This is a genomic window from Aliiroseovarius sp. xm-d-517 (assembly GCF_013283135.1).
In the GTDB taxonomy this organism is placed as follows: domain Bacteria; phylum Pseudomonadota; class Alphaproteobacteria; order Rhodobacterales; family Rhodobacteraceae; genus Aliiroseovarius; species Aliiroseovarius crassostreae.
Map to the genome: position 1 here is coordinate 2,558,236 of NZ_WBXT01000001.1, position 49,265 is coordinate 2,607,500.

Annotated in this window: 45 protein-coding genes and 1 tRNA gene (2 of these 46 only partly in view); 28 read left to right on the top strand and 18 right to left on the bottom strand. The window is 59.3% G+C overall.

All coding sequences use genetic code 11. The features are described 5' to 3' along the window. Positions 1 to 310, top strand: the 3' portion of a protein-coding gene (gene deoA / locus XMD517_RS12145; protein WP_173486742.1) for a thymidine phosphorylase. Its footprint begins 1,001 nt before the window's first position; only the last 310 of its 1,311 coding nucleotides appear in the window; the start codon falls outside the window, past its left edge; its stop codon occupies positions 308 to 310. Positions 311 to 552: 242 nt separating this feature from the next. On the opposite strand, the gene truB is transcribed toward deoA, so the two are convergent. Next, a complete protein-coding gene (gene truB, locus XMD517_RS12150; RefSeq protein WP_173486741.1) occupies positions 553 to 1,458 on the bottom strand; it encodes a tRNA pseudouridine(55) synthase TruB in 906 nt (301 codons plus the stop codon). Positions 1,459 to 1,536: 78 nt separating this feature from the next. Then, on the bottom strand, positions 1,537 to 1,962 hold the full coding sequence (rbfA, locus tag XMD517_RS12155; RefSeq protein WP_055192870.1) for a 30S ribosome-binding factor RbfA: 426 nt from the start codon (positions 1,960 to 1,962) through the stop codon (positions 1,537 to 1,539). Between the two features lie 96 nt (positions 1,963 to 2,058). Between rbfA and dapB the strand changes: the two genes are divergently transcribed. Next, positions 2,059 to 2,868 (top strand): 4-hydroxy-tetrahydrodipicolinate reductase, encoded by an 810-nt coding sequence (gene dapB, locus XMD517_RS12160; protein WP_055192747.1) that lies wholly within the window; start codon positions 2,059 to 2,061, stop codon positions 2,866 to 2,868. 90 nt (positions 2,869 to 2,958) lie between these two features. Here dapB and XMD517_RS12165 read toward each other — a convergent pair whose 3' ends face one another. Further along, the gene (locus tag XMD517_RS12165; protein WP_173486922.1) at positions 2,959 to 3,141 is read right to left on the bottom strand and encodes a DUF1674 domain-containing protein; all 183 of its coding nucleotides are present in this window, start codon (positions 3,139 to 3,141) and stop codon (positions 2,959 to 2,961) included. Between the two features lie 68 nt (positions 3,142 to 3,209). On the opposite strand from XMD517_RS12165, the gene XMD517_RS12170 reads away from it, so the two are divergent. The 10 genes from XMD517_RS12170 to XMD517_RS12215 all read left to right on the top strand — a co-directional run bounded on the left by XMD517_RS12170 (position 3,210) and on the right by XMD517_RS12215 (position 15,617). Next, positions 3,210 to 4,502 carry an RsmB/NOP family class I SAM-dependent RNA methyltransferase gene (locus XMD517_RS12170; RefSeq protein WP_173486740.1) on the top strand — a complete coding sequence of 431 codons (1,293 nt, stop codon included), beginning with the start codon at positions 3,210 to 3,212 and terminating at the stop codon, positions 4,500 to 4,502. A gap of 172 nt (positions 4,503 to 4,674) precedes the next feature. Further along, complete coding sequence (locus tag XMD517_RS12175) at positions 4,675 to 6,414, top strand: heparinase II/III family protein (protein ID WP_173486739.1); 1,740 nt, start codon at positions 4,675 to 4,677, stop codon at positions 6,412 to 6,414. A gap of 27 nt (positions 6,415 to 6,441) precedes the next feature. Further along, positions 6,442 to 8,031: a bifunctional phosphoribosylaminoimidazolecarboxamide formyltransferase/IMP cyclohydrolase gene (purH, locus tag XMD517_RS12180; RefSeq protein ID WP_173486738.1), complete on the top strand. Its 1,590-nt coding sequence runs from the start codon at positions 6,442 to 6,444 to the stop codon at positions 8,029 to 8,031. Between the two features lie 5 nt (positions 8,032 to 8,036). Next, a complete protein-coding gene (gene lspA, locus XMD517_RS12185; RefSeq protein ID WP_173486737.1) occupies positions 8,037 to 8,507 on the top strand; it encodes a signal peptidase II in 471 nt (156 codons plus the stop codon). Between the two features lie 61 nt (positions 8,508 to 8,568). Then, positions 8,569 to 9,108, top strand: a complete 540-nt coding sequence (locus tag XMD517_RS12190; protein WP_173486736.1) for a DUF3035 domain-containing protein — start codon at positions 8,569 to 8,571, stop codon at positions 9,106 to 9,108. 129 nt (positions 9,109 to 9,237) lie between these two features. After that, on the top strand, positions 9,238 to 10,572 hold the full coding sequence (locus XMD517_RS12195; RefSeq protein WP_173486735.1) for a pitrilysin family protein: 1,335 nt from the start codon (positions 9,238 to 9,240) through the stop codon (positions 10,570 to 10,572). Next, complete coding sequence (locus XMD517_RS12200; RefSeq protein WP_217360497.1) at positions 10,572 to 11,888, top strand: pitrilysin family protein; 1,317 nt, start codon at positions 10,572 to 10,574, stop codon at positions 11,886 to 11,888. The genes XMD517_RS12195 and XMD517_RS12200 overlap by 1 nt, the downstream gene beginning before the upstream one ends. Positions 11,889 to 11,993: 105 nt before the next feature. Continuing rightward, on the top strand, positions 11,994 to 13,901 hold the full coding sequence (gene mutL, locus XMD517_RS12205; protein WP_173486733.1) for a DNA mismatch repair endonuclease MutL: 1,908 nt from the start codon (positions 11,994 to 11,996) through the stop codon (positions 13,899 to 13,901). Then, positions 13,898 to 15,124, top strand: a complete 1,227-nt coding sequence (locus XMD517_RS12210; protein WP_173486732.1) for a DNA recombination protein RmuC — start codon at positions 13,898 to 13,900, stop codon at positions 15,122 to 15,124. Before mutL ends, XMD517_RS12210 begins: the two co-directional genes overlap by 4 nt. A 280-nt stretch (positions 15,125 to 15,404) precedes the next feature. Continuing rightward, positions 15,405 to 15,617 (top strand): hypothetical protein, encoded by a 213-nt coding sequence (locus tag XMD517_RS12215; RefSeq protein WP_173487965.1) that lies wholly within the window; start codon positions 15,405 to 15,407, stop codon positions 15,615 to 15,617. Between the two features lie 52 nt (positions 15,618 to 15,669). On the opposite strand, the gene XMD517_RS12220 is transcribed toward XMD517_RS12215, so the two are convergent. From XMD517_RS12220 to XMD517_RS12240, 5 genes are all read right to left on the bottom strand, one after another. Further along, complete coding sequence (locus XMD517_RS12220; RefSeq protein ID WP_368493366.1) at positions 15,670 to 16,917, bottom strand: NAD(P)/FAD-dependent oxidoreductase; 1,248 nt, start codon at positions 16,915 to 16,917, stop codon at positions 15,670 to 15,672. After that, entirely contained in the window at positions 16,914 to 17,546 is a 633-nt protein-coding gene (locus XMD517_RS12225; RefSeq protein WP_173486730.1) for an HD domain-containing protein, read from the bottom strand. Before XMD517_RS12225 ends, XMD517_RS12220 begins: the two co-directional genes overlap by 4 nt. 88 nt (positions 17,547 to 17,634) lie before the next feature. Next, entirely contained in the window at positions 17,635 to 18,777 is a 1,143-nt protein-coding gene (locus XMD517_RS12230) for a saccharopine dehydrogenase family protein (RefSeq protein ID WP_173486729.1), read from the bottom strand. 1 nt (position 18,778) lies between these two features. Then, on the bottom strand, positions 18,779 to 19,834 hold the full coding sequence (locus XMD517_RS12235) for a saccharopine dehydrogenase (RefSeq protein WP_173486728.1): 1,056 nt from the start codon (positions 19,832 to 19,834) through the stop codon (positions 18,779 to 18,781). Positions 19,835 to 19,865: 31 nt separating this feature from the next. After that, entirely contained in the window at positions 19,866 to 20,516 is a 651-nt protein-coding gene (locus XMD517_RS12240) for a histidine phosphatase family protein (RefSeq protein WP_173486727.1), read from the bottom strand. A gap of 156 nt (positions 20,517 to 20,672) precedes the next feature. On the opposite strand from XMD517_RS12240, the gene fdhF reads away from it, so the two are divergent. Together fdhF and XMD517_RS12250 are read left to right on the top strand one after the other, a co-directional pair. Then, a complete protein-coding gene (gene fdhF / locus XMD517_RS12245) occupies positions 20,673 to 23,441 on the top strand; it encodes a formate dehydrogenase subunit alpha (RefSeq protein WP_371732385.1) in 2,769 nt (922 codons plus the stop codon). Between the two features lie 164 nt (positions 23,442 to 23,605). Beyond that, a complete protein-coding gene (locus XMD517_RS12250; RefSeq protein WP_173486726.1) occupies positions 23,606 to 24,142 on the top strand; it encodes a pentapeptide repeat-containing protein in 537 nt (178 codons plus the stop codon). Between the two features lie 51 nt (positions 24,143 to 24,193). Here the strand turns inward: XMD517_RS12250 and XMD517_RS12255 are convergent, their stop codons facing one another. Further along, positions 24,194 to 24,910, bottom strand: coding sequence for a response regulator transcription factor (locus tag XMD517_RS12255; protein WP_055192737.1), 717 nt, complete (start codon positions 24,908 to 24,910; stop codon positions 24,194 to 24,196). Continuing rightward, complete coding sequence (locus tag XMD517_RS12260; protein ID WP_173487964.1) at positions 24,907 to 26,829, bottom strand: PAS-domain containing protein; 1,923 nt, start codon at positions 26,827 to 26,829, stop codon at positions 24,907 to 24,909. The genes XMD517_RS12255 and XMD517_RS12260 overlap by 4 nt, the downstream gene beginning before the upstream one ends. A gap of 238 nt (positions 26,830 to 27,067) precedes the next feature. Here XMD517_RS12260 and XMD517_RS12265 point away from each other — a divergent pair, with 238 nt between their 5' ends. The 7 genes from XMD517_RS12265 to XMD517_RS12295 all read left to right on the top strand — a co-directional run bounded on the left by XMD517_RS12265 (position 27,068) and on the right by XMD517_RS12295 (position 35,729). After that, positions 27,068 to 29,230 carry an AMP-binding protein gene (locus XMD517_RS12265; RefSeq protein ID WP_173486724.1) on the top strand — a complete coding sequence of 721 codons (2,163 nt, stop codon included), beginning with the start codon at positions 27,068 to 27,070 and terminating at the stop codon, positions 29,228 to 29,230. A gap of 8 nt (positions 29,231 to 29,238) precedes the next feature. After that, entirely contained in the window at positions 29,239 to 30,051 is an 813-nt protein-coding gene (locus tag XMD517_RS12270) for an ABC transporter ATP-binding protein (RefSeq protein WP_254450033.1), read from the top strand. A gap of 10 nt (positions 30,052 to 30,061) precedes the next feature. Continuing rightward, the gene (locus tag XMD517_RS12275; RefSeq protein ID WP_173486722.1) at positions 30,062 to 31,048 is read left to right on the top strand and encodes a branched-chain amino acid ABC transporter permease; all 987 of its coding nucleotides are present in this window, start codon (positions 30,062 to 30,064) and stop codon (positions 31,046 to 31,048) included. Between the two features lie 3 nt (positions 31,049 to 31,051). Next, the gene (locus XMD517_RS12280) at positions 31,052 to 32,128 is read left to right on the top strand and encodes a branched-chain amino acid ABC transporter permease (protein ID WP_173486721.1); all 1,077 of its coding nucleotides are present in this window, start codon (positions 31,052 to 31,054) and stop codon (positions 32,126 to 32,128) included. A gap of 123 nt (positions 32,129 to 32,251) precedes the next feature. After that, the gene (locus XMD517_RS12285; RefSeq protein ID WP_173486720.1) at positions 32,252 to 33,538 is read left to right on the top strand and encodes an ABC transporter substrate-binding protein; all 1,287 of its coding nucleotides are present in this window, start codon (positions 32,252 to 32,254) and stop codon (positions 33,536 to 33,538) included. A gap of 74 nt (positions 33,539 to 33,612) precedes the next feature. Next, positions 33,613 to 34,437, top strand: coding sequence for an ABC transporter ATP-binding protein (locus XMD517_RS12290; RefSeq protein WP_055192730.1), 825 nt, complete (start codon positions 33,613 to 33,615; stop codon positions 34,435 to 34,437). Between the two features lie 71 nt (positions 34,438 to 34,508). Beyond that, a complete protein-coding gene (locus tag XMD517_RS12295; protein ID WP_173486719.1) occupies positions 34,509 to 35,729 on the top strand; it encodes a phenylacetate--CoA ligase family protein in 1,221 nt (406 codons plus the stop codon). 129 nt (positions 35,730 to 35,858) lie between these two features. Here the strand turns inward: XMD517_RS12295 and XMD517_RS12300 are convergent, their stop codons facing one another. Next, entirely contained in the window at positions 35,859 to 36,182 is a 324-nt protein-coding gene (locus tag XMD517_RS12300; protein ID WP_173486718.1) for a hypothetical protein, read from the bottom strand. A gap of 209 nt (positions 36,183 to 36,391) precedes the next feature. On the opposite strand from XMD517_RS12300, the gene XMD517_RS12305 reads away from it, so the two are divergent. Then, on the top strand, positions 36,392 to 37,285 hold the full coding sequence (locus tag XMD517_RS12305; protein WP_173486717.1) for a LysR family transcriptional regulator: 894 nt from the start codon (positions 36,392 to 36,394) through the stop codon (positions 37,283 to 37,285). Positions 37,286 to 37,355: 70 nt separating this feature from the next. Here the strand turns inward: XMD517_RS12305 and ykgO are convergent, their stop codons facing one another. Together ykgO and XMD517_RS12315 are read right to left on the bottom strand one after the other, a co-directional pair. Next, a complete protein-coding gene (ykgO, locus tag XMD517_RS12310) occupies positions 37,356 to 37,481 on the bottom strand; it encodes a type B 50S ribosomal protein L36 (protein WP_005850168.1) in 126 nt (41 codons plus the stop codon). Positions 37,482 to 37,577: 96 nt separating this feature from the next. Continuing rightward, positions 37,578 to 37,652 (bottom strand) — tRNA-Val (locus tag XMD517_RS12315). A 167-nt stretch (positions 37,653 to 37,819) separates the two neighbouring features. Here XMD517_RS12315 and XMD517_RS12320 point away from each other — a divergent pair. Next, a complete protein-coding gene (locus tag XMD517_RS12320; protein WP_173486716.1) occupies positions 37,820 to 38,677 on the top strand; it encodes an N-formylglutamate amidohydrolase in 858 nt (285 codons plus the stop codon). Between the two features lie 48 nt (positions 38,678 to 38,725). Here XMD517_RS12320 and XMD517_RS12325 read toward each other — a convergent pair whose 3' ends face one another. Further along, on the bottom strand, positions 38,726 to 39,991 hold the full coding sequence (locus XMD517_RS12325; RefSeq protein ID WP_173486919.1) for a DNA polymerase IV: 1,266 nt from the start codon (positions 39,989 to 39,991) through the stop codon (positions 38,726 to 38,728). A gap of 160 nt (positions 39,992 to 40,151) precedes the next feature. Here XMD517_RS12325 and XMD517_RS12330 point away from each other — a divergent pair, with 160 nt between their 5' ends. Further along, positions 40,152 to 41,030 (top strand): SPFH domain-containing protein, encoded by an 879-nt coding sequence (locus XMD517_RS12330; RefSeq protein ID WP_173486715.1) that lies wholly within the window; start codon positions 40,152 to 40,154, stop codon positions 41,028 to 41,030. Then, positions 41,030 to 41,296 carry an NfeD family protein gene (locus XMD517_RS12335; RefSeq protein ID WP_173486714.1) on the top strand — a complete coding sequence of 89 codons (267 nt, stop codon included), beginning with the start codon at positions 41,030 to 41,032 and terminating at the stop codon, positions 41,294 to 41,296. Before XMD517_RS12330 ends, XMD517_RS12335 begins: the two co-directional genes overlap by 1 nt. On the opposite strand, the gene XMD517_RS12340 is transcribed toward XMD517_RS12335, so the two are convergent. The 3 genes from XMD517_RS12340 to XMD517_RS12350 all read right to left on the bottom strand — a co-directional run bounded on the left by XMD517_RS12340 (position 41,286) and on the right by XMD517_RS12350 (position 43,314). Next, a complete protein-coding gene (locus XMD517_RS12340) occupies positions 41,286 to 42,041 on the bottom strand; it encodes a hypothetical protein (protein ID WP_173486713.1) in 756 nt (251 codons plus the stop codon). The genes XMD517_RS12335 and XMD517_RS12340 overlap by 11 nt on opposite strands. A gap of 208 nt (positions 42,042 to 42,249) precedes the next feature. Beyond that, on the bottom strand, positions 42,250 to 42,966 hold the full coding sequence (gene pyrF / locus XMD517_RS12345; RefSeq protein ID WP_173486712.1) for an orotidine-5'-phosphate decarboxylase: 717 nt from the start codon (positions 42,964 to 42,966) through the stop codon (positions 42,250 to 42,252). A 69-nt stretch (positions 42,967 to 43,035) separates the two neighbouring features. Then, positions 43,036 to 43,314, bottom strand: a complete 279-nt coding sequence (locus XMD517_RS12350) for a hypothetical protein (protein ID WP_173486711.1) — start codon at positions 43,312 to 43,314, stop codon at positions 43,036 to 43,038. 193 nt (positions 43,315 to 43,507) lie between these two features. Here XMD517_RS12350 and clpB point away from each other — a divergent pair, with 193 nt between their 5' ends. Then, on the top strand, positions 43,508 to 46,123 hold the full coding sequence (clpB, locus tag XMD517_RS12355) for an ATP-dependent chaperone ClpB (protein WP_173486710.1): 2,616 nt from the start codon (positions 43,508 to 43,510) through the stop codon (positions 46,121 to 46,123). Between the two features lie 85 nt (positions 46,124 to 46,208). Then, on the top strand, positions 46,209 to 47,606 hold the full coding sequence (dgt, locus tag XMD517_RS12360) for a dGTP triphosphohydrolase (protein ID WP_254449727.1): 1,398 nt from the start codon (positions 46,209 to 46,211) through the stop codon (positions 47,604 to 47,606). Between the two features lie 70 nt (positions 47,607 to 47,676). Here the strand turns inward: dgt and XMD517_RS15750 are convergent, their stop codons facing one another. After that, on the bottom strand, positions 47,677 to 47,913 hold the full coding sequence (locus XMD517_RS15750) for a hypothetical protein (RefSeq protein ID WP_055192718.1): 237 nt from the start codon (positions 47,911 to 47,913) through the stop codon (positions 47,677 to 47,679). A gap of 537 nt (positions 47,914 to 48,450) precedes the next feature. On the opposite strand from XMD517_RS15750, the gene msrP reads away from it, so the two are divergent. Beyond that, on the top strand, positions 48,451 to 49,265 hold the 5' portion of the coding sequence (msrP, locus tag XMD517_RS12370) for a protein-methionine-sulfoxide reductase catalytic subunit MsrP (RefSeq protein ID WP_173486709.1). 106 nt of this gene lie beyond the right edge of the window; the window shows 815 of its 921 coding nt (coding positions 1-815); its start codon is at positions 48,451 to 48,453; its stop codon lies off the right edge, out of view.

The following is a 49,265-nucleotide window of genomic DNA, read 5'->3' on the forward strand; positions in this document are numbered from 1 at the left end:
AAAGCATGTTACGCAGGTATGTGCGCAGGCCGATGGATTTATCCGTGCAATTGACACCCGCAATATCGGCCTTGCCGTGGTTGAACTTGGCGGTGGACGCAGGCGCGCCTCAGATGAGGTCAATCCCGCTGTCGGGCTGACCGGGCTCCTGGATTTGGGGGTGGCAGTCTCAAAAGGTGATCCAATTGCCTTGATCCATGCAGATGATGATACCCATGCCGCCGCTGCCCATGAGCAGATCCTTGCGGCCTACCAAATCGGCACCGCCCCCGAAAAAACACCCGCCTTACGTGACATTGTCGAAGGCTAATGCTGTTCAGAGATCTTATCCGCAAAGACCACTCCCGCAATGCATAAGGGGCGCTGCCCCTCGCCTCTTCGAGGCTCACCCCGAGGTATTTGAGGCAAGAAAAAGGGGCGCGCACGCCAGCCTCATTTTCTGGTTAGCAATATCCTGGGGTGAGGCCACGCTATAAAAGCGGGGCCGAGGGGCAAAGCCCCTTTTGGTTTGGGCCGCGATAGCAATGCGGTGTTGTGGCGTCTTCGTGCGGGTTACTGATTGAAAACGCGGCTGGGATGCAATTCACCCGAGCGGAATATCCCCACCGCAACTGCCTTGCCTTCAAAGGAAGCCCAGGCTTCATCGCCGTATTCTACGTCGGATCCCAGCACCATGCCAGGATTGCCATGTTTCAGGCGCGTGGCACCATCTGCGGTGCAGATCAGTTCGGGCAGTTCGAACAGGCCGTCTTCCAGAGGCAGCAGATATTGGTCCAGCTCACCTGTTTTGGAAAGGCTTTCAACCAGTTCCATGCTGACACCATCCTCAACCTCAAACGGGCCGGACCAGATCCGACGCAATTCGCGAACATGGCCAAAACAGCCAAGGGCTTCGCCCAAATCGCGGGCAATGGCACGCACATACCCCCCTTTGCCGCAGGTCATTTCCAGCGTTACATGATCCGCATCATCGCGCTCGACCACCCGCAGTTCCTCGACCCAAAGTGGTCGCGCGGCAATCTCGAAATCCTCATCGTCCCGGGCGAGCTTGTAGGCGCGTTCACCATCGATCTTGATGGCAGAAAATTTGGGCGGAACCTGCATGATCTGACCCGTGAACTGGTCAAGGGCTGCCTCGATTTCATCATCGGATGGGCGTGCAGTTGTTTCGGAAATCACCTCACCCTCGGCATCATCGGTGTTGGTTGCCTGTCCCAACCGCACGGTGAAGCGATAGGCCTTCAGCGTATCCGTCACATAAGGAACCGTCTTGGTGGCCTCCCCCAGCGCAACGGCAAGAACGCCGGTGGCTTCCGGGTCCAATGTGCCCGCGTGGCCCGCTTTTTTTGCGCCCATCGCCCAGCGCACCTTGTTCACCACCGCGTTTGAGCTGATGCCCGCCGGCTTGTCCACAATCAACCAGCCGTGAATGTCGCGTCCCTTGCGTTTGCGTGCCATATGCCGTGCCCCACAGATGAATTTTCCCACCCGCGGGTCAATCGGGGTGGCGGTGTCAGTCTAGTTGAAGAGAAGAGGTCAGTCTTCGTCGCTTCTGTCGTCGTCCAACCCTTCGTCCAGATCCCGCTGCACGTCCTCTTGTGCGAACAGGCGACGGGTTTCGTCCATCTGGTCGAAGGTTTCGTCAATCTGGAACCGTAGGTCAGGTGTGAACTTGAGGTTCGTCGACTTGCCAAGGGCGCGGCGCAGCTCGCTTTTGTTGCGGGCGAGGGCCTGAATCGCTTCGTCCTTCCCATGCCCGCCAAGAGGCAGCACATAGGCGGTGGCAATCTTCAGGTCCGGCGACGTGCGCACCTCACCCACCGTGATCGACATCCGGTTCAGCTCGGGGTCATGCACATCGCCGCGTGCCAGCACCTCTGACAGGGTGCGGCGAATCAATTCAGCCACACGCAGCTGTCGCTGCGACGGGCCATCGTGGTCATGAAATCGGTTCTTTGCCATGGCGTCCACATAGGGCGGAATGCGCAATCATGCAAGCAGGGCTTTGCCAAGCAGGGAAATGCGGGTTAGGAGAGGAACGAAATAAGGAGACAAGACATGAGCGAATTGCCGGGCATTGTTGTGATGGGGGCGTCAGGCCGGATGGGGCAGATGCTGATCAAAGAGGTCCTGGCCTCGGACAAGGCGCGGCTGGTTGGTGCGCTTGATCGCCCGGGGCATGACTGGATCGGGCGTGATGTGGGCGAATGTATGGGCGGCCAGCCGGTTGGCGTTGCGGTCAGCGATGACGCGCTGGAAACCATGTCCAAAGCACAGGCCGTGATTGATTTCACCGCCCCGTCTGCGACCGTGGACATGGCTGAAATCGCCGCGCAGGCCCGTGCCGTGCATGTGATCGGCACCACTGGGCTGACCGATGAGGATCTCGAAAAACTCCGCCTTGCCGGGCGGCACGCCACGATTGTGCGGGCTGGCAATATGAGCCTTGGGGTGAACCTCCTCACCCAGCTGACCAAAAAGGTCGCAGCGGCGTTGGATGAAGATTACGATATCGAGATCATCGAAAGCCACCATCACCACAAGGTGGATGCGCCCTCTGGCACTGCATTGATGCTGGGAGAGGCTGCCGCTGAAGGGCGTGGTGTGAACCTGACGGATGTGTCCGATCGTGGCCGCGACGGGATCACCGGAGCACGCAAACGCGGTGATATCGGGTTTCATGCCATCCGCGGCGGTGACATCATCGGGGAACATGATGTTCTGTTCGCCGCTGAGGGGGAGCGCATCACGCTTCGTCACGTGGCCAGCGATCGGTCTGTCTTTGCACGGGGTGCGTTGAAAGCCGCGCTTTGGGGGCAGGGCCAGAAGCCTGGCGAATATGACATGCTGGATGTGCTCGGTCTCTGAAGCCGCGCGCCTTTTTCTTGCCCGAAATACCTCGGGGTGAGAGCGAAGCTCGAGGGGCAGAGCCCCTTTCGGCGTGATTTGAGGGGCGCCTCAGAAGTCGATGGCGATGCCCTTTTTTTCCCAATCGCCATAGCGCACGGGTTCGGGCCCGTCGCGTCCACCATATTCCTTGGGGATCGCTTTTGCATCGGCTTCCGCCTTTTTTCGCCGTGCCTCTGCCTCATCCAGGGCGCGTTGGGCGGCGGGTGGCAGATCTCGTTTTTCGTCGGACATGTCGATATCCTTGTCGCTATGCTGGGATTGATATAGGCCGCTCATGACAAAAAGGCAAAGGTGAGAAAATGGCGGGTGCAAGACAGGCCGGGCAAAAAGGCAAAACACGTGTCATCGACACGCGGCATGTTGTGGTGGACCTGCTGGGGGATGTGATCGAAGACAAGCGTCTGCTGTCCGAAGTTCTGCCCAAGCGGTTGAAACGTCTTGAGGTGGAAGAGCGCGCACGTGCCCAACGACTGGTTTTGACGGTTCTGCGCGGTATGGACCGTGCCGACCGGATGCTGGGACCGCATCTGAAAAAACGCCCCCCGCTCCGGGTGATGAATATCCTGCGCCTGGGGGTGGTTGAAATCTGCTCGGGGGGGGCAGCACATGGGGTGGTGAATTCCTGTGTCTCCGCCGCGCGTGAGGACCGCACCACCGAGAAAATGTCAGGGCTGGTCAACGCCGTTTTGCGCAAAATTTCGGGGGAGGTCGATAAATGGGACAAGTTGCCCGTGCCCCGTCTGCCGAAATGGCTGCGCAAACCGCTTTTGGCAGATTACGGCAAGGAAGCGGTCGAAGCGATGGAGGTCGCGCATTTTGCTGGGGCGCCGTTGGACCTCTCCGCCAAATCGAATTCGGCAGACCTTGCAGATCGCCTGACGGGGATGCACTTGCCGACGGGGTCGGTGCGCCTGATGGATCCCGGACAGGTGACGGCCTTGCCGGGTTATGCATCCGGGGATTGGTGGGTGCAGGATGTGTCGGCGTCTCTGCCGGCGAAGGTGCTGAGCGCGCAAGCCGGAGAGCGGGTTCTGGATATGTGTGCAGCCCCCGGGGGCAAAACGATGCAGCTTGCGTCAGCGGGGGCGGAGGTGACCGCTTTGGATATTTCCGAGGGGCGCATGAGACGGGTTGAGGAGAACCTTAACCGCACCGGGTTGCAGGCCACCACGGTTGTCGGTGACGCGCTGGAATTCGAGGACGGACCGTTTGATGCGATCTTGCTGGATGCACCATGCACGGCAACCGGTACAATCCGGCGTCACCCGGACCTGCCACATGCCAAGGATGGAAGCGAGTTTCCGGGCCTGTTCGAGCTGCAGGAATATATGATCGACCGGGCGCTGCGCCTTTTGCGGCCGGGCGGGCGGCTGGTGTTTTGCACGTGTTCTTTGCTGATTGACGAGGGGGAAGAGCAGGTGCGGGATGCGCTGTCGCGCCACGAAGGCCTGAAACTGGACCTTGACGCCTTGCGTATTCCCGGTGTGGATGAGGGTTGGATAGGCCCTGAAGGGCTGCGCCTGTTTCCCCATTATCACGCCGATCTGGGCGGGATGGACGGGTTTTTTGTCACCGCTTTTCGCAAGGCCTGACATCGCGGTTTAACGTGCCCGCTGCAGGCGTGAAATCGCCAGATGACAGAGGCGACGCCCGGATGTATGCTCCTCTCAACCCCCGACAAAAAGAGGGGAATACTGGTTTGAGGTGAAGCCCGGTTGGCCGCAAAAAGGCCATGCAGGGCAAGGAGTTGCCAAGGTGAAGCAGGTGGCACAGCGAACGCCCCCAACAGATTTTCGAAACCAGCTCGCCAATCGCTGGCAGGCATGGCGCTCTACCCGTGCGGCGCCGGCAACGGGGTTTGTGTCGCAGCCAGAGCCACGGACAGTGGGATCTTTTGCCAGAGGCAAGCAACTGGTGGCGGGCAATTTTCTGTTTGCCGGACATCTGGTGAATGCGCCTGCATGTGGATTGTGGGATCTTGCCCCGCCGAGTCCGCAATTTGCCAAAGAATTGCAGGGGTTTGTCTGGCTGGATGACCTGGCGGCCCTCGGGGATCTTCAGGCCAGGAAACGGGGCCAGGACTGGTTGATCGACTGGATTGATCACTTCGGTGCAGGACGTGGACCGGGCTGGACCCCGGACCTGACCGGGCGGCGTTTGATCCGCTGGATCAACCATGCGCTGTTCCTGATGGCTGGAATGGAGCCTGCAAACAGCAAGCGGTTTTTCTCCTCACTTGGGCAGCAGACGATTTTTCTGTCGCGCCGCTGGCATGGGGCCAGTCCGGGACTGCCCCGGTTCGAAGCGTTGACGGGGTTGATCTATGCGGGCCTCAGCCTGACCGGGATGGAAAAGCATGTCGCGCCCGCGGTGCGCGCGCTGGCGCAGGACTGTCGTGAGCAGATTGACGCCGAAGGTGGCATTCCGACCCGCAACCCCGAAGAGCTGCTGGAGGTATTTACCCTGCTGACCTGGGTGGCGTCCGCCCTGTCCGAAACTGGACAAGCCGCACCTTCAGATCATCTTGCAGCCATGGAACGGATCGCTCCCACCCTGCGGGCCTTGCGCCACGCTGATGGTGGGCTGGCGCGGTTTCATGGCGGCGGGCGTGGCCTTGAGGGGCGATTGGATCATGCGCTGGCAAGTTCCGGCATTCGCGGAGGTGCGCATCCGGGTCTGTCGATGGGATTTGCCCGGATGACCGGAGGGCGCACAACAATTGTAGTGGATGCGGCCGCCCCTCCTCGGGGAAGGGCGTCTGTCAATGCCCATGCCTCAACCCTGTCTTTCGAACTGACCTCGGGGCGGCGCCCGCTGATCGTGAATTGCGGCACCGGCGTTCAGTTTGGAGAGGATTGGCGCAAGGCGGGGCGGGCCACACCTTCGCATTCCACACTGGGCCTCAAGGGGGTGTCGTCCTCACGCGTGGCGGATGGAGGGGATGGGGCAAGTGGTCAACTGGTTCAGGCCCCCGAAGATGTGCGGGTGCAGATGACACAGGATGCGGGGCGGGTGGGTATCTTTGCCGATCATGACGGCTATCTGTCCAGCCATGGCCTTTTGCACATGCGTCGTCTGGAGCTGAGCGTGGATGGTCGTGACCTGACCGGCGAAGAAACGCTTGCGGCACTCGATCCCGACCATAAGGGCCGGTTTGATGCGGTGATGGATGCGCGCGGGTTGCAGGGAATTCCTTTCGCGGTGCGTTTCCACCTGCACCCGGATGTGGATGCGGCGCTGGATCTGGGGGGGACGGCCGTGTCGATGGCGCTCAGATCAGGTGAAATCTGGGTTTTCCGCCATGACGGACAGGCCGAACTGACGCTGGAAAACAGCGTTTATCTGGAAAAAACGCGTTTAAAGCCCCGTGCGACGAAACAGGTGGTTCTCAGGGCGGTCGCAATGGATTATGCGACACGCATTCGTTGGTCATTGGCAAAGGCGCAAGAGACCCCTTCGGTTCTGCGCGACCTTGAAGACGGTGACCGCGAGCTGCCACAGTAACTTCGCTGCCTAAGGGGCCAGACCGACATGACCGACCTTCATCGCGTAGAGCGCGCGCTTATTTCCGTATCCGACAAGACCGGGCTTATTGAGCTGGGACAGGCGCTGGAGGCGCGCGGTGTTGAAATCCTGTCGACCGGCGGGTCTGCCAAGGCGCTGCGTGAGGCCGGTGTGGCCGTGAAAGATGTCTCGGAAATCACCGAGTTCCCGGAAATGATGGATGGTCGGGTGAAAACCCTGCATCCCCGCGTGCATGGTGGCCTTCTGGCCCTGCGCGACAATGACGAGCATGTTGCCGCCATGACCGAGCACGGTATCGGCGCCATCGACCTTCTCGTTGTGAACCTTTACCCGTTTGAGGCCACTGTCGCCAAAGGGGCCGATTATGACACCTGCATCGAAAACATCGACATTGGTGGCCCGGCGATGATCCGTGCCGCGGCCAAGAACCACGCCTTCGTGAACGTGGTTGTGGATGTGGAAGATTACGAAAAACTGCTGGGTGACATGGATCAGCATGGCGGCAAGACCTGCCCCAAATTCCGTAAAAAGCTGGCGCAGAAGGCCTATGCCCGCACTGCGGCCTATGATTCGGCCGTGTCGAACTGGATGGCCAAGGCGCTGGAACTGGATGCGCCCAAGCGCCGCGCCTTTGCCGGTGAGCTGAAACAGACCCTGCGTTATGGCGAAAACAGCCACCAGAAAGCGGCGTTTTACACCGATGGCTCGAACCGTCCCGGCGTGGCAACCGCTGTTCAGTTGCAGGGTAAGGAGCTGAGCTACAACAACATCAACGACACTGATGCAGCCTATGAGCTGGTGGCCGAATTTGACCCCGCCGAAAGTGCTGCCGTGGCGATCATCAAACACGCCAACCCCTGCGGTGTGGCAAAAGGTGCGACGCTGGTTGAAGCCTATCAAAAGGCGTTCGACTGCGACCGCACCTCGGCTTTCGGGGGCATCGTGGCCCTGAACAAACCGCTGGATGCCGAGACCGCAACCAAGATTGTCGAGATCTTCACCGAGGTTGTCATTGCGCCGGGCGCATCTGATGAGGCCAAGGAAATCTTTGCTGCCAAGAAAAACCTGCGCCTGCTGCTGACCGATGGCCTTCCGAACACGCGTGAGCCGATTGTGGCTTATAAACAGGTTGCCGGTGGCATGCTCGTTCAGGACAAGGATGTCGGCTATGTCGGTATGGAGGACCTGAAGGTTGTGACCGAAAAAGCGCCGACCGATGAGCAGATGCAAGACCTTCTGTTTGCATGGAAAGTTGCCAAACACGTGAAATCCAATGCGATTGTCTATGTGAAAGGCAACGCAACCGTCGGTGTTGGTGCAGGGCAGATGTCGCGTCTCGACAGCGCCAATGTTGCCGCGTCGAAAGCGGGCCGGATGGCGGCAGAGCTGGGTCTGGATGAAAGCCTCGCCAAGGGCTGCGCCGTGGCATCGGATGCGTTTTTCCCCTTCCCCGATGGCCTGATGGAAGCCGCCGCTGCGGGTGGCGCCTGCGTGATCCAGCCCGGTGGCTCGATGCGCGATGACGAGGTGATCAAGGCGGCAAATGAGGCCGGCCTCGCCATGGTCTTCACCGGTATGCGTCACTTCCGCCATTGATCCCGATGCGTGTGATTGCTCTTTTTGCTGCCCTGTCGCTCCTGATTGATCAGGGCAGCAAGTTTTTTGTGCTGAATGTGCTGGACCTTGCGCAACGTGGCTGGGTTGAAGTGTTTCCGCCTTTTCTGAATTTCCAGATGGCCTGGAATCGGGGGGTCAATTTCGGCCTCTTCGGGTCAGATGGCTCGGCGATGCGCTGGGTGTTGATTGCCCTTGCGCTGGGCATCTCTGCCTGGGTGGTGCGCTGGGTTGTCAAAACAGGCGCGGGTCGCCTGGCGCTGATCAGTGCGGGGCTTTTGGTCGGTGGGGCGCTCGGGAATGTGGTGGACCGGGTGATTTACGGGGCCGTGGTTGATTTTCTGAACATGTCCTGCTGTGGTTTTCAAAACCCCTATTCCTTCAACGTCGCGGATATATTTGTCTTTGCCGGCGCATTTGGGCTGGTGCTTTTTGCCGATCCTGCCAAGTCCGAGTGAAAGGCGCGTGACGCGCGTTTCCAGATGGGCTAAGAAACGGTAAGAAATGGGGGTTTGCTCAATGCGCAATGTAACGATGAAAGTTCTGATCCTCGGGGCCACCCTGTTTGCGATCTCTGCCTGCAGCAGCGATGACAACCCACGCCTGATGAACCTGAAATCGACACAAAGCAGCCCGGATGAGTTTGCCATCCTGCCAACCAAGCCGTTGCAGGAACCCCCGAGCTATCGTGATCTGCCCCCGCCAACCCCCGGTGGCAGCAACCTGACCGACCCGACCCCGATCAAGGACGCGGTGGCGGCACTGGGCGGAAAGCCCGGATTGCTGGACGATACCGGGATCCGGCGCAGCGAAACCGCGCTGGTATCCTACGCGGGGCGCAAAGGCGTGACGGGCAATATCCGTCAGGCGCTTGCTGCGGAAGATCTGGAATGGCGTCGCGAAAACGATGGGCGCCTGCTGGAACGCCTGTTTGACGTGAATGTCTATTTCCGTGCGTATGAAAGGATGGAGCTGGATCAGCACCGTGAGCTTGAACGCCTCCGCCGTGCCGGCGTCTGGACCCCGTCCGCTCCGCCTGAATTCCTTCCGACCGAGTAAACCCGTCCCCCCTGTTGCAGCTTTGCACTTTTGCGCGCTTGGGTGCAGAAGCTTATCAACTTTGCGTGCGCATGGCTTGCAGCCCACGTCAGGGACCCTAACTTGATCGCAACAGAACAGGAGTGTTCCATGCGACGATTGATGGCCGCCTTGGCGGTTTGTTTCGCGCTGCCGGTGCAGGCGGCACAGGATGGTGTGACAGAGTTCAAGCTCGAGAATGGGTTGCAGGTGGTGGTGATCGAAGATCACAGGGCGCCGGTTGTCGTGCAGATGCTTTGGTATCGGGCCGGGGCGGCCGATGAAAAGCCGGGGGTGTCTGGGGTTGCGCATTTCCTCGAACACCTTCTGTTCAAGGCCACCGATACGATGGAAGCAGGAGAGCTGTCGCGGGTTGTCACGGAAAATGGCGGCTCGGACAATGCGTTCACATCGCAAGATTACACCGCATATTTTCAACGCATCGCGGCAGATCGCCTGCCGCTGATCATGCGGATGGAAGCAGATCGGATGCGCAATCTGCGCCTGACCGAAGAGGATGTGGCGACGGAGCGTGAGGTGATCCTTGAGGAGCGCGCCCAACGCACCGACAGTGATCCCGGATCGCTCTTTTACGAACAGATGCGGGCCGCGCAATATCTGAACCACCCTTATGGGATCCCGGTGATTGGTTGGCGGCATGAGATGGAAAACCTCTCGCGCACGGCCGCACTGGAGTATTATCAGCGGTTTTACGCCCCCAATAATGCGACGCTGGTGGTGGCAGGGGATGTGAACCCGGAGGAGGTCAGGCAGCTTGCTGAGACCTATTACGGTCCGCTGGAGCCGACGGCGGATCTTGCCCCGCGCGCCCGGATCACCGAACCCCCGCAATTGGCTGAGCGGCGTTTGCGCATGGCGGATGCGCGGGTCTCGCAACCGTATCTGATGCGCAGCTATCTGGCGCCGGAACGTGATCCGGGCAACCAGAAAGAGGCCGCAGCCCTGGTCTATCTGTCGGAAATCCTTGGCGGCTCCGGGGCCACCTCGGTATTGGGGCGGGCTTTGCAGTTTGACAACCAGATCGCCGTCTATGCAGGGGCAAGCTATGGGGCCACGGCGCTGGATGACACGAGCTTCAGCCTTGTGGTCGTGCCCAATGGTGAGACCTCTCTGCGCGCGGCGGAAACCGCTCTGGATGACACGCTGGAGACATTTCTGGCAGGCGAAATTGATGTAGCCCAGTTCGAGCGGATCAAGTTTCAGCTCAAAGCGTCTGAGATTTATGCCCAGGACAATGCACAGGCGCGGGCGGATCGTTATGGTCGTGCGCTCAGCGCGGGTCTGACCCTGCAAGACATAGATGCCTGGCAGGATGTGTTGCAGGCGGTCACGCCCGATGACGTCATGGCAGTGGCACGCAAAGTGCTGAACAGGAAGCAATCGGTCACGGGCTGGCTGGTCCCCGAAGGTGGAGAGGAAATGTGATGCTTCGATTTCTCCTTGTTGTTCTGGCCCTTGCGGCCTTTCCGGCCCGCGCTGAAGTGGCCATTCAGGACGTGACCTCAAAGGCGGGGCTCAAGGCCTGGCTGGTCGAAGAACACAGCCTGCCTTTTGTCGCGCTTGAGATCAGTTTTCGCGGGGGGACCTCGCTGGATCGGCCGGGCAAACGGGGCTCGGTTGAGTTGATGACATCGCTTCTTGAAGAAGGGGCAGGTGATCTGGATGCGCGCGGCTTTGCAGAAGCCGCCGAGGCGCTGGCCGCGTCTTTCATGTTTCGGGCCGGGCGCGATGGTGTGGATGTGTCCGCGCAGTTTCTGACCGAAAACCGGGAGGAGGCCATGGCGCTGCTGCGTTCGGCCCTGATCGAACCCAGGTTTGAAGCGGACGCAATTGAACGGGTCCGCGATCAGCTCCTGTCGAACCTGCGCTCCCGCGCCACGGACCCGGCCGATATCCTGTCGGAAACCTGGGATGTGACCACCTATGGCGACCACCCCTATGGCAGCTATGATGGCGGCACGGTGGAAAGTGTCGAGGGGTTGACGCGTGAGGACCTGCTGACCGCCTATCGTGATACTTTGGCGCTGGATCGGGTCTATATTGCCGCCGTTGGGGATATCACGGCCGGGGAACTGGCCGAGTTGATGGACCGTCTTCTTGACGGGATGAGCGCCGAAGGAGCACCCTTTCCCGAGCGGGCGGATGTCTCTTGGAACGGTGCGCAGACCGTGATCCCCTTTGATACCCCACAATCCATTGCGCGGTTTGGTCATGGTGGGATCGACCGTGAGGACCCGGATTTCTTTGCCGCCTATCTTGTCTCGCAGATCATGGGCGGTCTGGGGTCCGACAGCCGGTTGATGCAGGAAGTGCGTGAAAAGCGGGGCCTGACCTACGGGATCGGTGCCTATCTGTTTGACCGTGAATATGCCAACGGGTTCGCCGGGCAGTTCTCCAGCCAGAATGCCAGTATGGCCGAGGCGGTAGAGGTGGTTCGTCAGGAATGGGCCGACATGGCGCAGAACGGTATCAGCGCCGAGGAGCTGTCGGCGGCAAAAACCTATCTCACCGGTTCTTATCCGCTGCGCTTTGATGGCAACTCGAATATCGCCAACCTTCTGGTGGGGATGCAGATCGAAGGCCTGCCGATCGATTATATCTCCACGCGCAATGACAAGGTGGAGGCCGTGACGCTGGAACAGGCCAATCGGGTTGCAGGTGAGATTTTCCGCCCGGATGAGCTGACCTTCATGATCATCGGAAAGCCAGACGGGCTGGCGGATCAGCCCGCATCGAACTAACCAGAGGGGAAGCGAGAGCGAAGCCCAGAGCCGCCGATACGCGCCTGTGCTTCCCCGTTCCGAATCGGGTGTCGAATCGGGCGGAGCCATGCTAAATTTTGTGGTATGCCCGAGGACACCCCCCATATGAGCTTGAATTCCGCGCCGAAACGCCCTGTGATCCGCCAGTTGGATGACGCCGCGATCAACCGGATTGCAGCCGGTGAAGTTGTCGAACGCCCTGCGTCTGCGGTCAAGGAACTGGTGGAAAATGCCATTGATGCGGGGGCCACCCGGATTGAGGTGGCTTATGCAGATGGCGGCAAGACGCTGATCCGGGTGACCGATGATGGATGTGGCATCGCACCCGAAGATCTGCCTCTGGCCTTGTCGCGCCATGCCACGTCAAAGATTGATGGCTCTGACCTGCTTGATATTCACACTTTCGGTTTCCGGGGTGAGGCGCTGCCATCGTTGGGGGCCGTCGCAAGGCTTACCATAACATCGCGCGCCGAAGGGGGTGAGGCTGCTACCCTGCGTGTGACCGGCGGCAAAATGGGGTCGGTGAAACCCGCGGCCCTGTCTCGGGGCACGATGGTCGAGTTGCGGGACCTCTTTTTTGCCACACCCGCCCGGTTGAAATTCATGCGCACGGATCGGGCCGAGGCGCAGGCGATCAATGATGTGATCAAGCGTCTGGCCATGGCAGAGCCACATGTGGGCTTTACCCTGCGCGATGTGTCTGGCGGAGGGGAAGGGCGCGTGACCTTCCGTGCCGATGCCCAGTCCGGGGATCTGTTTGATGCGCTTTATGGTCGGCTGACCCAGATCCTGGGCCGTGAGTTTACCGAAAATGCGCTGGCAATTGATGCCACGCGGGAAGGGTTGCGGCTGACGGGTTATGCCGCGTTGCCAACCTATTCGCGCGGGGCGGCGGTGGCACAGTTCCTGTTTGTGAATGGTCGCCCGGTGAAGGACAAACTGCTGACCGGCGCATTGCGCGCGGCTTATTTCGATTTCCTGTCGCGCGACCGCCATCCCGCGGCGGCGCTTTTCATCACCTGTGATCCGCAACTGGTGGACGTGAACGTGCACCCGGCCAAATCCGAGGTGCGTTTTCGTGATCCGGGGCTGGCGCGCGGGCTGATCGTCACGGGGCTGCGCCATGCGCTGGCGGAAGCTGGCCACCGTGCGTCGACCACCGTGGCCGGGGCCACCCTTGGGGCGATGCGCCCGGAGGAGCCCACCGCGACCGGTGCTGCGCGGGTTTACCAGATGGACCGCCCGTCAATGGGGGCTTTACGTGCCTCGTATCAGGGGCAAGCGCCGCAAAACCTGCCAGAGCGGGATTATGGTGCGCCGGGGTTTTCCGAGATGGCAACCCCGTCTGCCCGGTTCGAAGATGAGGTATTGGACCCGTCCCCCGCACCTGTCGACGCGGTTCGGGCCACGGAATTGCCACTGGGAGCCGCCCGGGCGCAGGTGCATGAAAACTATATTATCGCCCAGACTGAGACCGGGATCGTGATCGTTGATCAGCACGCCGCACATGAACGGCTGGTCTATGAAAAGCTCAAACACCAAATGGCGGAAAACGGCGTGGCCTCGCAGGCTTTGCTGATCCCGGAAATCATCGAACTATCCTCAGACGAGATTGCCCGCCTGTTGGAGGTGGCCGAGGATCTGAAAACCCTTGGACTGGTGATTGAACCGTTTGGGGGCACGGCGGTTGCCGTGCGCGAAACCCCGGCAATCCTGGGTGAGGTCAACGCCACCGCGATGATCCGGGATGTGTTGGATGAGCTGGCGGATCTGGGTGACAGCAACACGGTGCAGGCGCGGATCGAAGCGGTTCTGTCGCGGGTGGCCTGCCATGGCTCGATCCGGTCCGGGCGCTGGATGCGTGGCGAGGAAATGAATGCGCTTCTGCGCGAGATGGAAGCAACGCCGCATTCGGGGCAATGCAACCATGGCCGCCCCACTTATGTGGAGTTGAAGCTGGCAGATATCGAAAGGCTGTTTGGGCGCACATGATTGAAATCGGAGAATTCTCACTGCCATTGACCCATCCGCTTGTGTTGGCGGCAGCAGGCGTCGTGGCGCTGATCCTTGTCTTGCTGATGCTGTCCCTGCGGCGCGCCGGGCAATCGGCACGTATGGGGGAGGATCTGGCCCGGCAGATGCACTGGCTCGGGCAGAACGTGCAGCAGCTCGGCCAGGGGCAGGAGCAGCTCCGCGGTGGATTGAACCATGTGTCAGACCAGCAGGCCAGCGCGCAGGTGCAGGTGATCCAGACCGTTGAGGCCCGTCTTGGCGCAGTGCAGCAGCAGATGAATGACCGGCTGCATGACAATGCGATGAAATCCGCCCGGGCGCTGGCTGACATGCAGGAGCGGATGAAGGAAAGCCTGCAGGGTTCCGCGGTGAAAACCACCGAAAGCCTGACCCAGCTGCAGGAGCGCCTGAAGGTCATCGACAAGGCGCAGGACAATATCACCCGGCTGTCTGGGGATGTGCTGTCGCTGCAGGATATTCTGTCCAACAAGCAGACCCGCGGGGCGTTTGGCGAGATCCAGTTGCGCGATATCGTCTCAAAGGCGCTGCCCGCTGACAGCTTTGGGTTACAGGCCACCCTGTCGAACGGCAAACGCGCGGATTGCCTGATCCACCTGCCCAATCCGCCCGGGCCGATTGTGATTGACAGCAAGTTTCCGTTGGAAGCCTATGAAGCGCTTGTCGCGGCCAGCACCGAGGCGGAGCTGAAAGCTGCGATGCAGATGTTTCGCAGCTCGGTGCGCAAGCATATCAACGATATTTCCGAGAAATACATCATCGAGGGTGAAACTGCGGATGGGGCGCTGATGTTTCTGCCGTCTGAGGCAGTTTATGCCGAGCTTCACGCCAAGTTTCCCGATCTGGTGCAGGAAAGCTTTACCAAACGCGTCTGGATCGTTTCCCCCACCACCTGCATGGCGACGCTGAATACGATGCGGGCGATTTTGAAAGACGCAAGGATGCGGGAACAGGCCGGGGCCATCCGCAAGGAATTGCATCTGCTGTCGGCGGATGTGGGGCGGCTGGGCGATCGGGTTGCCAATCTCGACCGGCATTTCCACCAGGCTTCCAAAGATATTTCCGACATCAAGATTTCCGCCGAGAAAGCGGGCAACCGCGCGAAACGGCTGGATAATTTCGACTTTGAAGAAGTGGCGGCCGAGGACCAGACCGTGGTGCCGATCGGGAAGGCGCCAAGTTAACGCCTCTCAACTTCTTTTGGGTCGCAGCAATAATTGGAATCACCACCAACCTTTCATGATGCGTGGGGTTTCCACATCACGCTGTTTCAGCGTAGTGTCGACACGCTTTAATTATTTTTTAACCGTGAAGTATGGGCGGAATATGTTTTTTGGGATAGCGGCCCTTGTTATGATTTACGCTGTAATGGCGGTTTCCGCTTTCAGCTTGGTGTTTGCAGTCTGGTGCGGGTTTCATTCTAAACCGAGGGCGAGCTTCTTTGTGGCTGTAGGCCTCAGCGTAATGACCATGGCATTGGTTTTGAGTGCTATGCTTACTCAGAATACAGAAGAACTCCGGCAGGCTTTCGGTTCAGAAACCCACGAAGGTGTGATACTTGGGACGGGCGTGATCGTTGCGTTTGTTGCTATTCCCTCAGTCCTTCTTTCGGCACCTCTGTATTGGATTGGTAAACTCATGAAACGCAGAAAAGAAATGCGTAAAACAGAGGTATGAGCATCTATTGCCCGACAAGGCCAGGTTTGCGAAACACAAGGGCTGACCGTCATCAAAACCGGGTCGGCGAAAATGCTGCGATATCGAAGCACGGCTTCTTTTCCTGTGCCAGATCTGAAATCACCTTTCCGGTGATCCCCCCCAGGGTGAGGCCGATATGTTGGTGCCCAAACGCAAAAAGCACACGGTCGGAATGCGGCGAGGGACCAATGACCGGCAGGGCATCGGGCAGGGTGGGGCGGTGGCCCAGCCATGTCGCATCCGGCGTTCCGAGCGGGCCGAACATGTCTTGTGATTTTCGGGTGAGGTAATCGGTGCGACCTGTGTTGAAGGGCGCGTCGAGGGCGTTGATTTCCACCGTGCCAGCAATCCGCAGCCCCTCCGCCATTGGCGTGGCGTAAAACCCGGCTTCGGCCCAGCCCACGGGGCGTGAAATCAGGTGGCCGTGGTTGCGATAAAGCACATGATAGCCGCGTTCCGTGCCCAGCGGGAGATGCTCGCCCCCCGTCCCCCGGATGCGTCGTGAATATGCGCCTGCGGCGAGGACAAATTTGCGCGCGCGAAGGGTCTTCTGGCTCTCAAGATGTGCGGTTACACCTGTTTTGTCAGGGGAGACGCGGCCAATGCCCTGTGTGAGATACACCCCTCCCAGCTCTTCAAACCGGGCGCACATGCGCGATACCAGCAATTCAGGGCTGGTCACGTGGCGGGCCCCTTTGAACAACAGGCCGCGATAGAGGGGAAGGGTCAGGTTCGGTTCCAGATCCCGCAACTCGTCTGGGGAGAGTTCTTCAAATGCGACCCCCTGTGCGCGGCGCATCTCATTGCCGTGGCGCGCATTGTCATAGCCGGATTTTGACGACCAGACATAAAGGCAGTCATTCTGGACAATCAGGTCCTGGGCGCGGGCCTCGGCAATCAGCGGGTCAAGGCCCGCATCTGCCTGGGCCAGAAACTGGCCGAGGGCGCGGGTAATGTGGTGCACCCGCCCGGCGCGGCAATTGTTCAGAAAGGACAGCATCCAGCGGGGATTGCGCAGCCCGTGCCAGAGGTTGAAGCTGAGCGGGCTGTCTGAACTGGTCAGAAGCTGGGGCAGAGAGGTCAGGACAGAGGGGGAATTGACCGGAAGGCAGGCGTAGGTGGCGATGGTGCAGGCAGAGCCGGACGTGGTGCCGGAACCGGGCGGGTTCGGGTCACATAGCGCCACCCGCAGGCCCGCCTTTTGCGCATAAAGCGCGGTGGACATGCCGACAATGCCAGCCCCGGCCACGATCAGGTCAAAGTCATATTGCTCTGTCACGTTCCTGTCTGGTCCTTGTTCTTCGGGACATCCTCACGGGTTTCATTCAGCTCCATATGCCCCTCGGTTCGGCTGAACACCCGGCGCAGCATCGGTTCAAAGAACTCAAGTGGTTTGGTGGGGTAGTCCGGGTCGAAACTGGCCTGATCATACTCGTGACAGAACCGCACACAGGCGTCGTAATGCGGGCTGTCCTTGTATTTCTCGCGGGCATGGCGATCACCGCCAAGGTGATGGTTGTAGTAGTAGCCCTGGAAAACGCAGTGATGTTTCAGGATCCAGTATGTGCGGTCACTGACATAGGGTTTCACGATGGCAGCGGCCAGTTCACCATGGTTGAACGGGGCCAGCGTATCACCAAGATCATGCACAAGGGCGGCCACGATCAGATCCTCCGGCTCCCCTGCTTCATGGGCCCGCGTGGCGGATTGTAGCGAATGCTGGTAGCGGTTGATCGGATAGGGGGTGTCCTCTTCGTCCAGTTCTTTCAAGGCCACCAGCAGCCGGTCAACCACGGCATTTGCATAAGCCTCGTCATATTCCATGACGGCAAGGAAATCTTCCTTGGTGGCGGTTTCGAAACTGGTCCAGCCGGGTCTGGGCCATTTGGATTGAGCGGTGTCTGGCATGGCGTCCTCCCTTTCCGGAAAGCCTAACGCCCTTGGGACGCCATGCCGAGTTGTTTGCGACAGGTTCATGTCGTTCGTGGCGTGTCGCTCAGGCGATGTGATCGACAATGGCCAGATGTTGAGCAAGGGTGCGCACCTCACCCATCCAGCTGTCGATCAGGGCCGGATCCGAGGGGGCTGCGCTGACGCCTGCGGAAATTTTGCTCCCTTGCACCGCTTCAATCGCCAAAGAGACCGGCGTGGAGACAAGCCGCGCCATGGCGGTGCCACGGGCGTCGCCCCAGGCATCCATCACATAGGTTTTGTGATAGGTGACCGCGCCATCTTTTTCCGCTTTCAACGCCACACACATGATCACGCGGTCAGGCTCGCCTTCGTCATAGGCATTGTCCTGCCAGAACTGGTCGGACATTTCCTTGAGACGCGCGTCACCTGCCGCACCTTCCAGCGTTTCAACCTCGGCAAACACATCTTTCCACGCATCAGCCCAGCCGTTCAGGCGCAGGGTGCCGCGCACAAACAGATCGGTGTTCCAGTCAGGATCAAAGCCGTATTCTTCCATGAACGGCAGGCTGTCCCGGTTGGGGTAGACCTCGAAACTTTCGGCCTGCGGCAGCGGGGCGTCATAGGCGGAAATCGCGTCCCATGGGCGGGCCACGTCAAAAATCTTGCCGCCTTTCAGTGATCTGGATGGCGAACGCAGCGCCTTCAGCACCCCCAGCGGCGACCAGCTGAATTTGTATCGGAACGGGTTGGCCGTTTTCGGCACCCCGCCGCAATACGAGATGAACGAGAGCACCTGCCCCTGATCGGTGTCCTGGCTGGCGCGGTAATCAGCCACCAGCCAATGGGCCATCAAATGGTCAATGCCGGGGTCCAGCCCAACCTCGTTCACCGAACACAGACCCGCATCTTTGAACTTGGCGTCCAGGGCGCGCATCTCGGGGGAGATATAGCTGGAGGACACGAAATGCGCGCCGTTTTTCAGGCACAGCTCCGCCACCGGCACATGCAGATCACCGGGCAGCATCGACACGGCGATGTCACCGGGTTGAAGGGCCGCATCCAGCGCGTCCATCTCAAAGGCGCGAATGTCCTTTGCGATGTCACCCACCGCGTCGCGGGCCTTGTCGATGGTTCGGTTCCAGACCACCACATCCTGTCCGTTTTCGATCAGCCGACGCAGGCCGGGGATGGCCGATAGGCCGGTGCCACACCAATGGATGGTCATGTCAGATCTCCTTCATATGTTCGTGAAAGGTGGCGGCGGCCCGCCCCCAGACCCCGGAGGAGAGGTCAGTCAGGGTGAGCAGGCTGGGCAACAGCTGACCCGCGTAATCAATTGAACTTTCTACCGGCAGCATCGAGGGCAGGTTGTCGATTGCCATCACGTCGAGCACCGGGTCGGTCGCAACCCGCAGCGCCGGGGCGGCCCAGCTGGTGGCCTTGCTATAAACCGGCACCGGGTTGTAATCGCTGTCCGGGTCGCAGGCCACATCGCCAATGGCGATGAGCTTGCGGTCGGCCTCTTTCGCGTCTTGTGGCACAAATACCGGGGTCTGTGGCCCGGCCAGAATGCAGTTGATGAATATGTCGTGGGTCAGAATTTCCGGGAATGGCCCGCCATGGGCGGTTTCCGCCATGTCCCATTTGGTCACGGCAACGCCCATCGCTTCCATCAGGTCGGAGGCCCCGGTGCCGACCCGGCCCAAAGCGCCGATCACGATGGCATTGGGGCGCGGCGCGCCGGTGGCGTCCAGCTCGGATTTCAGTTCCGCAAGCAGTGCATCTTTGCCCGGATAAGCATCGACCGGCCCGCAGATCTCGCCGCGCTGCTGGGCGGCCCAGCTTTTCAGGGTCACGGCGGCACCCGCGAACCCAGCCCAATAGCCAAAGGCGGCCACGCGGCGCCCGTTTTCCGCCACCAGATATTCAAGGTCATAAAGGGTGCCGCCACCAGCCTTGAACCGTTCCAGAAGGATCTTGCCGGAAAACTGCCCCTTGAAGGCATGGCCGAACATGATGTGCTTATGGCGCAGGGGTGTGCCGTCTTCGGGCAGTTCCTTGAGGCCAAAGATGATCGCATCAAGCGGCGCATCTGGCCAGCTGTTCTCGGCGGCGATGTCACACCCGGCTGCGCGGTAGCCCTCGATGCCGATACAGCGGACCTTGCTTTCCTCGACGGTGACGCGAATCCCTGCCTCGATCAGTGCCTTGGCACCGTCCGGGGTCAGGCCAACCCGGTCCTCATTCGGGCGCTGCTCGGCCCGTACCCAAAGATGTGTCATCCTGTTCTCCTGGATAAGTGTTGGTCTGGCCTCAGAAATGGGTCTGGGCGTGATGGCGGTCGGGATGTTCCAGATGTGGCACCCCGTTGAACTGGGTCAGCGTCAGCCCCGCAGGCAGCATCCGCATCCGATGGACTGAGCTGTTCATGATCGGCAGGATGGCGCGGGTGAACGGGCCGATATCCAGCCCCATCACCACCCGCGTGGCCATGCCGATAAAGCCACCAGAGGTGAAAATGATCGGGTTTTCATGGGCTTGAGCGATATCGTGGATCACTTCCTGCACGCGGGTCTGAAAGTCGTGAAAGCTTTCGGGGGCGCCGTCGATCTTGCCTTCCTGCCAGGCGGAAAAGGTCAGGGGCAGGTGATCGACGAAATCCTCATGCGTCTTTGGATGGGCCAGGCCGTATTGGGCGTGCATCCGTTCTGACAGGTCGAAATAGCGCACTTCATTCAGGCGCGAATCGCTGCGCACCTCCGCAGCGCCCCATTCTTCGGCGGTCTGTTTGTGACGGGTCAGGGTGCCGGTGAAAACGGCATCAAACGCCTGCCCCGTGGCGCGCATATGCTCGCCCAGCCAGCGGGCCTGCTGACGCCCCAGATCGGACAGGCGGTCATAGCCCGCCTCATCCGTGGCGCTGTTATTGGCCTGCCCGTGCCGGATCAGGGTGATTTGCGTCATGACATTCCCTTTCACACATCCTTCACCGCATTGCTAAGGGATTGGATCCAATCTTGAAAGGGGGGCTGGCGCAAAATCCACAGCTTATGTCGTGAATGACGAACTGAAAGAAACGCGCAAATGCGATATACTGGCCCCTGAAACGGAGAATTTACTATGGCGGATGGGCAAAACATGTCGGGGATTACCTTCACCTTGGACGGGCGCGAAGTGGTTGCGCAACCGGGCGAGAGCATCTGGGAAGTGGCAAAACGAGAGGGCACGCTGATCCCGCATCTGTGCCACAAGGATGTGCCCAATCTGCGGTCCGACGGGAATTGCCGTGCCTGTGTGGTTGAAATCGAAGGTGAACGCACCCTGGCCGCGTCCTGCATCCGCACCCCCAGCGACGGTATGGTGGTGGTGACCGACAATGCCCGCGCCCGGTCTGCCCGCAAGATGGTGGTGGAGCTTCTGGTGGCTGACCAGCCTGAGGAACGCCACGACGCCAACGCGCATTTTTGGGATATGGCAGAGCTGAATGGCGTGACCCAAAGCCGTTTCCCGAAGCTGGAAGAGGGGCGGGTGCCGCTTCTGGATGACAGCCATGTGGCGATGTCGGTCAATCTTGATGCCTGTATTTCGTGCAACCTCTGTGTCCGGGCCTGTCGTGAAGTGCAGGTGAATGAGGTGATTGGTATGGGTGGTCGTGGTCACGACGCCTATCCGGTGTTTGATATCAACGACCCGATGGGGGCCTCGACCTGTGTGGCGTGCGGTGAATGTGTGCAGGCCTGCCCGACCGGCGCGCTGATGCCGGCCACAGTCAAGGACAGCTCGGATTTCGATAAAGAAGTCAAAACCATCTGCCCGTTCTGTGGCGTGGGGTGCCAGGTCAGCCTGAAGGTAAAGGACGACAAGGTGGTCTATGCCGAGGGCATCAATGGTCCCGCCAACGAAGGGCGTCTGTGTGTGAAAGGCCGGTTCGGCTTTGACTATATCAACCACCCTCATCGCCTGACAAAACCGCTTATTCGCAAAGGTGGCGCCGAGAAGGGGCTGAATGTGGACCCGGCCAACCCGCTGACCCATTTCCGCGAAGCCAGCTGGGATGAGGCGCTGGATGTGGCCGCCAAGGGCTTGATGAAGCTGCGCGATGAGCATGGTGGCGAAGCTGTTGCTGGCTTTGGGTCCGCCAAATGCACCAATGAAGAAGCCTATTTGTTCCAGCGGTTCATCCGCGAAGGGTTCCGCCACAATAACGTCGATCACTGCACCCGCCTGTGCCACGCCTCGTCGGTGTCGGCCCTGCTGGAGAATGTGGGTTCCGGTGCGGTGACCGCGTCGTTCAACGAAATTGAAAACGCCGATGTGGCGATTGTGATTGGCTCAAACCCGATCGAAAATCACCCGGTTGCAGCGACCTATTTCAAACAGTTCACCAAGCGTGGTGGTAAGCTGATTGTGATGGATCCGCGCGGTGTGGGCATGGGGCGTTACGCCACGCATCGCCTGCAGTTCAAGCCCGGTGCGGACGTGTCGATGCTGAACGCCATCATGCATGTGATCGCTGAGGAAGGCCTGCAAAACGACGCCTATATCGCCGAGCACACCGAGAACTGGGAGGCAATGCGCGAGCACCTCAAGGCGTTCTCGCCCGAGGAAATGGCCCCGATCTGCGGTATCTCTGCCGATGATCTGCGCGCCGCGGCGCGCACCTTTGCCTCCGGCAAAAACGGCATGATTTTCTGGGGCATGGGCGTGAGCCAGCATACCCACGGCACCGATAACTCGCGCTGCCTGATCGCGCTGGCGCTGATGACGGGCAATGTGGGGCGTCCGGGCACGGGTCTGCACCCGCTGCGTGGCCAGAACAACGTTCAGGGCGCGTCGGATGCGGGCCTGATCCCGATGTTCTACCCCGATTATAAATCGGTGAAAGACCCTGAAATTCAGGCGCTTTACCGCGATGTCTGGGGGGTGGATGAGCTGAACCCCAACCCCGGCCTGACCGTGGTCGAGATCATGGATCAGGTCTATGATGGCAACATCAAGGGCATGTATATCCTCGGCGAAAACCCGGCCATGTCCGACCCGGATGTGAAACATGTGCGTGAAGCTCTGCGGCGGATGGAATTCCTTGTGTCGCAGGACATCTTCCTGACCGAAACCGCCTCTTACGCGGATGTGATCCTGCCTGCCGCCGCGCTGGCCGAGAAGCTGGGCACCGTGTCGAACACCAACCGCACCGTGCAGCTGACACGCCCGGCCGTGCCGCCCGTAGGTGAGGCGCGTGAAGACTGGCGGATCACCGTGGATCTGGCCAAACGCATGGGGCTGAACTGGAATTTCGATCACCCGAGTGACGTGTTTGCCGAGATGAACCGCGTGATGCCCTCTCTGAACAACATCACCTGGGACCGTCTGGATCGTGTTGACGCGGTGACCTATCCCTCGCTTTCGCCGGAAGATCCCGGTCAGGCTGTGGTGTTTGGCGACAGGTTCCCGCGTGAAAATGGCCGCGCCCGCTTTACGCCGGCTGCGATCTTGCCACCGGCTGAAACCCCGGATGCGGATTACCCGATGGTCCTGACCACCGGTCGTCAGCTGGAGCATTGGCACACCGGCTCGATGACCCGTCGCGCCACGGTTCTGGATGCCATCGAGCCGGAGGCAAACTGCTCTCTCAACCCGAAAACCCTGCGCGAAATGGGGGTGGAACCCGGTGACATGATCCGCCTGACCACCCGCCGCGGCACCATTGATGTGATGGCGCGGGCGGATTATGCGGTGGCTGAAAACATGGTGTTCCTGCCGTTTGCCTATGTCGAGGCGGCGGCAAATATTCTGACCAACCCGGCGCTGGATCCCTATGGCAAGATCGCCGAAATGAAATTCTCGGCGGTTCGGGTGGAGAAAATTGATCAGGGGATTGCGGCGGAGTAAATTCCCACGTCATTGATAACACATGAAAATGCCCTGCGAACTTCCGTGGGGTATTTTTATTTGAATTTATGAATGTGTTAAGGGCTTGATTCCTGTTAAGTCCTCCGGATGGGGGCTGTGGCAGCTTGGATGGCGATCCAATGTGAACAGGAGTGACTACCCTCATGGAGAAGAAACAAACCCCATTTGCCACCCTGACGCAGGTGGCGGCAGTTGCGGCCATAGCGCTGTCCACCACAAATGCTGCGCTGGCCTGGTCGGACCAGACCACCAATGAGCGCGACTACAACACCGTCTGCGAATATATCCCCGAAGCTCAATGTGCCGGTGCGATCCGTATGGATGCAGATATGTCGGGTGTGGACATGACGGACGCGTCGATGACCACCATGCGGCTGGACCGTGCCAACCTGTCACGCGCCAAGCTGGAGCGGGCCATTCTGCACATGACCAACCTTGTTGAAGCTGATCTGAGCTTTGCCAACCTCACCGGCGCGCATATGCATGCGGTGAACCTGCAAGGGGCCAATCTGATGATGGCCAACCTGTCCGGGGTGAACCTTTTGGATGCCAACCTAAGCGGGGCCAATCTGCTGGGAGCCAATCTGAATGGTGCCATCCTGATTGAAGCAAAGCTGGACAATGCGACCTGGCCGGATGGGCGTGTCTGCGCTGCAGGATCGATTGGCGAATGCCGCTGAAGCGGATGTCACTGAAACGCTTGGGTGACTTCGGAAAACCGCCTGCGGGGATTACCCCCAGCGCACATTCCCGAGAAAGATATAGCCCGCGCCATAGATCGTTTTGATCAGGCGCGGGTTTTTGGGGTCTTCCTTCAGCTTGGTGCGCAGGCGCGAGATGCGCACATCCATGGCGCGGTCAAAGCTTTCACCGGCGACACCCCCCAGGCTTTCCTGCATCTGGGCGCGGGAAATCAATCGGTTCGGGGCATCGAGGAACAGGCGCAGCACCTCACCCTCGGCATGTGAAAACGTCGTTTCGGCGCCGCTTTCATCTTCCAGAACGTATCGGTCGAAATGCGCGGTCCAGCCATTGAAATGGGCGGTGTGCGATGCGGGGGCACCGACTTTCTGGCTGCGCAGGCGGGCGCGCACACGGGCAACCACTTCTGCCGGTTCAAACGGTTTGATGATATAGTCATCCGCCCCGAGCTCCAGCCCCGTAATCTTGTCCTGCACCTGCACACGACCTGAAATGATGATGATCGAGGCACCGGATTCCAAAGCCAGCCTGTGCACTAGCGTCAGCCCGTCCCGGTCCGGCAGACCCAGATCCACCAGGCAGACATCGGGCGCCATGGTGTTCAGGGCGGCTTCGAACTCGGTGGCGCGGGCAAAACTGGCTGTGCGAAACCCGGCATCTTCCAACGCCTCCGACAACATCCGGCGGATTTCAGGTTCATCGTCCAGAATGGCGATCATCGGGCGATGGCTGGATGGTTGGGTCATGTGCGGACCTCCTGCGACAGGAACGTGGCGAGTTCCCCCTTGGTAAAGGGCTTATGTAAAACAGGAAAGCCTGCTTTTGCCCGTCTTGGGTCTTCTGACGGTAGGGAAGTCATCAGGAGTTTGGGAATATCCACCCCGGCGGCGTCCAATCCACGCAGGAATTCCGGCCCGGTCTGCACCCCTTCAAGAATCACGTCGGACAGGATCAGGCCAATCCCCTCCAGCGTCATCAGCCCAAGCGCCTCCTCGGCGGAGACGGCTTCAATCACCTGATGCCCCATCTCGGTCAGCATGGTGCGGACCGAGGCGCGGATGTCGGCATTGTCTTCGATCAGCAGGACCAGCCGCGGTGCGATCGGTCGGGCCGGTTTGCGCAGGGGCAGGCGGATCGAGATCACAGCCCCCCCGTCAGGCGCATTGGCGATTTTCAACTGGCCACCTGCCACCGTGGTCTGGTCATAAACCATGGACAGGCCCAGCCCGGAGCCATCCCCCCCTTTGGTGGTGAAAAACGGATCCATCGCCCGCTCCAGCGCCTCATCGGAAAATCCGGTGCCGGTGTCGCGCACCTGAAATTCGACCCATGTTTCGCGGATCGGTCTGGCCGACAGGGTGATCCGACCGGGGCCCGATCCGATGGCATGGGTGGCGTTGATGATCAGATTGAGCAGCCCATCCTGCACGGCGCCGGCATCCAGCACCACGGGATCTGCAAGGTTTTCTTGGGTAATCACCAGCTCTACCCCGTCGGGGAGCGTCGGTTTTGCCAATGTTTCCAGCCCCTTGAGGAGTTCCGGAATGTCAGTTGGTTCGAAATGAATTTCGCGTTTTCCGGAAATCGACGCAATGCGTTCCAGAAGTGTGCCCCCCCGGCGCACAGCGGCGGTGGTGGCCTGAACTAGCTCTTTCGCACCGTCGCCAATGTCCATTTGCCCCAGCCGGGATTGCAGCCCGAGGATAATGGTCAGCAGGTTTGAGAAATCATGGGCCACGCCAGAGGTGAGCTGTGCGGCCAGTTCACGTTTGTGGGTCTGGGCCAGTGCGGCGCGGGCCTGAGCTTCTTCGGTGATGTCCATGGACAGGATGTAGATCCCGGTGATCAGCTCGCTTTCCTCGTCCCGATCCGGGGTCAATGCCACGCGGATGCGCCGCCCGGACCCCTCGTGGCTGAATTCAAATACATTGGCCTCACCTTTGAAGGCTTTCTGAAAATAAGGCGAGATACGTGCATAGGCTTCGCTGCCAAGGGCTTCGCTTGCGTGCAGGCCAAACAGGTCCGTGGGGCGGCCTGGGATCACCCGGCCCAGTCGGCGGTTCGAGAATGTGTAGGTCTGATCCAGGTCGATCCGCGCAATATGGGCGGGCATCATTTCGGCGGTCAGACGGGTGCGGCTTTCCATTTCCAGAAGCTCGCGCTTGGTTTCCTCCAGCGCCTTGTTGGTCGAGGCCAGGGCGCGGTTGGTCTGGGCCAGCTCTTCGGTGTGTGAGAGCACCTGATCGGACAGTTCCTCAGAGCGCGCCCGCAGCAGGCGTTCCTGCCGCTTGATATGGGTGATGTCGGTATAGACCGTGACCCAGCCCCCCTGTGGCAGAGGGTTTCCTTCAACCGAGATCACCGAGCCATTGGCGCGGGTGCGTTCGATGTAATGCGGCACGAAGGCTTTTGCCTGCTCCACGCGGGCCAGAACAAAGGCGTCGATATTGCCGACAGCGCCGTAATCACCGCGCTCGGCAAGGTGGCGAATGGTTTCACCGAACTCGGCGCCAGCACGGACCAGCCGGTCGGGCAGATCGAACATATCCTGGAACTGGCGGTTGCCAATAACCAGCCGAAGCTCTCGATCATAGATGGAAAGCGCTTGCTGGATGAGGTTCAGCCCGGCCTGTGTCAGGGCGGTGGCTTCTTTGCTGTTTGGCATGAATTTCGGTCCCCTCTTTGTCTTCGCTATCACCGAACCCCCTTTCAGAAAAGGGGTTTGCTGCGGAAAAACCCTGCTTAATGAGGCTGTTACAATTCGTTAGGATTTGGAAAAAGTGCCGAAACCTTTGACGGCGAGATTTTTTTCGTCAGGGTTGTTGGCATAGATTCGTCTGCAACCGGGTCCGAGGAGAGGCCCTGACATTCGAAGTCGGACAGGCCGACGGTGGGAGGAAAATTTGGGACAAGAATTAGCCGCAGCTGGTGCATTCGCTTCCATTCCGGCGCTCCTTGCGCGGAACGTGAAGGAATTTGGAAATCGCCCGGCCTATCGGGAAAAGGAATTCGGGATCTGGCAAAGCTGGACCTGGGCGCAAGCCGCCGAAGAAATCCAGAACCTGGCCATGGGCCTGCTGGCGCTGGGGATTGAACGGGGCGACCATGTTGCCATTATCGGGCGCAACCGCCCTGCCCACTATTGGGGGATGGTTGCTGCGCAGAAAGTGGGTGCCGTGCCGGTGCCGCTTTATCAGGACGCTGTTGCCGAAGAGATGGAATATGTGCTGGAAAACTGCGGCGCCCGTTTCGTGATCTGTGGTGACCAGGAACAGGTCGACAAGGTGATCGAGGTGCAGGAGAAGATCCATGGCATCGAACACGTCATCTATTTCGACAAGCGTGGCCTGCGCAAATATGATCACAGCCATCTGCACTGGTATCACGACATTCAGGAAGAAGGCCGTGTTGCGCATGCCCGTTTCGAAGAAGAAATGGCTGCCCGCGAGGCTGAGCTGACCTATGACAGCACCTGCGTGATGCTTTACACCTCGGGCACCACCGGGCGCCCGAAAGGTGTGGTTCTGTCGAACCGCAACATCATTGAAAGCGCCAAGAACTCGTCCGAGTTCGACAATCTGGGCGGCAATGAAGATGTTCTGGCCTATCTGCCGATGGCATGGGTGGGGGACTTCATCTTCTCGCTGGGGCAGGCCATGTGGAGCGGCTTCTGCGTGAACTGTCCGGAATCGGCAGACACGATGATGACCGACCTGCGTGAGATCGGGCCGACCTATTACTTTGCCCCGCCGCGCGTGTTTGAAACCCAGCTGACCAATGTGATGATCCGCATGGAAGACAGTGGCGATCTGAAATACGCGCTGTTCCATCACTTCATGGAATTTGCGAAGACCACCGGTGAAAAATACGGGATGCCGAAGCGCAAGGTCACCACGCAGAAGCGTACGCTGGAGCAGAAGATCCGCCACGGCTTCCGTTACGCGATGGGGATTGGCTTTGCCGTTGAGACCCTGATCGAAAACACGATCCGTCTGGGCTTTACCAAGCTGCGTCACCCGCTGGAAACCCGCAAGCATTTCAAGGCAAAAGACCCGATCGGCCTGAAACTCTATCGTGGCAAGCTGCAGGAATATTTCAAATATCGCTGCGGTGAGGTGCTGGTTTATGGTCCGCTGAAAGATACGCTTGGCTTTGGCCGCATTCGTGTGGGCTACACCGCCGGTGAAGCAATTGGTCCTGAGATTTTCGAGTTCTATCGCTCGATGGGGATCAACCTGAAACAGCTTTACGGTCAGACCGAAGCCACCGTGTTCATCACCGTGCAGCCTGATGGCGAAGTGCGCAATGACACCGTGGGTGTGCCTGCTCCGGGTGTTGAAATCCGCCTGGCGGACAATGGTGAGATCTTCTACCGCTCGCCGGGGACGTTTGTGGAATATTACAACAACCCGGAATCGACCGCGGACACCAAAGACCCCGAAGGCTGGGTGGCCACGGGGGATGCTGGTTTCTTCGACAAGCAGTCGGGTCACCTGCGCATTATCGACCGCGCCAAGGATGTGGGCAAAATGGCCGATGGCCGGATGTTCGCGCCGAAATATGTTGAGAACAAACTGAAGTTCTACCCGGACATCCTCGAAGCTGTTGTCTTTGGCAATGAACGTGACATGTGCACGGCCTTCATCAACATCGACCTGACCGCGGTTGGCAACTGGGCCGAGCGCAACAACGTGGCCTATGCCTCGTATCAGGAACTGGCTGGCCACCCCGAGGTGCTCTCGACCATTCAGGAGCATGTTGAAGCCGTCAACAAGTCGGTTGCTGAAGATGAGATGCTGTCGGGCTGTCAGATCCACCGCTTCCTGATCCTGCACAAGGAACTGGATGCAGATGACGGTGAGATGACCCGGACCCGGAAAGTGCGCCGCAAGATCGTCGAGGAGAAATACGCCCCGCTGATCGACGCGCTGTATGGCGGGAAATCCGAACAATATATCGAAACCGAGGTCACCTATGAGGACGGCCGCAAGGGTTCGATCAACGCCACCATCGAAATCCGCGATGCGGTTGTGGTTGGCACCAAACAGGGGATGGCGGCAGAATGAGCTTAGATATGAACGCCGACAGCTACGTCACGGAAGACGGGCGCACCATTGGCCCGGTGGTCATGGATTTGAAGAATATCACGCTGCGGTTTGGTGGTGTGGTTGCGATCAAGGACATCAGCTTCAACATTCGTGAGGGCGAGATCCGCGCGATCATCGGTCCGAACGGGGCTGGTAAGTCCTCGATGCTGAACGTGATCTCGGGGTTTTATAAACCTCAAGAAGGCGAGGTTTGGTTCCGCGGCGCAAAACGCCCGCCGATGCGCCCCTATCAGGTGGCACAGCAGGGCCTGGCCCGGACCTTCCAGAACATCGCGTTGTTTGACGGCATGACCGTTCTGGACAACATCATGACCGGCCGTCTGAACCACATGAAAGCCAACCTGTTTGAGCAGGCGATCTGGAAAGGCAAAGCCGAGAAGGAAGAGCTGGCCAACCGTGAGATCTGCGAAAAGGTCATCGACTTCCTGGAAATTCAGCATATCCGCAAAACCCCGGTGGGGCGTTTGCCATATGGTCTGAAAAAGCGGGTGGAGCTGGCGCGTGCGCTGGCAGCGGAACCGTCGCTGCTTCTGCTCGACGAGCCGATGGCCGGCATGAACGTTGAGGAAAAAGAAGACATGTCGCGCTTCATCCTCGACATGAATGACGAATTTGGCACCACCATCGCCCTGATCGAACATGACATGGGTGTGGTTATGGACCTGTCCGACCGTGTGGTCGTGATGGATTACGGTAAGAAAATTGGGGACGGCACCCCGGACGAGGTGCGCAACAACCAGGATGTGATCGACGCCTATCTCGGCGTGGCACACGACTAAGGGGGGAGACATGTCTGATCAATTGCTCTTTGCAGCGGAAGTCACCCTGAACGGCCTGATGGCCGGGGTTCTTTACGCACTCGTCGCACTGGGGTTTGTCTTGATTTTCAAGGCGTCCGGTATCTTCAACTATGCTCAGGGTGTGATGGCGCTGTTCGCGGCCATGACGCTGGTGGGTATCCAAAACGGTCAGGTTCCGTTTTCGCACCTGATCAACGCCATCTTCGGCACTGAGATCCACCACTTCCCGTGGCACGTGCCCTCGATCATCGCGATCATCCTTGCCGCTGGCGTGATGGTTGGCTTTGCCTGGGTGGTGGAGCGTTACATCCTCAAACACCTTGTCGGCCAGCCTGACATCATCCTGTTCATGGCGACCATCGGTCTGGCCTATTTCATGGAAGGTTTCGGGGACATCATGTGGGGTTCTGAAATCAAGACGCTGGATGTGGGTCTGCCGGCCGGTCTGAACGAGACCATCGACAGCGTGACCTACAACTGGTTCGGCTATGGGTTCTTCATCGACAACCTTGATATCGTTGCCGCCGTGATTGCTGCCCTTCTGGTGGCTGCGCTGACCATCTTCTCGCAATACTCCAAACAGGGCCGGGCGCTGCGCGCTGTGGCAGATGATCACTCGGCCGCGCTGTCGGTTGGTATCTCGCTGCGCTTCATCTGGGTTCTGGTCTGGTCGATTGCAGGCTTTGTGGCGCTGGTCGCTGGTATCATGTGGGGCGCCAAGTCCGGTGTGCAGTTCTCGCTGTCGCTGATCGCGCTGAAGGCCCTGCCGGTTCTGATGCTGGGCGGCTTCACCTCGATCCCGGGCGCCATTATCGGCGGTCTGATCATCGGTGTGGGTGAGCAGCTTTTCGAATTTGCCATTGGTCCGCTGATCGGTGGCGCGACGCAGAACTGGTTCGCCTACGTTCTTGCGCTCGTCTTCCTTATCTTCCGGCCGCAAGGCCTGTTCGGCGAAAAAATCATCGAAAGGGTCTGATCCATGTTTTACCGTGAAGCTGGTGATTTCAAAACATCCTACCAGGACGACAACCAGACCTTTCCGATCCGTCTGGACCGGGCTGGCTATTGGGTCGCAATGGCAGTTGCCTTCCTGATCATTCCGTTCATTGTGAACGACTACTGGGTCAACTCAATCTTTGCCCCCTTCTTCATCTACGCCATTGCGGCGCTGGGCCTGAACATCCTGACGGGCTATGCCGGTCAGGTGTCGCTGGGCACCGGGGGCTTTATGGCGGTGGGGGCTTATGCCTGCTACAAGCTGATGGTCGCCTTTCCAGAGATCAACATCGTGTTCCACGTGTTGATTGCCGGTGGCATCACCGCGGTTGTGGGTGTTCTGTTCGGCCTGCCGTCGCTGCGCATCAAGGGGTTCTACCTCGCTGTGGCCACGCTTGCCTCGCAGTTCTTCCTGGTGTGGCTCTTTAACAAGGTGCCGTGGTTCTACAACTACTCGGCATCGGGTCAGATCAACGCGCCGGAACGCACCGTGTTTGGCATCATCGTAACCGGTCCCAACACCGACGCCTGGGCGAAATACCTGATCTGTCTGGTGTTCCTGGTGGCGCTGGCCTGGGTGGCCCGCAACCTGACGCGCGGCATGACCGGTCGGAAATGGATGGGCATTCGTGATATGGATATCGCGGCTGAGATCATCGGGGTGAACCCGCTGATGGCCAAGATGTCGGCCTTTGCGGTCAGCTCATTCTTCATCGGCGTGGCCGGGGCCCTGTTCTTCTCGGTCTACCTCGGTGCGGTTGAAGCAGGTGAGAGCTTCGGGATCTCCAAATCGTTCCTGATCCTCTTCATGATCATCATTGGTGGTCTGGGCTCGATCTTCGGGGCCTTTGCAGGGGCGGCCTTCATGGTGCTGATGCCGGTTCTTCTGAAGAACGTGCTGGTGGGTGGCCTCGGCTGGCCGACCGACCTGGCAGCCCATTTCGAATTCATGATCGTGGGGGGGCTGATCGTGTTCTTCCTGATCGTGGAACCGCATGGTCTGGCCCAACTGTGGCGCCTGACCAAAGAGAAACTGCGTCTGTGGCCATTCCCCCACTAATTGGGAACGGCCCCTGACGGGGAAAAAGATTGGTCTTCCGGTTCATGAGGAGCGGACCGGACGACCGAAACCAAAGTGACCCATAACGGGCACGATATTTTTGCTAATCTAGGGAGGAAGCAAATGACCTTTAAGAAAGTTGCAGCGGCGTCGGTTGCCGCGCTGATGGTAGGCGCACCGGCAATGGCCGATCTCGTTTTCCCGTCGCTGAGCTATCGCACCGGCCCCTTTGCCGCTGGTGGCATTCCTTACGCCGACGGTTTTGCCGACTACATGACCCTGCTCAACGAGCGTGATGGTGGTGTGGGTGGCGTAAAGATCGCCGTGCCGGAATGTGAAACCGCTTACAACACCGAAAAAGGTGTGGAATGCTATGAATCGACCAAAGGCGAGGGCGCTCTTGCCTATAACCCGCTGTCGACCGGCATCACCTATCAGCTGATCCCGAAAGCGACCGCAGATGACATCCCGCTTTACACCCCGGGTTACGGTCGGACTTCGGCTGCCAACGGTAAAGTGTTCAGCCACGTGTTCAACTATCCGGCCAACTACTGGAACGGTGCCTCGGCTGCTGTGAACCACCTGCTGGATCTGAACGGCGGCGACCTGAACGGCAAGAAAGTGATCTTGCTGCACTTCAACGGTGCCTATGGTAAAGAGCCGATCCCGACCCTGACCAAGCTGGGCGAAAAACACGGCTTCAACTTCTCGGCCATCCCGGTTGACTATCCGGGTCAGGAGCAGAAGTCGCAGTGGCTGCAGATCCGCCGTGAGCGTCCGGACTATGTTCTGTTCTGGGGCTGGGGCGTGATGAACCAGGTGGCCATTCAGGAAGCTGCCAACATCCGCTTCCCGCTGGAAAACATGATCGGTGTCTGGTGGTCGGGTGCTGAGCACGACGTGAAACCGGCTGGTGACGCTGCAAACGGCTACAAGGCTGTTGCCTTCCACGGTGTTGGCTCAGACTATCCGGTCTTTGGCGACATCCAGAAATATGTTGTGGACGCAGGCAAAGCCGCCGGTAACGGCGACAATGTCGGCACCGTGATCTACAACCGTGGCGTTTACGCTGCGATGGTGCTGGCCGAAGCTGCCCGCAAAGCGCAGGAGATCCACGGTGTGAAAGACATCACCTCGGGTCAGATGCGTGATGGTTTGGAGCAGCTGGAAATCACCGATGCCCGCATGAAAGAACTGGGCATGGAAGGCTTCGGCCCGGCATTCTCGGTATCGTGTGAAAACCACGGTGGCCCCGGCACTGCTGCGATCTCGCAGTGGGATGCAGGCAAAGGCACCTGGTCGCTGATCTCGGATTTCGGTCCGTCGGATATGGAAGTGATCCAGCCGCTGATCGACGCCGACTCGCAAGCCTACGCTGCTGAAAACAACATCGCTGAGCGCTGCAACTAAGCCGCGATACGCGAAGGGTTCGGGCCATTTGGCCCGAACCATCCCATGAACGACTACGTTAAGGACGACCAATCATGCTGGACGCCGCGAAAGCAAAAGAGAACCTGCTCGAGGTCAACAATATCGAGGTGATCTACAATCACGTGATCCTCGTCCTGAAAGGTGTAAGCCTCTCGGTCCCGAAAGGGGGCATCACCGCGCTTCTGGGCGGGAACGGTGCAGGGAAGACCACCACGCTCAAAGCCATTTCCAACCTGTTGCAGGCAGAGCGGGGCGAGGTGACCAAGGGAACCATCGACCATATGGGCGAAAACATAGCCGAACTGAACCCGGCTGCGCTGGTGAAGCGCGGGGTTATTCAGGTGATGGAAGGCCGCCATTGTTTCGAACACCTGACAGTGGAAGAAAACCTTCTGACCGGGGCCTATACCCGCACGGATGGCCGTGCTGCCGTCGCAAAAGACCTGGAAATGGTCTATGAGTATTTCCCGCGCCTGGCAGAGCGCCGCAAGTCTCAGGCCGGCTACACCTCCGGTGGGGAACAACAGATGGTGGCCATGGGCCGCGCCATGATGTCACGCCCGGAAATGATCTTGCTGGATGAACCCTCGATGGGTCTTGCACCGCAGCTTGTGGAACAGATTTTCGAGATCGTGAAACGTCTGAACGAAGAGCAGGGCACAACCTTCCTTCTGGCTGAACAGAACACCAACGTGGCGCTGCGTTATGCCCATTACGGTTACATTCTGGAAAATGGCCGCATCGTGATGGACGGTCCCGCTGCTGAACTGCGCGAAAACCCGGATGTGAAAGAATTCTATCTCGGCATGTCCGATGAAGGGCGCAAGAGCTTCCGCGACGTGCGCTCCTACCGCCGTCGTAAGCGTTGGCTGGCCTGATCGCCCCTCAACGCCACCTTTAAAAGTTCCGTATCGCCGGTGGCTGCCGGCTCAGACAAGAGGTTTCACTCATGTCCAAGTATTTTGACGCGCTGGAAACCCGTTCCGCAGATGAACGCATCAGCGCATTGGCCGTTGCACTGCCCGCGCAGATCGCACGCGCACAGGCCCTCTCGGGCTATGGTGAAAGCCTCAAGGGGGTCGACGCCGCTTCGGTCAAAACCCTGGCTGATCTGGCCAAACTGCCGGTTCTGCGCAAGTCCGAGATCGGCAAGGCGCAGGCTGCAGATGGTCCTCTTGGTGGGTATGCTGCCCTGCCGACACATAAGTTTGCCCATATCTTCCAATCGCCCGGACCGATCTATGAACCCGGTGGGGTCGGACATGACTGGTGGCGCATGGGGCGGTTCCTCAATGCCTGCGGCATCGGGGAAGGCGACATTGTGCAGAACTGTTTCGGCTACCACCTGACCCCTGCGGGCATGATCTTTGAAAATGGCGCGCGTGCTGTTGGGGCTGCTGTGGTGCCGGCCGGAGTGGGCCAGACCGAGCTTCAGGTGCGCGCCGCGGCCGATATTGGCACCACTGCCTATGCCGGCACGCCGGATTATCTGAAGATCATTCTCGACCGTGCCGATGCAGATGGTGTGAAGCTCAAGATCACAAAGGCTGCCGTGGGGGGCGGGGCACTGTTCCCGAGCCTGCGTCAGGAATACGCCGATCGCGGCATCACCTGCCTGCAAAGCTATGCCACTGCCGATCTGGGCAACGTGGCTTATGAAAGCGACGCGATGGAAGGCATGATTGTCGATGAGGGCGTGATTGTCGAGATTGTGCGCCCCGGCACCGGTGATCCCGTGGCACCGGGAGAGGTGGGGGAAGTGGTGGTGACCACGCTCAACCCCGACTACCCGCTGATCCGCTTTGCCACCGGCGACCTGTCAGCGGTGATGGAAGGCGAAAGCCCCTGCGGTCGCACCAATATGCGTATCAAAGGCTGGATGGGTCGCGCTGACCAGACCGCCAAGATCAAAGGGATGTTCGTGCGCCCGGAACAGGTCGCCGATTTCGTGGCCAAGCATTCGGAAGTTGCGAAAGCCCGCGTGATTGCCACCCGTGAGGGCGAGATGGACGCGATGACCGTGCAGGTGGAAACCGACGCCACCGACCCGGCCCCGTTTGCCAAATCCGTGGCCGAGACACTGAAGCTGAAAGGCAAGATCGAGATCGTCGCCCGCGGCAGCCTGCCCAATGATGGTGTCGTGATCGACGATCAGCGGGTCTACGACTGATTAACCGAGTTGGTTTCTGCGGCTGCAGCCCTGACCGCATCCGCAGGACAAATCCCCGTCAGGTAACTTCTTCCTCCTGATGAACTGGGCCGAGCTTTGTCTCGGCCCTTTTTTCATAAGATGAGGTGGTTACTGGGGATCAGGTGTAGGGCGCTGCGGGTCACGCTGGGGCGTGTCACCGCGATCACGTGGATCGCGCGGTTCGGGGCAGGGATCCACCAAGGACCCATTGGCGTCATAATAAGCGGGATCCGCACATTCCCCACCATCGGGGACACAGACCGGCGGGGCCGCGGTTCCTGCAACCAGCACATATCCTTGTTCACATCCGATCGGCTCCCCTAGTTTGTTGAACACGGGATCCGCGCGAATGGGTTCGGGGGCGGGGGCCTGCGAACATGCGGCCATAAGGGCCATGACGCTCGCAAATGTGGAAAGGGTCTTGAAATGCATAATTGTTCTCCCTGTCTTCGAAGGTGGGTTGTGGTGCAATGCTTGTCCCGTCTGGAAACCGGGGGGCCTGTTCGTCATCCCTGATTTTTCACGTTATCCGAACAGGTGCTGGACATTAAGCATCTCAAACGCCTAACCTTCCTGCATATTTGCAGGTTACTATGCGCAGGCCTGGCTGCCACGGCTGGCCACAAGACCCGAGGTGCAGGATGGACTGGAGCCATTTGAAAGTCGTGATGGCGATTGCGCGCGCCGGAACACTGACGCAGGCCGCACAATTGCTGGAAATGGATCAGACCACCGTCGGGCGCCGCCTGAACGCGCTTGAAGCCCAGTTGGGAGAGATTTTGTTCGTCCGCTCCAAATCCGGCTTCATGGCGACAGATCAGGGGCGCATCGTGCTGGAACATGCCAGAAGCGTCGAAGCGATGCTGGAGCAGATGCAGGATGACCTGCGAGAGCAATCGGAAAATGTGGCCGGGGTTGTCAGGATCGTCAGCAATACCTGGATTTTGCAACGTCTGGCATGTCGTGCAGCGAAGGATATTCTGAACAGCCATCCAAGGCTTGAGCTGCGCCTTTCGGGGCGCCTGCCCCCCGTGCCGCCGCATGGCGAGGCAACCCTGTCCCTGTGGTTTGATGCGCCCCCGGCCGCGATGGAGTTTTCAACACCGTTTTGCATGTTGCCCTATGCGAGCTACAGGGCCTTCGATCTGCCCGCACAATCACTGCGATGGGTGCTGTTTCGGGATGATGACGCGCCGGGGCCAACCATGACGCGCCAGCTTAGGAAAAAGCTGGGTGAAAAGGTGCAGGTTCCACTGACGGCCACGGATGCCAGCATTTTGATGACGGCGGTTGAGGATGGCATTGGCAAGGGAGTGTTGCCGGAATGTCTGGGCGGTGAAAACCCCCGTCTGGTTCGGCTGCAGGAAGGGGAAGGCGCCATACAGATGGGCCGGGTGCTTCACCTGCATCGCAACCCGGACACGATGGAAAGCAAGCGGGTCAGGGCGGTGATCACTTGGCTCCAGGCGGCGATGCTACGTGACTTTGGGGCGCAGCTGATCACACCGGGCAAAACAGCTGCCCGCCCCGAATAGCGGCGCAAAGAAAAAGCCGCCCAGAAGGACGGCCTTTCAAATCGCTTGGCTGATGCCAAAACTCCGGGGATTAACCCTGACGAGCTTTGAAGCGGCGCTGCGTTTTGTTGATCACATAAACGCGGCCTTTGCGACGCACAACGCGGCAATCGCGATGGCGGTTTTTCAGCGAGCGGAGCGAGTTACGAACTTTCATGTCCTATCTCCTTCAACGCGGCGCTGCGGATTGCGCCTTGTGCTTCATTTTGCCAACACCTGATCGGGGACCCCGATAATCCGGTGCGGCGGTTCATGGTGGGCGATACTGGGATCGAACCAGTGACCCCTTCGATGTCAACGAAGTGCTCTACCGCTGAGCTAATCGCCCTGAAATCCTATCCGAAACAAGGTTTTCACCCTCTTTCAAACAACACAACGCGGGAAATCCCGCGCCGGTCCCGTCCCTATAAAAGGAGTCGGCGCAGGACGCAAGGGCTTTTGGTGAGAGTTTTTTTGCCTTTATATGAAAGACAGAAGACACCAGTGCGAGCAACCATGCAAAACCAACCTTACGCGCTATATCTGCCGGCTGAGCGATGCACCAGCGTTGTTTTTGCGTCCCCCCATTCCGGGCGGGCCTATGAGCAGTCTTTTCTGCGCGCGACCCTTCTGGACCAGTGGCAGATCCGTTCCTCTGAGGATGCGTTTGTGGACATGCTGTTTGCCGATGTGCCGCTGTTCGGAGCCCCGTTTCTGGTGGCCAATGCACCGCGGGCCTATGTCGATCTCAATCGTGGGGCCGAAGAACTTGACCCGGCCCTGGTGCGCGGGGTGCGGCGACAGGCGCTGAATGCGCGGATTGCCTCGGGCTTGGGGGTGATCCCCCGCGTGGTGGCCGGTGCGCGCCCGATCTATCATGGCAAGATCAGCCTGAGCGAGGCCCAGCAACGCCTGTCCGAGGTCTGGTTCCCCTATCATGACCAGCTGCAGCGCCTTCTTGATGATTGCCATCGCCAGTTTGGTCAGGCCGTGTTGATCGACTGTCATTCCATGCCGCATGAGGCAGTGCGCAATGTGACCTATAAGGGCGTGCGCCCCGATATTGTCCTCGGGGATCGTTATGGCGCGGCGGCCTCGGCCGGGATTGTGAAACTGGTGGCCTCTGCTTTCGAAGCCCAGGGGTTCAGCGTTGCGCTGAACACGCCCTTCGCGGGCGCCTATATGGCGCAGCATTATGGCCGCCCGACATATCATCAGCATGTGGTGCAGGTTGAGATTGATCGCGCGCTTTATATGAACGAAGGCATGGTGCGGCCGAATGGGCAGTTTGATCAGGTCAGAACGCGGCTGACGAAAGTGGCGCAGGATATCTGTCAGATCGGGTGTTCTGAAGAGCGGCTCGCGGCGGAATAGCCGCATAGGCGTTTTGGCTTTGGCACCCCAAACGGACATCCGCGCGCTTTATTTGCGCAAAGCCCGTCCCTTGACGATAAGCGTCTTGCCAAAGCGCGCGCGGATCTCATCCGTGGCCCGTTCAGCGGCCCGCCGTTGGCGCGCTTGCGGGTCAAGCAGGTCATCGGTCAGATCGGCCCCCTCAGCCCCCACCAGATCGCTGATCCCGACGCCGATCAGGCGAAACGGCCCTTCGCTGAGCGCCCGTTCCAGCAAAGGACGTGCGGTGCGATAAATCCGGTCAGCGGATTGGGTGCTGTCGCCAAGGCTCACCCGCCGGGTCAGGCTGGCATGATTGGCGCGTTTCAGTTTCAGGGTAACCACCCGCCCCGCCTTACCCTTGGCCTTGGCGCGGTCTGACACCTGTTCGGCCAGGCGCCACAGATGTCCGTCCAGAAGTTCAAGCGCCCCGGTGTCTTCATAAAACGTGGTTTCCTTTGAAATTGATTTGACCGGGGCATGGGCCGAGACCCGCCTCCGGTCCTCGCCACGGGCCAGATGGAAAAGTCGGGTCCCCATTGAGCCGAACCGTGCCACCAGATCGCTTTCGTCCCAGCGCAGCAGGTCGGTAAAGGTGCGGATGCCAGCGCGCTCCAGCTGGGTCTGGGCGGCGGGGCCAACCCCCCAGATCATTCGCACCGGCTTATCGCGCAGGAAATCCATGGTCTCGGCTTTGCCGATCACGGAAAACCCCCGCGGCTTGTCGAGGTCCGACGCCACTTTGGCGAGGAATTTATTGTGTGAAAGCCCGATGGAACCAGTCAGGCCCAGCTCATCTTTCATCCGCTTCACGAGGCCCGCCAGCATCACCGCCGGGGGGTTGCCATGCAGCTTGGCGGTGCCGCTCATGTCCAGAAAGGCCTCATCGAGCGACAGGGGTTCAATCGACGGCGTCAGCTCCTCCATCATTGCGCGGATCTGTTTTGAAATGGCCGCGTAATGGCTGCCACGTGGTTTGATGACAACCGCATCAGGGCAGAGCTTCAGAGCCTGAAACATCGGCATCGCTGATTTCACGCCGCGAATGCGCGCCACATAGCAGGCGGTTGACACCACGCCGCGCCTTCCACCCCCGATGATGACGGGCTTGTCGGCCAGATCCGGATTGTCGCGTTTTTCGACCGATGCGTAAAAGGCGTCACAATCCATATGCGCGATGGAAAGGTCAAAAAGCTCTGGATGGGAGGTCAGGCGCGGGCTGCGACAGACCGGACAGCGCCGCGTCGGCGGGTCTGTTTCAAAGGGGGTCAGGCAGGATCGGCACAGGCTGGGCATGGCCTGATCATATCCAAGCATACGCGGGGGTGAAAGGGGAACATGCGGGCCGGAGGCCGGTGCAACCGCCGGGTCGTATGCCGGGCAGGATATTGTATTTCCCCGAGGATACGACCATATGTTGTGGAAATTGAAACTATTATGATTGACGAGGGATAAAATGAACGAACTTCTTGGTGGCGGTAATATTGTTTTGCTGGTCTTTGCCGCCTTTCTGATCCTGACGGTTTTCAAGGGCGTCAAGATTGTTCCGCAAAGTCAGAAATTCGTGGTTGAACGTTTTGGGCGCCTGCAGGCGGTTCTGGGGCCGGGGATCAACTTTCTGGTGCCGTTCCTTGATGTGGTGCGCCACAAGGTCTCGATCCTGGAACGCCAGCTGCCGACGAACTCTCAGGACGCCATCACCTCCGACAACGTGTTGGTGCAGGTGGATACGTCGGTGTTTTATCGCATTCTGGAGCCGGAAAAGACGGTTTACCGTATCCGTGACGTGGATGCGGCAATTGCCACGACGGTTGCCGGGATTGTTCGGGCCGGGATCGGTGAGATGGAGCTGGACGAGGTGCAGTCGAACCGCCAGCAGCTGATTGCCAAGATCAAGCAACAGGTTGCGGATGCGGTGGATGACTGGGGGATCGAAGTGACCCGTGCTGAAATCCTCGACGTGAATCTTGATGCAGCCACCCGCGAAGCAATGCTGCAACAGCTGAATGCGGAACGCGCGCGCCGCGCGCAGGTGACCGAGGCCGAGGGTAAGCGCCGTGCGGTGGAACTTTCTGCGGATGCCGAACTTTATGCCGCCCAGAAAGAAGCAGAGGCACGCCGGATCTCGGCAGATGCCGAAGCCTATGCAACACAGGTTGTGGCCAAGGCGATCAAGGAAAATGGTATTGAGGCAGCGCAATATCAGGTCGCTCTGAAACAGGTCGAGGCGCTGGCCATTGTGGGCAAGGGCGAGGGCAAACAGACTGTGCTTCTGCCGTCCAATGCGCTGGATGCCTTCGGGGATGCCTTTAAATTGCTGAAAGGTAAATCCTGATGCTCTGGCATGAATGGTGGGTCTGGGCGGCCGGTGCCATTGGCCTGGTGATCCTTGAAATCTTCGTGCCAGGTTTCGTCTTTCTGGGCTTTGCCGCCGGGGCTGCGGTCGTGGCGCTGTTGACCCTGATTGGCCCCTCAATCGGTCTGCCCGCCCTGTTGGTGATCTTTGGGGCTGTGTCGGTCATCGCCTGGTTGATCATGCGCCGTGCATTCGGGGTGCGGGACGGGCAGTCGAAAAGTTTCGACCGCGACATCAACGAGTAGCCGCGTTGTCAGGGCGCGCGCCGGTCTCAACCGGCGCGGGTTCGTAAAAATAGGGCAAGGTGTCATGCAGCGCCTCGCCCTTCATCAGCCAGGACAGGCCAAAAGCCCAAAGGGCAACACTTTCTGCCCAGAAGGTGAAATGCCAGCCATTGTCCCAAACATGCCCCAGCTCTGGAAACACCAGTTTGACGCCCCCTACCAGGGCCACCATGGCATAGATGACCCAGCCAAATAGCCGGTAACACAGGTTGCGCCGCTCTTTTTGCATGCTGCAGGGTGGGGCGGTGCAGCGGGTGAACAAGGTATGGGACATGACGCCGAGGCTGGTCAGGAACAGGCCGGCGGCTCCAAGATGCAGTGCGGCTTGCAGGCGGTCATCAGCAATCAGTTGATCCATCAGGGTCTGAGGCGGATAGCATGTTGCCTGCAGGCAATTGGTTGGGACCGCGGCCATGAACAGAACGCTGGCCCCGGCCAAGTTCGAAACACGGCGATCCGTCAGCCACTCGCCATTCATTGCAGGATATCCCTGATAGGCCAGCAAAAACAGTCCGACCCCGGCCGCGGCGCCGATGAAGATTTCGCGCAAGGGGGAGTAGTAGAATTCGGAAATGGAATTCTTCATGGGCATCTGCGCAATCATCGCCCCCAGCATGAGAACAATTGGCAGGCCAAGGCCAATTGCGCCGATTGACCGGCGCAGGCGCAACATGGTGGCAAGGTCGGGGCCGTGGTGGCGGGACATGATACAGGGGCCTCGTGCTCAAAGGGCGTGGTGCCACGGCATGTCACGCCGCGTGTCACCAACTACGAGGCCATGTTCCTGAGAGGGCGGTCGCAGGGCAAATCGCGTTTGCTCACATCTTGAGGAGCGGGGCGGAGGGGAGGGGCGTTGCCCCTCGGCCTGACGGCCTCACCCCAGGATATTTGTAACCAGAAAATATGACAGCAGGTCAGTGCTGTGTCAGCGGCGTGGCGAGTTCTGCAAGGATCGCTTCGGCGGCCGCGCGCGGGTTGGCGGCGTTGCGGATCGGACGACCTACCACGATGTGATCGACGCCGTCGGCCACGGCCTGCGCCGGGGTTGCGACGCGTTTCTGGTCCCCGAGAGCGGCACCTGCGGGGCGTACGCCGGGGGTGACAATCAGCTTGCCTTCGGCCTCGGGCAGGGCGCGGATGAGTGCGGCTTCTTGTGGTGAGGCAATCACCCCATCGGCGCCGGCGTCCATCGCGCGGGCGGCGCGTTCGAGCACAAGATCCTGCACGTCACCGGGTTTGATCAGGCTGGCATCCAGATCAGCGCGATCCAACGAGGTGAGGATGGTCACGGCGAGGATCTTCATGTCTTTGCCGCCTTTGCCTTCCTGCGCGGCGCGCACCACATGCGGGTCGCCATGCACGGTCAGGAAATCCAGGTCGAATTGAGCAAGCCCGCGCACCGCTGCTTCGACCGTATTGCCGATGTCGAAGAGTTTCATGTCGAGGAAGATTTTCTTGCCCTGTTCGGATTTCAGCTCATTGGCAAGTGCAAGTCCGCCTCCGGTCAGCATGCCGAGGCCGATCTTGTAGAAACTGACAGCATCCCCCAGGGTTTCAGCCAGCTTCAGCCCCTCCAGCGCATTGGGGACATCAAGGGCAACAATCAGGCGGTCATCGGCTTTGGTGGTCATGGCAGGCTCCTACTTGGTCCTGCCTCTCCTACTGCGCGTGTGCGACAAAGGCAAATGGCAGATGAATGGTCAGGCCACGAGCGTGATGTTCTGGGGGTGGAATGCGGTGTTTTCGGCAAGATCAACGCAATCCGGCAGGCGCCGGGCCTGGCGCAAGGCCTCACGGGCAAGGGAGAGCAATTGATGGTCGCGGGGTTGGTCCGGGCCGATGTCGGTCCGACACAGGAACTGCGCGCGGGTGGTGATATCGGTTTCCGATGTGCCAAGTGTTAGGACAACAGAGGCGTTTAGCTTTTGCTCCGCCTCGTTAAATGTGACCCCGGAAATGGTAATGGATGTGATCATCATGGCCCCTCTCATGGCCCCAATATCAGGGACAAGACAGCGATGTTTCAGGGTAATTTCCGAACAGCATTCCCCGCGAAAAGACACCACTTGCATTCAACCAAAAGGATGCCCATCTGACTTATGAGGCCCGAACCGGGGTGTGCCGCAACAGTGGGCATCCTTTCTCTCGGGCGCTTGAGATAAGGAGAATGATATGGACGTATCGAAATTCACCGAGCGGTCGCGTGGGTTTATTCAGGCCGCCCAGACCATCGCCATGCGCGAGAATCACCAGCGCCTTGTTCCCGAACATGTTTTGAAGGCCCTTCTGGATGACGAAGAAGGGATGAGTGCCAACCTGATCCGCAAGGCAGGTGGGGCGCCGGAACGTGTGCTGGCGGCACTTGAGGAGCGGATGGCGAAGCTGCCCAAAGTGTCCGGCGAGGGTGCGCAGGTCTATATGGACAATTCGATCGCGGTTCTGGTGGATGAGGCGGGCAAACTGGCCAAGCAGGCCGGGGACAGTTTCGTGCCGGTTGAGCGACTGCTGACCGCGTTGGCTGTTGTGAAGTCAAAGGCGCGTGATGCGCTGGAAGCGGGCGGTGTGGATGCAAAATCGCTCAATGCTGCGATCAATGATCTGCGTCAGGGGCGCACGGCGGACAGCGCCAGTGCCGAAGACAGCTATGAAGCGCTTTCGAAATATGCCCGTGACCTGACCGAGGTGGCGCGGGAAGGCAAGATTGACCCGATCATTGGCCGCGATGAGGAAATTCGTCGCTCGATGCAGGTGCTGTCACGTCGCACCAAGAACAATCCGGTTCTGATCGGGGAGCCCGGCGTGGGGAAAACCGCCATTGCCGAAGGGCTTGCCCTGCGCATCGTCAATGGCGATGTGCCGGAAAGCCTGCGCAACAAGCGTCTGCTGGCGCTTGATATGGGGGCGCTGATTGCCGGTGCGAAATATCGCGGTGAATTTGAGGAACGCCTGAAAGCGGTGCTGAACGAGGTAACCGCTGCGGCGGGTGAGATCATCCTTTTCATCGATGAAATGCACACGCTGGTCGGTGCCGGGAAGTCGGATGGCGCGATGGATGCGGCCAACCTGATCAAACCTGCGCTTGCCCGCGGGGAACTGCACTGTGTGGGTGCCACCACGCTGGATGAGTATCGCAAATATGTGGAAAAAGACGCGGCCCTTGCCCGCCGGTTCCAGCCGGTGATGGTTGAGGAACCCACTGTCGAAGACACGATTTCGATCCTGCGCGGCATCAAGGAGAAATACGAGCTGCACCATGGGGTGCGGATCTCGGACAGTGCGCTGGTGTCGGCGGCCACGCTGTCGCATCGCTATATCACTGACCGCTTCCTGCCGGACAAGGCGATTGACCTTGTGGACGAAGCCGCCAGCCGTCTGCGCATGGAAGTGGACAGCAAACCCGAGGAGCTGGACGCGCTGGACCGTCAGATCATGCAGATGCAGATCGAAGGGGAAGCGTTGAAGCTTGAAGATGACAAAGCGTCCAAAGACCGCCTTGAGAAGCTTGAGCAGGAACTGGGGGATCTTCAGGAGAAATCCGCGTCCCTGACGGCCAAATGGCAGGCGGAACGGGCCAAGCTGGAAGGTGCGCGTGAGTTGAAGGAGCATCTCGACCGCGCCCGCGCCGAACTTGATATCGCCAAGCGGGATGGCAACCTCGCCCGCGCGGGGGAGCTGTCTTATGGCATCATCCCCGAGCTTGAGAAGAAACTCGAGGCGGCCGAGGATGCAGACAGCGATATGATGGTCGAAGAGGCGGTGCGCCCTGAGCAGATTGCCTCGGTGGTGGAGCGCTGGACGGGTATTCCGACCTCGAAAATGCTTGAGGGCGAACGCGAGAAGCTTTTGCGTATGGAAGAGGATCTGCACCGTCGCGTGATCGGCCAGCATTCCGCCGTGAAAGCAGTGTCGAACGCTGTGCGCCGCGCGCGCGCCGGGCTGAATGATGAAAACCGCCCGCTGGGCAGTTTCCTGTTCCTCGGGCCGACCGGCGTGGGGAAAACCGAGCTGACCAAAGCTGTGGCGGAGTTCCTCTTTGATGATGACAGCGCGATGGTGCGCATTGATATGTCCGAGTTCATGGAGAAACACGCGGTGGCCCGCCTGATCGGTGCGCCTCCGGGCTATGTCGGTTATGACGAAGGCGGTGTTCTGACCGAAGCCGTGCGGCGACGTCCCTATCAGGTTGTGCTGTTCGACGAGGTCGAAAAGGCGCACCCCGACGTGTTCAACGTGCTGTTGCAGGTCCTGGATGATGGGGTGCTGACCGATGGTCAGGGTCGAACGGTTGATTTCAAGCAGACGCTGATCATCCTGACGTCGAACCTTGGCGCGCAGGCGCTCAGCCAGCTGCCGGATGGGGCGGATGCCTCGGACGCAAAGCGCGATGTGATGGATGCGGTGCGGACACATTTCCGGCCCGAGTTCCTGAACCGGCTGGATGAGACGATCATATTTGACCGTCTGGGACGAGCGGATATGGATGGCATTGTCGAAATCCAGCTTGCGCGTCTGGGCAAGCGTCTGGCGCGGCGGAATATCTCGCTTGATCTGGACAAGGGTGCGATGACCTGGCTGGCGGATGAAGGGTATGATCCCGTGTTCGGTGCGCGTCCTTTGAAACGCGTAATCCAGCGCGCGCTGCAGGACCAATTGGCAGAAATGCTTCTGGCCGGGGATGTGATGGATGGCGACACGATCTCTGTCACCGCCGGGGCCGAAGGGCTGATCATCGGCGACCGTGTTGGCAACACGAACCAGCAACCGCCCGAGGATGCAGTGGTGCATTAAACCACGCAAAACCAAGCAAGAGCCCGCTTTCCCGGCGGGCTCTTTTTTTGTTAAGGGTGAGGGACTTGAGCAGGAAGGGTCTGCAATGACAAAGAGAATGGAATGGGCGTCGCTTTTGAATACCGGACGTCACGGCAAACCGGGACAGGCAGAAGACCTCGCGCGACCGAATTATACGATAGACGCGGACCGCATCACCTTCTCAGCGCCGTTTCGCAGGTTGGCCAACAAAACGCAGGTGCATCCCCTTTACGACAATGACCACCTGCGCCATCGGTTGATCCATTCGGCCGAGGTTGCCAGCGTCGGGCGCAGTCTTGGAATGCTGGTTGGCCACTGGCTTGAAACCCAGGGGGAAATCGACAGCGGGAAAGCGCATATGGTGGCCGGAATTGTTCATGCTGCCTGCCTGGCACATGATATCGGCAACCCGCCGTTTGGTCATTCGGGTGAAGAGAGCATGAGCGGCTGGTTTGCCGAGAAATTTGCCCAAGGCTCCGGGCTCTTCAAGGACATACCCGCCCCCTTGCAGCTGGAATTTACCGCCTTCGAGGGGAACGCGCAGGGCCACCGGATCGTGACCCGGCTGGAGATGTATCGCGGCGAAGTGGGGATGGATCTGTCCCATGCGGTGATCGGTGCGTTTTCGAAATATCCGATGTCCGCCAGCACCTCGGCCGCAATCCAGAAAGCCAAAGAAGATGAGGGGGTGCCCGCAGATGAGGTCAAAAGACACATCTATGCCGGAGCAAAGAAGTTTGGATTTTTTGAGGGAGAGCGTGTCACTTTTGCCAAAACCGCTCAGGCGTTGGGTCTGATCGAAGAGACCGGCCCGGATGGGCAAAGCTGGTGGCGACGCCATCCGCTTGTCTGCCTGGTCGAAGCGGCGGATGACATTTGTTATAATATCGTGGATCTCGAAGATGGGTTCACGGCAGGGGATCTGAGCTTTGATGAGGTGCGCGCGCTTTTGTTGCCGTTGATCCAAACCAAACCCAATGATGATGATCTGGGCGCGCATAGGGAATATGAAAAGATCTCGCATTTCCGTGCTATGGCAATTGGTGGGGCGATCTGGGCCAGCTTTGAGGCATTCAAGGCGCATTACGATGCCATTATGGCGGGGCAATATTCTGGTGAACTGATCGACGATTCTCAATTGGGTGAAGAATTTCGAAAAATTCGGAACGTGGCTGGGAAGCAATTGTTCGTGGCGCCGCGAAAGACCAAGCTTGAGGTGCGTGGTCGCAATGTCATTCGGCGTGTTCTGGACGGTATCTTGCCGGTGTTCAACGCCTTGCAGGCCTGCAATTGGGAGGCTTCAAACCTGCCGGAATACGAACAGAAACTGACACGCGCGCTGGATCTGGATCTACGAGGAATTGAGAGCGAATACTCTGCCCTGCATGTCATGGCGGATTACGTGTCAGGCATGACCGATCGCTATGCGGTAGAGGTGGCCAAGCTGGTGTCCGGCACCTGAAAGGCATAAAAAAGGCCCCTGCCGTTGGGGGACGGCAGGGGCAAGGGGCGTGAGTGGCAGAGACGTGGGGTTACATCTCTGAGGGGATAATGCCGGCCTCACGCGCCGCAGCCAGTTCCTCAACGCTCAGCGTGCCGTCATCATCCGTGTCGGCCTGCGAAAACGTATCGGTGCTGATCTGGTCATAGACAGCCACCAGTTCCTCCATGGTGATCTGGCCGTCTTCGTTGGTGTCAATCTGGGTGTCGGCCAGAGCAATCCCTGCGCTTGCAATAAAGGTCAGCGGGATGAGGGGGAAAAGTTTCATGGTTCTCTCCGTTTTTGTTCCGTGAGTGGTTTGTGAGTGGTGCGCCCCGTGGGGCACGGGCTTATCTGGCGCAATGCGGTTCCCCTGTGCATCGGTAATCGTCAAATCGGGTGTTTTGAGCGTGGATTTGCGAGAAAGCGCACCACCTGCGCGCGAGAAATTGCGCAGAAAAGCACCAAGATGGGATATTGGCGAAAGCTCACCTATGGTGCGCGCGGGTTTTGGCGAAAAGTTGCTTAAATCACAGTGGCTTGCCTGCTTGGCGGGAGTTTGCTTCCGTAGGGGCAACCTTCTGCGGCTGAGCCGTGTTGGCGGCGCTGCCCAAAGCTGAGAAGGGGTGCACCGCAGGGGAGGGGAGACGATTTGGTGGAGGCTGCACCCTCTGTCCGAGAGCTCTTTAGAAACCGCAGTGATTGATGCAGGCAGGTAATAAGGATGGATTGTTACAATGCGCCAACGCGGACGTGAGGTGATGTGCTTTGGCATCTGTGACATGATGCACTACCTCTTTTGCAACAGACAGAAAAAGGTGCCCCGATGGCTTACTCGTCCAAACTGAAATATTCCGATGTCACGCCCAAGGCGGATTTTCTGAACCGACGCCAGCTGATGAAGGGGATCGGATCCGTGGCGCTGGGCACTGCCATCGGGGGCATTGCCGGTCCCGCAGTAGCGGCGGGCAAGTATTCCACCAATGCCAAACCCAATTCATTGGAAGATATCACCGCCTACAACAACTTCTACGAATTCGGCACCGGCAAAGGTGATCCCGCCACCTATGCGCACCGCCTGACCACGGCGCCCTGGTCAATCCAGATCGACGGGATGGTCGACAAGCCGGGCAATTATGGGTTGGAGGACATCCTTTCCAAGGTCAGCATCGAAGAGCGGATCTATCGGTTCCGCTGTGTCGAGGCGTGGTCGATGGTCATCCCGTGGAACGGGTTTGAACTGAACCAGCTTCTGAACCGGGCCGGGGTGCAATCCGGCGCCAAATATGTTGCATTTGAAACTGCGGTGCGCCCGGATGAAATGCCGGGCCTGCGCGGCAGCGGTATTGAATGGCCCTACCGTGAAGGGCTGCGTCTGGATGAGGCGATGCATCCGCTGACCTTGATGGCCACCGGTATCTACGGTGAGGACATGCCGAAACAGAACGGTGCGCCCATCCGGTTGGTGGTGCCGTGGAAATACGGGTTCAAGTCGATCAAATCGATTGTTCGGATCACCTTGACCGACAAGGAACCGCCCACCACCTGGAATATGCTGCAACCTTCGGAATATGGGTTCTACTCCAATGTGAACCCGACCGTCAGTCACCCCCGCTGGTCGCAGGCGTCCGAGCGCAAGAT

What these genes read in the sequence shown, in the direction of transcription:
- XMD517_RS12270 (WP_254450033.1), top strand. Translation starts at nt 29,239, where the DNA reads ATGAACGCCGACAGCTACGTCACGGAAGACGGGCGCACCATTGGCCCG.
- purH (WP_173486738.1), top strand. Translation starts at nt 6,442, where the DNA reads ATGACCGACCTTCATCGCGTAGAGCGCGCGCTTATTTCCGTATCCGAC.
- dgt (WP_254449727.1), top strand. Translation starts at nt 46,209, where the DNA reads ATGACAAAGAGAATGGAATGGGCGTCGCTTTTGAATACCGGACGTCAC.
- pyrF (WP_173486712.1), bottom strand. Translation starts at nt 42,966, where the DNA reads ATGACCACCAAAGCCGATGACCGCCTGATTGTTGCCCTTGATGTCCCC.
- XMD517_RS12190 (WP_173486736.1), top strand. Translation starts at nt 8,569, where the DNA reads ATGCGCAATGTAACGATGAAAGTTCTGATCCTCGGGGCCACCCTGTTT.
- truB (WP_173486741.1), bottom strand. Translation starts at nt 1,458, where the DNA reads ATGGCACGCAAACGCAAGGGACGCGACATTCACGGCTGGTTGATTGTG.
- mutL (WP_173486733.1), top strand. Translation starts at nt 11,994, where the DNA reads ATGCCCGAGGACACCCCCCATATGAGCTTGAATTCCGCGCCGAAACGC.
- XMD517_RS12200 (WP_217360497.1), top strand. Translation starts at nt 10,572, where the DNA reads ATGCTTCGATTTCTCCTTGTTGTTCTGGCCCTTGCGGCCTTTCCGGCC.
- dapB (WP_055192747.1), top strand. Translation starts at nt 2,059, where the DNA reads ATGAGCGAATTGCCGGGCATTGTTGTGATGGGGGCGTCAGGCCGGATG.
- XMD517_RS12225 (WP_173486730.1), bottom strand. Translation starts at nt 17,546, where the DNA reads ATGCCAGACACCGCTCAATCCAAATGGCCCAGACCCGGCTGGACCAGT.
- XMD517_RS12285 (WP_173486720.1), top strand. Translation starts at nt 32,252, where the DNA reads ATGACCTTTAAGAAAGTTGCAGCGGCGTCGGTTGCCGCGCTGATGGTA.
- XMD517_RS12340 (WP_173486713.1), bottom strand. Translation starts at nt 42,041, where the DNA reads ATGTCCCGCCACCACGGCCCCGACCTTGCCACCATGTTGCGCCTGCGC.
- XMD517_RS12230 (WP_173486729.1), bottom strand. Translation starts at nt 18,777, where the DNA reads ATGACCATCCATTGGTGTGGCACCGGCCTATCGGCCATCCCCGGCCTG.
- XMD517_RS12280 (WP_173486721.1), top strand. Translation starts at nt 31,052, where the DNA reads ATGTTTTACCGTGAAGCTGGTGATTTCAAAACATCCTACCAGGACGAC.
- XMD517_RS12195 (WP_173486735.1), top strand. Translation starts at nt 9,238, where the DNA reads ATGCGACGATTGATGGCCGCCTTGGCGGTTTGTTTCGCGCTGCCGGTG.
- XMD517_RS12335 (WP_173486714.1), top strand. Translation starts at nt 41,030, where the DNA reads ATGCTCTGGCATGAATGGTGGGTCTGGGCGGCCGGTGCCATTGGCCTG.
- XMD517_RS12330 (WP_173486715.1), top strand. Translation starts at nt 40,152, where the DNA reads ATGAACGAACTTCTTGGTGGCGGTAATATTGTTTTGCTGGTCTTTGCC.
- clpB (WP_173486710.1), top strand. Translation starts at nt 43,508, where the DNA reads ATGGACGTATCGAAATTCACCGAGCGGTCGCGTGGGTTTATTCAGGCC.
- XMD517_RS12210 (WP_173486732.1), top strand. Translation starts at nt 13,898, where the DNA reads ATGATTGAAATCGGAGAATTCTCACTGCCATTGACCCATCCGCTTGTG.
- XMD517_RS12215 (WP_173487965.1), top strand. Translation starts at nt 15,405, where the DNA reads ATGACCATGGCATTGGTTTTGAGTGCTATGCTTACTCAGAATACAGAA.
- XMD517_RS12275 (WP_173486722.1), top strand. Translation starts at nt 30,062, where the DNA reads ATGTCTGATCAATTGCTCTTTGCAGCGGAAGTCACCCTGAACGGCCTG.
- XMD517_RS12255 (WP_055192737.1), bottom strand. Translation starts at nt 24,910, where the DNA reads ATGACCCAACCATCCAGCCATCGCCCGATGATCGCCATTCTGGACGAT.
- XMD517_RS12300 (WP_173486718.1), bottom strand. Translation starts at nt 36,182, where the DNA reads ATGCATTTCAAGACCCTTTCCACATTTGCGAGCGTCATGGCCCTTATG.
- XMD517_RS15750 (WP_055192718.1), bottom strand. Translation starts at nt 47,913, where the DNA reads ATGAAACTTTTCCCCCTCATCCCGCTGACCTTTATTGCAAGCGCAGGG.
- XMD517_RS12350 (WP_173486711.1), bottom strand. Translation starts at nt 43,314, where the DNA reads ATGATGATCACATCCATTACCATTTCCGGGGTCACATTTAACGAGGCG.
- lspA (WP_173486737.1), top strand. Translation starts at nt 8,037, where the DNA reads ATGCGTGTGATTGCTCTTTTTGCTGCCCTGTCGCTCCTGATTGATCAG.
- XMD517_RS12305 (WP_173486717.1), top strand. Translation starts at nt 36,392, where the DNA reads ATGGACTGGAGCCATTTGAAAGTCGTGATGGCGATTGCGCGCGCCGGA.
- XMD517_RS12325 (WP_173486919.1), bottom strand. Translation starts at nt 39,991, where the DNA reads ATGCCCAGCCTGTGCCGATCCTGCCTGACCCCCTTTGAAACAGACCCG.
- XMD517_RS12170 (WP_173486740.1), top strand. Translation starts at nt 3,210, where the DNA reads ATGGCGGGTGCAAGACAGGCCGGGCAAAAAGGCAAAACACGTGTCATC.
- XMD517_RS12260 (WP_173487964.1), bottom strand. Translation starts at nt 26,829, where the DNA reads ATGCCAAACAGCAAAGAAGCCACCGCCCTGACACAGGCCGGGCTGAAC.
- fdhF (WP_371732385.1), top strand. Translation starts at nt 20,673, where the DNA reads ATGGCGGATGGGCAAAACATGTCGGGGATTACCTTCACCTTGGACGGG.
- rbfA (WP_055192870.1), bottom strand. Translation starts at nt 1,962, where the DNA reads ATGGCAAAGAACCGATTTCATGACCACGATGGCCCGTCGCAGCGACAG.
- XMD517_RS12295 (WP_173486719.1), top strand. Translation starts at nt 34,509, where the DNA reads ATGTCCAAGTATTTTGACGCGCTGGAAACCCGTTCCGCAGATGAACGC.
- XMD517_RS12235 (WP_173486728.1), bottom strand. Translation starts at nt 19,834, where the DNA reads ATGACACATCTTTGGGTACGGGCCGAGCAGCGCCCGAATGAGGACCGG.
- XMD517_RS12165 (WP_173486922.1), bottom strand. Translation starts at nt 3,141, where the DNA reads ATGTCCGACGAAAAACGAGATCTGCCACCCGCCGCCCAACGCGCCCTG.
- XMD517_RS12290 (WP_055192730.1), top strand. Translation starts at nt 33,613, where the DNA reads ATGCTGGACGCCGCGAAAGCAAAAGAGAACCTGCTCGAGGTCAACAAT.
- XMD517_RS12320 (WP_173486716.1), top strand. Translation starts at nt 37,820, where the DNA reads ATGCAAAACCAACCTTACGCGCTATATCTGCCGGCTGAGCGATGCACC.
- ykgO (WP_005850168.1), bottom strand. Translation starts at nt 37,481, where the DNA reads ATGAAAGTTCGTAACTCGCTCCGCTCGCTGAAAAACCGCCATCGCGAT.
- XMD517_RS12240 (WP_173486727.1), bottom strand. Translation starts at nt 20,516, where the DNA reads ATGACGCAAATCACCCTGATCCGGCACGGGCAGGCCAATAACAGCGCC.
- XMD517_RS12250 (WP_173486726.1), top strand. Translation starts at nt 23,606, where the DNA reads ATGGAGAAGAAACAAACCCCATTTGCCACCCTGACGCAGGTGGCGGCA.